The organism is Herbaspirillum aquaticum (assembly GCF_002213425.1).
Classification (GTDB): domain Bacteria; phylum Pseudomonadota; class Gammaproteobacteria; order Burkholderiales; family Burkholderiaceae_D; genus Herbaspirillum; species Herbaspirillum aquaticum.
On sequence record NZ_NJGV01000008.1, the window covers coordinates 1 to 57,671 of the forward strand.

Sequence of the window (57,671 nt, forward strand, 5' to 3'; positions counted from 1 at the left end):
GCAGGATCAGGGCAGCGCTGTTCTGCTGCAAGTGAAGTCATGGATGCAGCTTAAATTCTGGCAAACGCTGTCTTGACGGATGGGTCCACTTTAGTTTCCCAGCAGGGCCGGATGATGGATGCTTCCTTCTTTCCTTCTAGGGACGAAACGGGGGAAATCGACGGAGTCGTTATCCTTGTCAATGACGTCACTGACAAGGCAGCGTTGGATGCCACCCAAAAGGAATTAATGGACTATTTGGCGGCGCTCGACGCACACGCGATTGTCGCGGTAACTGACGTCCACGGTGTGATCACTTTCGTCAACGAGAAATTCTGTGAGATTTCCCAGTACTCGCGGTCGGAACTCTATGGGAAGACCCATCGGGTCATCAACTCCGGACATCATGACCGTGATTTTTTCGAAGCGCTATGGATCACCATTTCAAGTGGGCGGATTTGGCAAGGGGAAATCTGTAACCGTGCTCGTGACGGTTCACTATATTGGGTGTACAGCACTATCGTACCCTTTCTCGACGAGGACGGAATTCCCTTTAAATACATCTCAATTCGTGCCGATATCACGAAACTCAAGGAAGTGGAGCAGCGTGCTAGTTTTCTGGCGCATTACGATCCTCTGACAGGTTTGCCCAATCGAAGACTGTTTCAGGATGCGCTTCAAAAGGCCCGTATTTCGTCCGCCAAGAATTCGCAGTATTTCGCCCTGGTGTCTCTTGACCTTGATAATTTCAAGAGGGTCAACGATATGTTCGGTCACTCCGTTGGAGATGACTTCCTTTGCGACATGGCAGGTCGCATTCTGCGTTCGATCGATGGCCGAGCCACTGCTGCTCGTATGGGGGGGGATGAGTTCATGTTGTTGATCGATAAACTGGGAACAGATATCGGTCAGGCGACTGTCGAGGCCGAGTTAATTACACAAGGCATTCAGGCTGCGTTGAGTGCTCCGTATAAGCTTGGTCGCCGTACCGACGACGAGTACGGAATCATATCGACATCAAGTATGGGCATGCTATTGCAGCAAGGTGATTCTTTAAGTATTGGCGACATGCTCAGAAAGGTTGATATCGCGCTATTTGAGGCTAAGGGAAATGGAAAGAATCAGGTGGTACTGTTCGATGATTCACAGCAAGAGCGGGTCAATCGCCGCTTTGTTGTCGAGAACGAACTACGTGACGCCATAGAACGCGATGAGATGCGTCTGTTTTTCCAGCCCATCGTGAATGATCAGCAAGTTGTGGTGGGCATGGAAGGATTAATCAGGTGGCAGCATCCGGCCCGAGGATTGGTGCCGCCAAACGAATTCATCCCCATCGCAGAACAAGGTGGGCTCATTCTTGCCATCGGACGCTGGGTGCTGGATCGTGCATGTGAGATGCTGGTTGAGTGGAAGTCTGATCACGAGCGACAACGGTGGACATTGAGTGTCAACGTCAGCGCAAGGCAATTCAATGAGCCCAACTTCATTGAATATCTGCGCAGTTTGTTACGTCGCTTCGACTTTCCTCCGGAGCGCTTATGTATTGAGCTCACGGAGACCGCTTTGCTGAACAGCATAGACGGCGACTTGCAGGATAAGATCGCCGCACTCAAGAAGCAGGGGGTCAAGCTTGCCTTGGATGATTTCGGCACAGGCTATTCGTCGTTGAGCTATCTCAAACGCCTACCGTTGAACAAGCTGAAGATTGATCAGTCCTTTGTACGGACTTTGCTTAACGATCGAAAAGACCAAGGGATCACCGCGGCCGTACTTTCGATGGCGACGTTTCTTGACCTTGAGGTTGTTGCTGAGGGCGTTGAAACGATTGAGCAATTCAATTATCTCCGCTCTCTTGGATGCGGGGCATTTCAAGGTTATCTGTTTGGCCGCCCGGCCCCCATCGATACATTTTTAAGTAATCAAATCTCATGCGCCTAAATCTCCCTACCTCCGGTCAGGAGTATCCATTTCCAAGCGGGCAATCGTTAGTGTCCACTACCGATGTCAAAGGAAGAATCCTTTATTGCAATGCAATGTTCGTGGACGTTAGTGGTTACAGCAAGACCGAACTTCTCGGACAACCACACAACGTGATTCGGCACCCAGATATGCCTGAAGAAGCCTTCCGGGATATGTGGGCAACCATTTCCACTGGGCGACCATGGTCTGGCTTGGTAAAAAATCGCCGTAAGAATGGTGATCATTACTGGGTGGTTGCAAACGTGACTCCACTTTTAGAAGATGGGGTTCCTGCTGGATATATGTCAGTGCGTACCGAAGCTACGCGAGCCCAGATAGAGAGTGCGGAAGACCTCTATGCCACCATGCGCGCCGAAATGCAGGCAGGAAAGGTTATTCATACGCTTTCGGCTGGCCGGATTAACAAGCGTGGCGTGTTGGCTGGGTTATCGCGCATGCTGCGCGTTGGGACATCGTTAAAGATGTTGCTTGCGCTATTGTTGATGGTGACCATGTCATCCACCTTGGGATGGTTCTTGCCTGATACATCGGTTGGTCGAGCCGCCGATGTCGGCATCGGCGTGTTGATGGCGCTGTTAATTTGGTGGTATTTCAAGAAAGATTTTTTGGTGCCGATAGGCGAATTTATTACTGCCGCCAATCGTTTGGCTGCTGGTGATCTGAGTCAAACCATCAAGACAAGTAGGGGGGGCGAAATTGGTCAATTGCAAATGGCATTGGGCCAGTTAAGCGTTAACCTAAAGTCGATTGTCGGTGACGCACGTGCTCAAAGCCAGGAAATGGTCAGGGGGGCAGCGGAAATCGCCAGTGGAAATCAAGATCTGTCTCAGCGTACGGAAGCACAAGCAAGCAACCTGGAACAGACATCTGCATCGATGGAGCAAATTACCGATACCGTTCGACAGGCTGCAGGATCTGCCGAACGCGCCAGTCAGCTGGCGCGAGATACCAGTACCATGGTCGAACGAGGTAGTCAGGCGGTCGGTGAGATGGCCAGTACCATGAGCAATATCAGGGAGTCATCCGCGCGCATCGGCGAGATCATTCAAGTCATCGACGGCATTGCTTTCCAAACCAATATATTGGCGCTCAATGCAGCAGTTGAAGCAGCCCGCGCCGGAGAGCAGGGGCGTGGATTTGCGGTTGTCGCTGGCGAAGTGCGGACGCTGGCTCAACGCAGTGCTACAGCAGCCAAGGAGATTCGTGATCTGATTGAGGATTCGGAAAGAAAGGTCGCAGCCGGTAGCGTTACGGTTGACCTCACACGAAAAACCATGGCGGATGTCGTTGGAAGTGTTGGTCGCGTCAACTCACTGGTCAATGATATCAGCAAGTCGGCGCATGACCAGCTCGACAGTATTTCCCAGATCAATGCGGCGGTCAGTCAATTGGACGGTCTGACGCAGCAAAATGCTGCACTGGTTGAACAGATCGCGGCCTCGGCTATGTCTCTGGAGGGGGTGGCGCGTAATACTGCGGAAACGGTTCATGTCTTCAGAGTCGATTCTTCTCCCAGAAACGTTGTCGATGCAGTACAGTTGAGACGACTGGGGAAAGGAAAGTAAAGAGCGGATCAGGGGGGCGGTTTTCTTCAGATGGGCAGACTGTGAAAGATGTCCCTTGAACCGCCCCGGATTTTGAGGAGGCTCTAACTCTTGAGAGAATAGAGCCATGCACAAGAAATTAAACAAGTTTTCCCCTGAGGTACGAGAGCGTGCGGTGCGCTTGGTGCGTGAGCAGCGGGATGAGCATTCCTCCATGTGGTCTGCGGTCCAAACGATTGCGCCGATGATCGGCTGTACGCCTCAGACGCTGCTGGACTGGGTCAAACGCACCGAGGTCGATAGCGGCGAGCGGGATGGCGTCAGCACGGCCGAGCGTGAGCGTATCAAGGCACTGGAGCGCGAGGTCAAGGAATTGCGTCGTGCCAACGAGATCCTCAAGACCGCGAGCGCTTTTTTCGCGCAGGCGGAGCTCGACCGCAAACTGAAGTCGTAAATACCTATATCGATCGCTACCGGGATACCCACGGGGTCGAGCCGATCTGCAAGGTATTGCAGGTTGCCCCGTCAGCATATCGACGTTATGCAGCAAGGCAGCGCAATCCTCAATTGTGCTGTGCTCGTAGCAAGCGTGATGCGGTACTGCGAGTTGAAATCAGCCGGGTGTGGCACGCCAACATGCGTGTGTACGGTGCCGACAAGGTATGGCGACAGCTGAATCGTGAGGGCGTATCTATCGCACGTTGTACGGTAGAGCGGTTGATGCGCCAGCAAGGGCTTCAGGGAGCCCGGCGTGGTAAGCAACTTCGCACCACGCGTTCTGATCCGAAGGCAGCCTGCCCGTTGGACCGGGTAAATCGCCAGTTCAAGGCTGATCGCCCCAACCAGCTTTGGGTATCCGACTTTACCTACGTATCGACCTGGCAAGGCTGGCTGTATGTGGCCTTCGTCATCGACGTGTTTGCCCGTCGCATCGTTGGCTGGCGTGTCAGCAACAGCATGACGACGGACTTCGTGCTAGATGCGCTGGAGCAGGCGCTCTATGCTCGCCAGCCCGAAGGCAACGGCAGCTTAATCCATCATTCCGACAGGGGATCGCAATATGTCGGTATTCGCTACAGTGAACGTCTAGGCGAGGCGGGTATTGCGCCATCGGTCGGCAGCCGTGGCGACAGCTACGATAACGCCTTGGCCGAAACCATCAATGGCCTGTACAAGGCTGAATTGATTCATCGCCGTGGCCCTTGGAAAAACAGGGAATCCGTCGAGCTCGCCACGCTCGAATGGGTGGCTTGGTTCAATCATCATCGACTGCTTGAATCCATCGGCTATATCCCTCCGGCAGAAGCTGAGGCAAACTACTACAGCCGGTTCGCCAGCAATGCTGCGGTGTCGGCATAACTTAAACCCAATAGCCTCCGCGAAAGTCTGGGCGGTTCAGCTCCATGTTGTACCGAACAATACTCCTTACCAAAATCAAAGTCAACAATTTGGAACAACGCGGAACAACGGAGGATTTGCGACTTTATGTCACTCCCGACCAGATACAAAGACACTAGGACTTCCTTAAATAACGTCCAAACCATGATATTTCTCGAAAGAAATCTCCAGCCATCTCTTTGGAACTCGTAACGAGCCCAAGTCGATACCCAAATATCATGCTCATAGTCAGGAAGGCAAAAGGACAAACTCAATGCAGCGCAGCTCGATAGAAGGCGCTAGAGCTGCAGCCGCGAAACCGAGACTTGCCGTCACCCTGGCTCAACTTCCTCCAGGTACAAGCGCTCCTTTGTTCTGACCAACCGCACTTACTTTTTAATCAATATTCCGATCCCCCATGGCAGCAATGCCATGGGGGATTTCTATTTCCAGTCTGACTTTTTTAATCGGAGAAAAGTATGTCCAAAGCAAAATCCATCGTGCCACTCGCAGAGCAAGCACAGCCAACTACCACCGAAGAGGCTGATACGCAATCATATTGGCTACTCAAAGCCTCGACTGCCGCAAAAGTCGGCAAGTTCGGTAAGGGGGCAATTGCCTACGCAGTAACGACAGACAGCGATCGCCTCACTCTACACATCCAGATCACAGGCAACGAAGGAGGCGGATACTTCAGCCGTGAAAAGGTGCCATTCGACGCGATTGAGGCTTGTCTTGCGGGGACTGAGACCGAGCAGGCATTTCCCTCCAGCACATTCAAACATGCTTTTTCCGGTCGCAGTAGCAACAATTCCGGGTTCATGGTCGCGATCCTCCGCGCCGAAGGACTTATCAGCGTTAGCGCCACGCCGGGGACTAAGTACGAAAAAAGCGGCGACTGGCAGGCCTGGAAAGCGTCGATGCTCGCGGAGCCTGGCTCATTGATCACCGAACAGAACGCACAAGAGCAACTGCCATCGAATGCTGATAGCAGTTCTCCTTCCAGAGGCACTCTCCGCCTACCAAAAAAGAAAGCGACAGCGAAGGACGAAGCCTCGTGAGCTCCGTTGCCTCCAACTTCACCATCATCGTCAACTGGAAGGAGCGCGGCTTTGGATGCAGAAAATCCTGTGGATACTGCAACTGGCGCGACTCAGCCCTGCTGCCCCATGGAGTTCAATCCAAGGAGGCCATTGACGCTTTCGTACGCCAGTGCCGAAAGAGTTTCATTACGATCAGCGGTGGCGCAGACCCACTCTACGATTTCGAGGTGAATCACGCCAAGTTGCTGTCGATGATAAGGATCATCCAGACTCATCGGCTGAAAGTACGACTGATCACAAGGGAGATCGAAGAGGTCGGGAAACTGAACGGCTTTGTGGATTACGTATCGATCTCGCTAGAGCCCGACGTCTTGGAAAAGATTCCAGCATACGAGGCACAGTGGCATGGCATGGACGTCGAGTTCTCGCTCGTGCTGCCGCCGCTCCCCACTTCCGGCATCGTGCAGCTCTTGCCTCAATACGAAAGCCTGTGGCGGCGACTAGGGAGGCGTCTGGTCCTACGTGAAAATCTGAACTCTATCTTCCATCTGGATTTCACCCGACTCTCCTTCCGGCATTCAGGCATCGTATTTGTGCCTAGGTCGGTTTGCCTACAAGGTCGCTATCTCGCGAAAGCGGATCACAACGGCCACGACATCATCCAGGACAATGCAGAACTACTGCGATTTCTACTACGACGGCCGGATACCTTCCTGTTTGGCGGTGTAGCAAAGCACCTTGCAGCACCGTATCTTTATCCAGAATACGGTGATATCGACCTGCTCGTAACCTCCCAGCAGCCGCAAGCAGTGTTGGAGCAGGAATTTGGGTATTTGTTCAAGCAGACCTCACCTGAGTCCGCATATCCGCGCTACTGCTTAGGAAGATCGAAGAAAGCCGCGAAGCCTATTCAGTTGATCCGGGTAGCATCAGAAGAAGATGCCAAACGCTTCATTTTTAGCGGACAGTATGACGTTGACCGCATAGGTTTCAACAAACACCGCTTTTTCTGCGATCCGACGCTTAATGCGGACTCTGTTCTTCAAGCTCTCAAAGCGAAGCATGCAACGCGCTGGCACGAGAGCAGGGACATGCAGCTATTCCACGAGAGCCGCCCTCAAATCGAACAGCGTCACAAGATGAAGCTGATTCGTCGCGGCTTCCACATTACCGAACAACCCGAACTTTGAGGAAAAAATGCAGGCCACAATCTACGTTTCAGAGGAGGCAATGGCGACCGCCATTGCCATCAAAGACCTTTCCCACTATGACCGGATCACCCTATCTGATGATCCGAACACCGACTTATCCCAATCACCGGGATACTTCCTGAAGAATGCAAACAAGCTCAAATTGGCGACACTTCCAACCAACCATCGCGTAATAGCCTCATTAGCGCCTGGCCGTGCCGATAATATTGCGGATGTCAGCATGCCAGTTCATCTTCGCGGATGCATATTTGAGAGAGCCCCTAACCTACCGCCCCAATATGCCCAGATCATGACGTACTGGTCAGGGGAGGCCGTCAATCTCGATGACAGCCGCGCAGTTCACTTCCAATCCCCATTGAACGAATACATGGTCGAGCTGCGGCCAGCGCAAGGCAGAGTCGAAGATGCTTACAGCGAAATGGCCGCCTGCGACAGACTCCTCTCTGAGGGTATCGTGGTGGCCATTACCGGTTTGATGCAACTCTGCAACTCAGCGCTTCCAACCGATTTCATTGAAATCGTTCTTCCTGTAGATCTGGACATTGCCGGTATTGAGCCAGATGCGTTCCGATCGTCTCGTTCCTATAACGTGGATGATGAACAGCTCGAAAAGGTCTACCTCCGCATCGTGGATATTATGCGATCGCCGAATCCTGATGCGATCTACATTGACTTGATCCGGAATGAGCTGATTGATTACGGCTATGTTTACTGATCACTGAGCATCAACACCTTTCCGCCAGACTCTAACAAAGTCACCACTGGCGCACTTCCACGCCCCCTATCTGCCTTTACCAGCCCCTCCTCGACCAGACGCGTCAGGGCTTCTCCAGCCACCTCACGAGTAACGCCAAACCTAGCCAACGTGCTGCCATTGACAACAACGGTGGCTGAACCCCTTAGGCTCGCCAAACTATGAATCGCTAGCGCGTAATGCAGTGTCCGTCCTGGCAGGCAGGCTGCACGGGCAAGCCAGTCAGATCGTAGAGTACGAAAGAGTGAAATGCGAAATTTCGTATGGACGGATGCTTGCCTTTTGAAGCATTGTGTTTCGGCCATGTGAGTTCCTCTTTGGATTTACTAAATCACTGGACTGTTTATAGAGTTGAGAAAAAATCCAGTTCTCGCTTGAGCTATTGAATAAAGGGCAGCCTTCCGCACCTCTGGATTTGCAACAGGGTGAATTAGGAAAATAGGGGGAGGAGCACGGAAATCAGGACCAATTCATCAAGGCGGCAAGGTAAATCCCCCAAACGGCTTAAACCGCTTGGGGGAATTTACTTTTTTTATTGTGCTTCTTGCTGCGCCTCCTTTACTGCCTCGTTAATTACGCTTGCAATGGTTTCACTCACCTCCAGTAGACCGCTTGCAGTGAGGTGCGCGTATCGTTGCGTAACCTGAGGTGTCGAATGCCCGAGCAAATTCTGGACCTCAAACAGCGACGCGCCAGAGTTAATTGCAAGACTAGCGTTCGTGTGTCGCAGGTCATGAATACGGATATGGTCAACGCCCGCTGCAGCCAAAATGCGACTCAGCGCCTTCCGTGGATTATTAAGGGGCTTTTGCGGATCGCGTCCAGGGAAGACCCATTGCGATGTCCCTCGGCTCGGTTGCGCAGCTAAGAGTGCTTTGGCATCTTCGCTCAAACCGACATAGCGGCCCCGGCCGCTCTTGGTCTCTGGAAGAAACCACTGCCCGCGCTCCAGGTCAACATCAACCCACTTTGCGCGCAATGCCTCCTGCCGACGAGTGCCGGTCAGCAACAGCAACTTCAACGCCGCTACTGCAGTTTTATTATGTTCCAGCTCCATTGCTGCGTAGATTTTTCCAATTTCACCAGGCGTGAGAAAGCGCTGATTTTGGCTGTTCTCGCGAAATAGCCGAGTACTGGCTGCGGGGCTAACGGTCAACCGATTCCACTCGATGGCCTTCCGGAACACTGCCTTCAACAGAGCCAGGTGGCGATTTGCCGTCGCCGCACTGTGACTGGACCGAATCTCTGCATGGTGAAGCTGGATATCGCGCACGCTGATGTCACAGAGGCGTCGCTCGCCAAATTTGGGAAGAAGGTGGCAGCGGAATTTTGACTCGTCGTCCTTAAAGCTTTTCTTGGCCTGACGGGCGAACGGCAAATATTCATCGTTCACAAATGTGGCGAAGCTCGGCATCGCTTTTAAGCGATCGTTGTCTTCAAGTGGATCACCGCCACGATCAAGAATCGCGCGCATCTCCAGAGCCTTCGCCCGAGCTTCTGCCAGTTCGATAGCGGGAAATGTGCCGATGCGGGCAAAGCGTTTAATACCTGCGGCGGTCTGGTAACGCATGCCAAAGGTTTTAGTGCCCGTCTTGCCAACGGTCATCCTCAAACCTCGGACTTGTGTGTCGGAATATTCCGCAGAACTGGAGGGGGACGATGCATCGTGATTCGGCAGGGATGCCAGTGAGCGGTTCGTGAAGTTGAATTTACGGGACACGGTGGGCCTCTAGATGAACGTGAAAAAATTAAGCCGCCCCCCCGGTAAATGACCGTGGAGCGGCTTGGACTGAGCAGGCGGGCCGTAGCAAACGCCTATGGAAGTGTTGTGAACTCGTCCTTTTTCAAAAATGCAAACTTAATGTTTAACTTTAAATATGAATCTCAAGTATCTGATACATCACAACAAATCTCGAAAAAAAGTTGAAAGTCGTTAAAATCCTTGCGTCGCATATCGATTGCCGATTTTGGATTGCACAAGAGGCCACGCCCGGCGCGGGCCATCGGCGGCCTCATCCAAGACATCAAATTCGGCGGGCAAGGCCTTGCGGCAAGTTGACGGTTTTCTCTGCAACTGCCGAAGCTGCCTTGGCTTCAATACTCGCTTGGCAGAAGTAAGGTCGTGGACGAACGATCCGCCTCAGTAATAACCCACAGTCGATGCTCTCCAATCTTGTACGCAGACAAGATCCGCCCGCCCAGTTGCAGAGCACTTTCGTTAGCCTGTATGTCGTCGCTTGAAATATCGCCCCAGTCACCCCGTCGATGGCGAGCTAGGTATTGCAGCGGTGAATGATTCACAGAACGCAGGAGCGCGTCTGCACCTTGGGTACTCAAGAGCATCCCCAAATCGAAACGAAAGATGTTTGTCGCGTTGTTCATATGTTTCCTTCGCAAATGCAAAAGGCCCCCGTGAATCAATCACGGGGGCCTTCAAAATTTTCTATGGGGGTAGGTGGCAACCTATTTCAGCGAGATCGAAATATCGATCTTCCGGTTGACCAGCACATAGACGATCGTCGGAACGATGATTAGGCCCAACGGACCTACCGCAGCAGGTAGCGCAACCCGTGCGACATTTGCAAAAACTGAAAGCATAGAAATCCTTTAGATCAATAAAATAAAATACCCACGAGGCCCAATGACCTAGTGGGTATAAGGATGGCCGTAGACCATCAAAATGATATTTCTATGATCTGACGAGCTTACTCAAGGCGGAGAATTTCCCTGCATCTCCGTCATTTCTCTCGCTAGAAACTCTTGACTAATAAGGGATGCCCCCTGTTTTCCCTAATTTCACATATGAAATCTTTGAGAACTAGAGGGAAGCGTTAAATTGAATCACGATCCTTTTGAGTTTTTTGCGGCCAATCATCTTCACGGGTTAATTGATCTGCCTCACTGTCGGGCTCAGCCTCATTCAAAGCTTGATTTTCAGAAGGTGCACTCTCCTCCATCGCCGAGTTGATTTCTTCGTTGCTCAATAAACGCTTTGCATTGACCGCGATGAATTGGACGTTTTTGTACTCAAGAAACTTAGAAGTGAATCGGTACGTGTTCTTTCCAGCTTCACATTGAAGCATCCCCTTCGCCTTCAAATATTTAACTGCTTCCTTTTCTGAAATATCTCCGCATGCCTGTCGAAACTGATCTTTCGTAAAAAGGATGAGATCAGTTTTCCAGATTGCCGCCAAACGGATTGGAACATCGGCTTTTACTCCGCCCTGTTTAACCCAAGGAATGTAGTGCAAAATCTGGCCCATATTTTGAATGACGTAATCACGAAGAGACTCGACTGCTTGCTCTCCAAGGCTGAGAGGAGGCAACGCTTCAAGCCATGCAGACACGGTCCGAGAGACAGCCCGACGGATATCCTCCTCCGAGCAGGGAAACACTGCCGTCTGGGACGCCATAATTCCTGCTGCCTGAATGAACGCAAAACGGCGAAGTGCCCGCACATGGGCGGCATCCAGACGGTACTTCAATGCCGCGGCGTCTTTCAGCTCTTTGTGAAACGTGTCAGTCTCCTGATGTAAAAACTGCCGAAGCTTCGATGCGAAGATAAAGTGATCGATGACGGCCTGTGCAAATGCAGGAGCAGCTACCCCATAGATCTCACCACATCGCATTTTAAGGTTGGCAATCATCCCGGCATAATCGCCCAAGTGTTCTTCTTCCCCTGTCGCCAACGATGCCACAGGAATATCAAGCGCACGGATGAGCTCACCGGTCTTCACCGATCGCTTGCTCGCGCCTTCTACTTTCTCGCGCATCGATACCTCTCCTGACGACAAGATACCCAGAGCCCATGTACGCTGCTCCCGACGTTGTCCCGAATCCGTCATACGAGTTCGTCCAGCACCCGCCGTCGCGTTGTACACCGAGATGATAGTTTCGGCACTGCTACCGAGCTCATCGACCGCCGCCAACATGCCGGAGTGCTCCGACAATAGGAGCTCGACACCGTTGGCCGTCGTGTTCCAGCGTTCAACGTTACTCGCGGACGGCACCTGAGGATCTCCAGCTTTGCCAAGAATGGACATTGCAAGTTGCAGCGCAGTCGTTTTCCCCGAAGACGATTGCCCGTAAAGATGGGCAATGATCACATCGACGCCACAAATTCCCGTCAACATGCTGGCAAACGCAAAGCTCATCGAAAAAACGAAAAGGTCATTCTGGTGGAACGGATGAACCAGCTCCTGCCAGGCGGCCAGATCACCCGACGCGTGATATCCGGCAGCAGCCTTGTTTCGATAATGAGGTTGGTAACGGACCTCACCAACTGCGTCCTTGGAGGCATCGTACAAAACTGCCTGACAAAGTTCGGCCTCGGCCTTCAATCGATGAGGAGCAGGAGAAAGACAACTCGATGGCATCAGGAAGTGAAGCACGTCGGCAACTTCTGCGCGGTTCCATGCGTGAAAGCCAAGTTCAGGGAAAGTGAAAGACCTTTCGATGGCAGGTTGCGCTACGCACATCGACAAATAGTGGGCAAAAAGAGGGACCGCTCGCGGAAGGATAAGCAGTCCTTCCGATGCAAGGACTGAAAATTGTTCCGTCCCGCTTAAAAGCGTCGCATATGGAATCAACTGGGATCGAACAACACCGTCGTGATCGCGCCATGCAACTTCGATCGACCAGTTCTTGCCGTTAAGTTCTCGGGTGACAGTTTCTACCCAGGCGGGTACCGAGGTGAGCTGCACTTCGTCCGACTTTTTTTCGCCATCTCGATGAAGAAAAACACCGTCTCCCGAAACGTGGTATTCACTTGGAATATTTTTCCAAGGCACTGCCTGCGTCGCTTCGACACTCATTTCACATTCCCAAAATAATAGTTGGAGGTGCCCCGATGCCAGAGAGGCATCGGGGCTTAAGAAACGGCAGCGCAATTGCAGCCCCGTTCAGGAAATTTCGGACCGTAGTCGCTACGGCGAAATTGAGCACATGCGTTGCATGTGGACGGACAAGGCCTGGGACCTGTGGGAAGCACTCAAACGTGCAGAGCCATGTGGCCTAAGCTCACATGCGTCGGAATTGGATTCGTACACAGTCAGACGGACGTGTACGTGGAACCTAACAAATTCGGAAACTGCCTCGTGGAAGATGAGAGGCAAGCACAGCGGAATGAAACCGCTAATCGGGCGATCTTTGAGTAAGATCATGGAGCGTCGCTGTCCAGCTCGACTGGATCCAGCAACGTACGCAATTGATGCGTTCGATAAAGTGAAACTAAAAGCCGCATGCAGGTTAACGTGAGTTTCAATGGACGTCAACACCCTTTTTCAGGGTTACTAAAAGAGAACGAGTGCGCCGCGTTGCATCAGAATGCCTGCATCGAGCATCCAAATCCGCCCGGATGGGAAGCTGCATTTACATTCCGCCGATACAATTTTCAATCACAAAGCGATTTTCAAGTCCCATGAAAATCGGGGGATCGACGTTAAATTGAACGCCAAAAACTCCGCCCTTTTTCGAAAAATCTACGGTTTTTCTACTGCACTTGAAGCAATTTTTTTGCTATTTTTTCTCGAATAGAATTTAAGCTGTCTAAGCAGCGATAGGTTCTGACGCTCCCTTATTAAGTAGTGCTTGATCCTTGAAAATGTAAGAGAACCCCCTAATCCCCCAAATTATTAAGCTCACTTCATAGAGCCATCACCTCTTGCTAGAACGGTACTCAATGGCCCGAAGAGGGTCTTGAAAATCCTTGTGTCGGTGGTTCGATTCCGCCCCGGGCCACCAAAAATACTTCAAGAAAAACGCCAGCCCTCACCGGTTGGCGTTTTTCATTTCCGGGGACGAAAATCCTCGCGTCGGCCTATTCCCGATCTCGTCTGCCTTCGCTCGCTTTCCAACACACATCTATTACTTGTGCATCGTTTTGCCACAATAGCAGCTATTATTGGTCTGAAATCATGGGGAAGAGCGCAACACTGCGCTTCTGATTAGAGCAATTAAAAAGGTTGCAAAAGAAATGGCAAAAGCAATTAAAAGCAAGTCAGCTGTTCCGGACAACAAAATCAAACTGCGCTCAATTAGTTTTGCTCAACCGCCCTTCCGCAAACTCGGCTCGCTGGAAATAAAGATTGCCCCGCGCCTAACGTTAATTGCCGGGCGCAATGGGGTTGGAAAATCGACGATATTGGCATTAATCGCGGGTGGCTCTGGCCTGACAAGAGGGCTCAAAAACCATACCTATTTTGCAAACCTACCGAACGCGAATGTTGATGAAATTCTCAAACTGTCTTTTGAGAGAGACTATGTGCGTGGAGAAGAGGAAAAACCGTCTGCCCTTCTAACATATGAAAAGGAAGGCACCCAGTTCTACAAAAAATGTAATGTATCAGGCTCAGAAGAGCGTCTCCGCGTAGTACCTCGGAATGAACCCAAGGGCCCACTCTCTGTTCACGGCACCTCCATTCCAGCAGATGGAAAAGTGCCAATCCCCACAGTCTATTTAGGCATGACCCGCGTACTGCCAATTGGCGAAGCCGACCCCGCCTCATTTGAGCGTCGCCAAGCAGAAATGGACCAAGAGGATTACGACTTTTACCTGGACTTCACGAATCAAGTCATTGGCACAGGAATTCCGTCAGGAAACGCGAATGTTGTCGCCCAATCAGTTAAAGGGACAAAGAAGCGAGCAATCTACCCAGAGTATCAAGGCTATGACAGTACGAATGTTTCACTAGGACAGGACTCCCTCAGTTCCATAGCCACTGCGCTCGCATCGTTCAAGAGGCTTCAACGCACACTTGGTGACGCTTACGAAGGAGGCCTTCTAATCATCGACGAAATTGATGCAGGCTTCCATCCTCATGCCCAAATTCAGCTTTTAGACCAATTAAAGAGCAGAGCACGCCAACTGCATATCCAAGTCATTGCGACGACTCACTCGCTGACCATGCTTGAACACGCCCACAGCGAAATAAACAATAAGAAATACAAAGGCTCTCCCCAAGACCATATTGCGTATCTCAAAGGTGGATTGCCGATTCAATTGCTAGATGCAAAAGAATTTGCGGCCATTCATAGCGATATGCATCTGCGGCTACCGACTGCAACAAAACAAACTCAGCCTGTTGTGAAGATTTATGTAGAGGATGAGGAAGCTGCTTTATTTTTGAACGCGATTCTCACTCCTGCTCGGAAGAAATCAATCAATCGGACGGCGAATGCAAAATTGAAAATTATAGCTGCCAAAGTCGGATGCTCAAATCTTGTTGGACTGCTAGGAGCTGATGACTATTTCCAGTCTGTGGTAATGGTTCTTGATGCAGACACCTCTGGTGTCAGTGCGAAGGGCGCGACAAATGTTGTCAGGCTTCCGAAGGATCCACACAACCCTCCGAAACAATCTCCCGAGGTCATCCTTAAGGTAATGTGTGAAAAGCTCTGCGCAGATGTCAATGCATAATCGCCGGGTCAGAACGGAAGACAAGGTCTTGTAATGCGGGCTATCGCTTGGGAAAGATTGGAAGCTTGGGTCCGCAAGGAAAACGGCACAAGTCCCAAAAAGTTGATCACTCGCGATACGCAGCTCTACAACGACTTGGATGTCGATGGCGATGAAGCGGAAGATTTCATGGAGCACTTCTTTGAAGAATTCTCCATCGACTACGGGGACTACAATTTTGATCATTATTTTGTCCCCGAAGGCTTCAGCCCGCTCGAGATTTTCCTGCTCATGATCTCGAAGAAAAAGCGGGCTTCCTACGACAGACCACCCATCACCCTCGGCATGCTTTACCAGGCAGCCCTTGATGGCCGATGGGATTGTGCCCGCCTGGATTCACTGTCATCACTTTCGCAGGCTTGAATCAACGCAACCCATCACGCCAGCTGATAACACAAAAACAGAAAAACAAAACCGAACTGATCGCAACGCGCCCAACGTCACGACCTCCGCTCAATTCCTCTCCCCCCCATTGACGAACCGCACCTCCACCCGCCGGTTGCGTTCATCACTGGCCGCCAGCCCCGGCAGCGGTTGCGAATCCCCATACCCCGCCACGATCACGCGGCGCGCTGCTTCCGGCGCACTGCGTCCGATCAGCAGCAAACGTGCCTCGCGGGCACGCGCGGCCGACAGCGTGAAGTTGTCATCGTAGACCGTGCAATACGCGCGTACATCGGTCACCGGTGCCTTCACCGGCTTGTCATCCGTGTGGCCTTCCACATAGATGCGGCCCGCCGGATGCTGCTGCAAATACTCCGCAATGCGCTCCTCGACCTGTGCAAACGCGGCCCGCGCTTCCGGCTCCACGCAAGCACTGCCGCGACGGAACGCGCCCTCTTTCAAGGTGATCTTCCCCGCCTCAGTATCCACCGCCACCAGGTTGGAAGCGCCCTGCTGCGCAAACACCGTCTGCACCTGGCGCAACACGACCGTCAATCCCGGCCCGTCGGATTCGCGCCGGGCCGTCGCCGGTGCGGCCTGAGGTGGCGCAGCGTCAGCCGCTGCAGGCGCCGGTGGCGTGGGGGCTGCTGCCGGCAAGGGGGCGGCAGGGGGCGGCGTGGGCGCGGAAGCGGACGCCAACTGCGGCGCCTGCGCACGCTGCTGCGCAAGCTCCGGACCACCCGCCCGGCTCACCGCCAGCAGGACGATCAATACCCCCGCCAACGCCGCCATGAGCCCGGTGGCGGCGACCCATTCGTGATCGGATCGACTCATCGCGGCCTCAGGAGGAACGTCCGGACTGGCGCTGCATCGCATCCAGCCATTCGCCATGGCGCAGATGCGCGCGCTGTGCCTCGGCCTGCTGTGCCGCCAGCAGGGCTTGTCCGCTTTGCTTGATGGCGTCGACCAGACGTTGCTGTTCTTCTGCGTGTTGCACCGCCTGCGCTTGCGCAGCCGCAGTGGCCACGTCCTTGAGAACGCCGATGCTCCACGCCAGGCGCGCCTGCTCATGCGCGCGCAAGGTGATCCAGGACTTCAGGATCAGGAACGCCAGCATGCTCCACGCGGCAATCTTGAACTTGCTGCCCAGCGCATCAATGACCGCCCCCAACGCACCCGGTGCCGCCTGCGGCCCGAGCACGCCGGCCGTGGCCGTCAAGGCCAGGCCCAGGCCGATGAAGGTACCCAGCAAACCCAGCATGAGGATCAAGCCCGGCATCGCGGCGGCCCAACGTTCGGCGGGCGTGGCCACGGCCTGGCTCAGCTGGTCCGGCGTGGTCGTGACAGGCAAAGGCCCGCGCTCGCCAGCCAGCGCCTGCAGCCGCGCCTGCCACTGCGCAGGCCGGGCGCTGCGTGCCAGCAGCAGCGGCAAGACCACCACGGCCGCCAGCATCACCAGCGCAAACGCCCACTGCAGCCCGCCGTAGGCCGTGCCATCCCATTGCGGCAGCAGGAAGCTCCACAGCGATTTATCCATGGACTGCCCCCGCCTGCATGAAGAAACTTCCCATCCTTGCTCTCCCCTTGTTCTTTACATTGTCAGCGTCTTGCCACGGCAGAAGATTATCAGAAAGACCACATCGAGGGACGAAAAGCCAGGCGCAAGCGACCGATGTAATGGTCCGGTCACATGTTGTCAGCAAACTTTCAGATCTTGACAACCTGCTACCAACTTCTTTGCACATGGCCCGTTCTTCTTTACCCCTGCGCCTGCTTCCGCTGGCCCTTGCCCTGCAAGCCATCCACGCGCCCACCCATGCGGCCAACTATACGGTAGCCGATGGCACCACCGACACCGCCGCCAAGACCCTGACCAAGAACGGTGCCGACAACATCACCGTCAACGCCGGGGGCACCCTGGCTTCGGGCAGCGCGGCCACCATCCGGACCTCGCAGGACAACGACAACCTCAGTACCGTCACCATCAACAACGCCGGCACCATCGGCCAGAACAGCGGCCTGGCGGCCATCAGCATCAACCACAAGAAGGTCAACCTGATCCTCAACAACGCTGCCGGCGGCGTCATCACCAGTTCCTCCAGCAGCGCCAAGACGCCCACCATCCTCATCGGCAAGGGCAGCGATACCTTCTCCATCGTCAACCTCGGCACCATCTCGCAGACCGGCCCCACGCCCACCAATGCGGACAATGGCAAGAACTACGCCATCAATGCCAACGGCGACTACTCCACCGCCGGCAATACCATCGTCAATGGCTCAGCCAGCAACAGCAGCGCCACCATCAGCTCGTCGAGTTCGAGCGCGATCAAGATGGGCTCCAACATCCTGCTGACCAACTACGGACGCATCTTCACCACCAGCCCGGTCAACACCTCCTGCCCGGATTACCTGTCGGCCTGCGCCAGCGGTTCGCCGCCCAAAGCAGCCGATGGCATCTCCATCGACGACGGCATCCGCAATGCCGTCATCGTCAATTACGGCAGCATCACCGGCGCACGCCACGGCATCGACGGCGGCGATCCGGTGGCCGCCACGCCCGACAGCAACCTGGCCAATGCCATCGCGCTCACGCCGCGCCTGAGCGCAAGCGGCATCACCTTCGACGCCACCTATGCCGATGGCAGCACGCGCAGCAACGTGGCCATCAGCAACAACGTGGTGATCAACCAGGCCAGTGGTGTCATCACCGGCAACAATGGTTCGGGCGTGGGTTTCGACAGCCATGGCGTGGTCTTCAACTACGGCACCATCATCGGCAACTATGCCGGCAGCGGACGCGTGTATGACGTGCTCGGCAACGGCGCCACCACCAGCAATGGCGATGGCGACGGCGTCGATATCGACGGCACCGCCTACATCGAAAACTGGGGGACCATTCGTGGCAATGGCGCAGGCGGGCTCGATTCCACCGGCCAGCCGAATGGCGCCGACGGCATCGCCGCCGGTGGCGGCACCATCATCAACCATGCTGGCGCGGTGATCTATGGCGATGCCCACGGCATCCTCATCGATGATGGCAATGACTGGTCCAAGGACCCAGGCAATCCGCGCATCACCTACAACAACGGCAACACCACCGGGCGCGGCACCGGCGGGGCCAGTGGCGTCAATGGTGCCAAGGCGTATATCGTCAACGACGGCAGCATCACCGGCAACAAGGGGATCGCCGTCGGGCTGGTCGGCAATTACGACGATACCCTCATCAACAATGCCAGCGGCGTGATCACCGGCGGCGCACAGGCCACACTGATTGGCCAGGGCGGCAGCTCCGCGCCGGGCGCAGCGGTGCAGATGGGCGGCGGCAACGATACGCTGATCAACTACGGACGCATCGAAGGCAAGAACGGCATGGCCATCGACATGGGCGATGGCGACGATTCGCTGCAACTGCTGGGTGGCACCGTGATCGGTACCATCAACGGCGGCGCCGGCATCGACACGCTCACCACCGGGGGCACGCAGACCTTCGCAGCAGGCGTGCTGTCGGGCTTCGAGAACTACGTCGTGCGTGACGGCGTGACGCGCTTCAACTATGACCTCGGCACCGTCAGCAACATGACCGTCAACCAGGGCGCAGTGCTGCAGGTCAACGGGGCCTTCGGCACCAGCGGCAACCTGGCCGTCAATGGCACATTCCAGGCCGCGCAGGGGACGGCCACCCGCATCATCAACGTCGGCGGCAATCTCTCGGTCGGCAGCGGCGCCACCTTGCAGGTGGGCGTGGCCGGCACGCAGTCCGACCGCATCAATGCCGCCGGCAGCGCCACGCTGTCCAACGGTGCGACGCTGCAGCCCGTGGTCAAAACCTATGTTCCCGGGGCGGCGCGCTGGACCATCCTCTCGGCGGCCGGCGGCCTGTCGGTCGATGTGTCGAAGATCCAGCTGGCCAATACCGCCACGCTGGATTACGGCCTGCAAGTCTCGGGCAACGACCTGATCCTTACGGCCCAGCGTACCGCCAGCGTGAGCGACGTCAGCGGCAGCCCGCTGGGCCGTGCGCTCGACGCGCTGGGCAACAACAGCAGCAACGCCCAGGTGCAGAACCTGCTGGCCTCGCTGGATGCCTTGCCCACTACGGCTGCCTATCGCAGCGCGGTACGGCAGCTGCAACCGGAAACCAATCGCGCCAGCCAGCAAGCAGCACAGGTCTCCATGGGCAGCGTCTTCTCGGCCGTGGCCGGGCGCGTGGACAGCGCACGCGGTGATGCGCCCGTGGCCAGCCAGGGCAGCAGTGGCGTAGCCACCGGCGAGGCCGCCGCACGCGGCCGCGTCTGGCTGCAAGGCCTGGGCGCCTGGGGCCGGCAGCAGGCCCGCGCCGGCGCTGATGGCTACGACGTCAATGCCTACGGCATGGCCGCCGGGATGGAAACCGACCTGTCGGCGCGCGAAGTGGCCGGCCTGACCCTGGGCTATACCCGTGCCGGTACACGCGGCAGTGACGATGCCAGCGGCAATGACGTCAATGTCGACGCCGTCAACGTCGGTGGCTATGTCGGCCTGGACATGGATGGCTGGACGCTGGATGGCGCGCTCATGGTGGGTGGCAATCACTACAGCAGCCAGCGCGCCATCAACTTCCTCGGCCAGCGCGTCAATGGCAGCTACAACGGCTGGCAGCTCGGCGCGCGCGTGGAAGCGGGGCTGCCCTTTGCGGTCAGCCAGCGCTGGTCCGGGCGCTGGCTGGCCGGCCTGCGCCTGTCGCACCTGAGCAATGAGGGCTACACCGAAAGCGGCAATGCAGCGCTGGCGCAGAATGTGGCCTCCAGCCGCGCCAATTCGGTCCAGCCTACCCTCGGTGTGGAACTGAATCGCCTGAGCGACAACGGCGACCGCCTGCAACTGCGTGCGCGCTACCTGCATGAGCTGGCTGGCAACCCGGATGTCACCGCCAGCTTCGTGGCCGGCGGCCCCAGCTTCACTACCGCCAGCACCGCACCCAATCGCGACGCCGTGCAACTGGGCGTGAGCTATCGCTTCAACGGCGCCCAGGGCAGCTATGGCACGCTGGGCTATGACGCCGAAGTGCGCGACCGCTCGCTGATGCATCAACTGACCGCTCGCGTGGGCTGGCTCTTCTGAGATTGCTGATCCCATGGGACAGGGCCCGCAGCTTGCGCTTGCGGGCCCTTTTCACTCCGGCGACAATCGCGCGATGCGCTCCTCCTTCCTCTCCCGACTCCGCTTGCCTGCCCTCGCCAGCCTCGCGCTGCTGGCCGGCTGCGCCAGCGATCCCGACCTGGTCCGACGCGCCGATGCCCTGGCCGCACCCGCCGGCCTGCACCGCGAGGAAGTGCGCGGCGGTCCCTTCGTGCTCACGGCCTACGTGCACGCCCGGCCGAAGGCGCCGCTGTTGCGCGTCTACCTGGAAGGCGACGGCCGCGCCTGGATCACGCGCAACCAGGTCTCGCCGGACCCGACGCCGCATTCGGCCATGGGCCTGCGCCTGGCGGCCAGCGATGGCGGTGACGTGGTGTATCTCGCGCGGCCTTGCCAGTTCACGCCCATGGCGCGCAACCCGGTCTGCCATCCGCTCTACTGGGCCGGCCTGCGCTACTCGCCGGAAGTGGTCAGCGCCATGGATGAAGCCCTGAGCCGCTATGTGGCACAACTGCAGCCGGCCAGGCTTGAGCTGGTCGGCTATTCGGGCGGCGGCGCCATCGCCGTGCTGCTGGCGGCACGGCGCAAGGATGTCAGCGCCATCCGCACGGTGGCCGGCAATCTCGATCACGTGGCCGTGAACCAATGGCACAAGGTCTCGCAGATGCCGGGCTCGCTCAATCCCATCGATGTGGCCGCACAGGTGGCACGCATCCCGCAATTGCATGTCGGCGGTGCCGAGGATGCCGTCATTACCCCTGCCATCACGCGCAGCTTCGTCGCCAAGGCCGGGCACTGCGCCGCGCTGGCGATCATCCCCGGCATGGCGCACGAGAGCGACTGGGCAAGCCGCTGGCCCGCCTTGCTGCAGCTACCGCTGCCCTGCACCGCCAGGCAGCCTTGAGGATGGTCCATGAAAAAATGGGTAGCCGGCGCGACACCGGACTACCCATTTTTCAGAAAACTTCATTTCAAGGTTGCCCAAAAAACAGGCAACCCCGCCATCACAGCGCCATATCGGCCGATGCGTTGGCTTTCGGCTTTTCCATGCTGCCACCCTTGCCGGTCTGGCCGGCCGCCTTGGGAGCGATCACCGGCGGCGGCATCAGCTGCAGCACTTCTGCGGTGTAGGCCCATTCCTTGGCGACCTGGTCCGGGTGGTCATTCAACTTGGTGCCGTAGCTGGGCACGATCTGGCGCACCTTCTGCTGCCATTCCGGCGTGGCCAGCTTGTCCTTGAAGACCTTCTGCAGCACGCTCAGCATGATGGGCGCAGCCGTCGAAGCGCCGGGCGAGGCGCCCAGCAGACCGGCGATGCTGCCATCGGCCGAGGCGACGATCTCGGTACCCAGCTTCAGCACGCCGCCCTTGGCGTCATCGCGCTTGATGATCTGCACGCGCTGGCCGGCTTGCCACAGGCGCCAGTCTTCCTTCTTGGCGTTGGGGAAGTATTCCTTGAGCGCGGCGAAACGCTGGTCGTCGGACTGCATCAGCTGGCCGGCCAGGTATTCCACCAGCGGATATTCGTCGATACCGACACGGGCCATCGGCCACACATTGTGCGTGGTGGTCGCCGAGAACAGGTCCCACAGAGAGCCTTGCTTCAGGAACTTGGTCGAGAACGTGGCGAAGGGGCCAAACAGGATCACGCGCTTGCCATCCAGCACACGGGTATCCAGGTGCGGCACCGACATCGGCGGCGCGCCCACGGAAGCCTTGCCATAGGCCTTGGCCAGGTGGCGCAGGGCGATGTCCTGGTTGTCGGTGATGAGGAAGGAACCGCCCACCGGGAAGGCCGCATAGTCACGCGCCTCGGGGATGCCTGACTTCTGCAGCAGCTTCAGGGCACCGCCACCGGCACCGATGAAGACGAACTTGGCATCGGTCTCGGTGGTGCTGCCATCCTTGAGGTTCTTGTAGACCACGCGCCAGGTGCCATCGCCGTTGCGGGTGATGTCGCGCACTTCGCTGGAGAGCTTCAGGGCAAAGTTGGAGCGGGTCTGCAGGTAGGCCGCGAACTGGCGGGTGATCTCGCCGAAGTTGACGTCGGTACCCAGCGGGGTCCAGGTGGCAGCCAGCTTCTGGTTGGGGTCGCGGCCTTCCATCATCAGCGGCACCCACTTCTTGATCTGCTCGTGGTCTTCCGAATACTGCATGCCGGCAAACAGCGGGCTGGCTTGCAGGGCTTCGTAGCGCTTCTTCAGGTAGGCGACGTTGTCATCGCCCCAGATGAAGCTCATGTGCGGGGTGGAATTGATGAAGGAGCGCGGGTTCTTCAGCACGCCGCTCTTGACCTGCCACGACCAGAACTGGCGCGAGATCTGGAAGGCTTCGTTGATCTCGATGGCCTTGGCGATCTGGATCTTGCCGTCCTTGTCTTCGGGCGTGTAGTTCAGTTCGGCCAGGGCCGAGTGGCCCGTGCCGGCGTTGTTCCAGCCGTTGGAGCTTTCTTCGGCCACGCCATCGAGGCGCTCGACCATTTCCATCGTCCAGCCGGGTTCCAGCTCATTGAGCCAGACCGCCAGGGTGGTGCTCATGATGCCGCCGCCGACCAGCAGCACGTCGACCTTCTTGACGTCAGCCGCCTGCGAAGCGGGCGTGACGACCAGCGCAACTACGAATCCCAGCAAAGCCAGGAAGGATTTTTTCAACATTGTCTAATCCGTTTGTGATGAGAGAGGGCTGCCTCCCCTGCATGTGGCGGGGAGTCGGACAACCGGTGCATGCCACAGGCCGCAGCGCCTGCCGTGGAGGGCGGGCGCGAAAGCGCTGCGTCATGAGGGCCTTGCGGATCAATGCAAGCCCAGCCGGGCGTGGCCGCGCGGGGCCACGGCGCACCTGCCTGAATGGGCCGTGCCTGCCGGTTTCAACTGCCTGTCCGATACCTGTCTCCGGCATTTGGGGAATGCCTGTACAAATCGTCTCCGTCAGAGCGGACCGGGATCGGGTCATGTCGAGGGGGCGCAGCGTACCACGGGATGGGAGCGGCGGGCGATTGCGGATATCCCCTATTAACGATGGCGCACAAGCATGTTCCGGGCTAGGGAATTCCCCGATATCGTGGGGGCCGTGCCTGACTGACAATGCATGGACCGCCAACACTCACCGTCCCTCATTGGGGGGCACACAAGAACGATCAGGGGCCCGCATGCAAACCGTCATCAACAAGCCGGAAAATTTCGCGTCGTATCGATATCACGACCGGGCCTTCAATTGCGACACCGCCAAGATCCTGCCGGGCGAATATTTCTATACCGGTGAAGACATGATGATCGTGACCGTGCTGGGTTCCTGCGTCTCGGCCTGCCTGCGCGACCGCGTCAGCGGTGTGGGCGGAATGAATCACTTCATGCTGCCCGATGGCGGCGGCGAGGCTGACAGCCCGGTTTCGGCCTCCATGCGCTATGGCACCTATGCCATGGAAGTCTTGATCAACGACGTCCTCAAGGCCGGTGCCCGGCGCGAGAACCTGGAATGCAAGGTCTTTGGCGGCGGCGCGGTGCTGCGCGGCATGAACGCCATGAACGTGGGCGAGCGCAATGCCGCCTTCGTGAAGAATTACCTCTCGGCCGAGAAGATCCGCGTGGTGGCCGAAGACCTCAACGACATCTGGCCGCGCAAGGTGCATTTCTTCCCGCGCACGGGCAAGGTGCTGGTCAAGAAGATCAAGGATGCCGCTGCCGATCTGGCCAGCCGTGAACGTGAATATGCGTCCAAGCTGCAGGCCAAGCCGGTGGGTGGGGAAATTGATTTGTTCTGAACGAATCCATCGTCCAAACAAAAAAGCGGAACCCGTTGCATGGGCTCCGCTTTTTTCTTGCCCGCTTTACGCGGGCTGACACCATGTCGTGATCAGGCCTTGAGCGTGGTCAGGCCTTGCTCAGCCAGCGCCTTCAACCATCCCAATCCCGCAGAGGTCGCCCCCGCCGGGTTGTATTCGCAACCGATCCAGCCCTGGTAACCCAAGGTATCGATCAGCTTGAGCAGATACGGATAGTTCAGCTCGCCCACATCCGGCTCGTGGCGCTCGGGCACACCGGCAATCTGGATGTGGCCGATGCCGGGCATGTCGCGCTTGAGCTTCACGGCCACGTCGCCTTCGACGATCTGGCAGTGGTAGCAGTCGAACTGCACCTTCAGGTTGGGCGCACCCACTTCGGCACAGATGGCCTGGGCATCGTCCTGGCGGTTCAGGAAGAAGCCCGGAATGTTGCGGGTGTTGATCGGCTCGATCACCACGGTCAGGCCGGCGGATTCGGCCTGGTGTGCCGCATAGGACAGGTTGTCCAGATATACGGCGCGGTGACGCGCGCGATCCTGCTCGGGCTTGATCAGGCCAGCCATCACGTGCAGGGTCTTGTTGCCGATGACGGAGGCGTACTTCAGCGCAGTCTCGATGCTGCGCTTGAATTCGTCTTCGCGGCCCGGCAGCGAGGCGATGCCGCGCTCACCGGCGGCCCAGTCGCCCGGGGGCGCGTTGAACAGCGCCTGGGTCAGGCCATTGGCCTGCAGGCGCGACTTGATCTCTTCAGGCTGGTAGTCGTAGGGGAACAGGAACTCGACGCCGGAAAAGCCATCCTTGGCGGCGGCGGCGAAGCGGTCCAGGAAATCATGTTCCACATACATCATGCTCAGGTTGGCGGCAAAACGCAGCATCGGATTCTCCTTGGTAACGAGGGGGCCAGTGTAGCGCGAACACGCTTGCGCGCGTCCACACCGGCAGCAGGCGCAGAAAACGTCAAAGCCCGCAGGCACAGGCATGCGGGCTTTGAACGGGACATCACATTACTTGTTGACCATGCCCGGCTTGGTGGCCAGGGTGGCAATCGAACCGACCACCAGCATCACCGCCAGCATGTACATGCCGGTAGCGTTGTTGTGGGTCAGGTCCTTCAGGTAGCCGATCAGGTAGGGGCTGACGAAACCGGCCAGGTTGCCCACCGAGTTGATGGCGGCAATACCGACGGCCGCCGCAGCACCCGACAGGAAGGCCGTGGGCAGCGACCAGAACAGCGGGGCGCAGGTCAGCACGCCCGCCGCAGCCAGCGACAGCGCAGCGATCGAGACTGCAGTGTTGTCGGCAAACAGGGCCGCACCGACGAAGCCCACACCGCCCATCAGGGCCGGGATCACCAGGTGCCAGCGACGCTCACGCATGCGGTCGGCGCTGCGGCCGATCAGGTTCATGGCGATGATGGCGCAGCCAAACGGAATGGCCGACAGCAGGCCGATTTCCAGGTTGCCCTTCACACCGGTGGCCTTGACCAGGGTCGGCATCCACAGCGTCAGGCCGTATTGACCCATGACGAAGGAGAAGTAGATCAGGCACATCAGCCAGACACGCGCATCCTTGACGATGGCGCCGAAGCCGTGCTTGCTTTCCTTGCCCTTGGCATCGCCGTCGATGTCGGCTTGCAGGCTGGCCTTCTCTTCATCGGAGAGCCACTTGGCGCTCTTGACGTCGTTGTCCAGGTACAGCACCGTGGCCAGGCCGATGAGGACCGCCGGAATGGCTTCGATCAGGAACATCCACTGCCAGCCTTCCAGGCCGCCATTGTTGTGGAACGCATCCATGATCCAGCCCGACAGCGGGTTGCCCAGGATGCCGGCCACCGGGATGCCGGACATGAAGACCGCGATCACCTTGGCACGGCGGTGCGAAGGGAACCAGTAGGTCAGGTACAGGATGATGCCGGGATAGAAACCGGCTTCCGCCAGGCCCAGCAGGAAGCGCAGGACGTAGAACTGGGTGGCGTTCTGCACGAACATGAAGGCCGCCGAGAGGATGCCCCAGGTGATCATGATGCGGGCAATCCAGATGCGCGCGCCGACCTTGTGCATCAGGATGTTGCTGGGCACTTCAAAGAGGAAGTAGCCGATGAAGAACAGGCCCGCGCCCAGACCGAAGACGGTCTCGGAAAAGCCCAGGTCCTGCGACATCTGCAGCTTGGCAAAGCCGACGTTGACGCGATCCAGGTAAGCGATCACGTAGCACAGCATCAGGAAAGGCATGATGCGCCAGAAGACTTTCTTGTACAGCCCGTCCTTGGATTTGTCGTTGACGTCGAGTCCGACGCCGGTAGTGCTTGCGGTGGTCATGATGTTACATCTCCCTAAGAGTGTCGCGGCTGTCTATGCACGGCCGCTGGTTGCTTGGTGCCCGTGGTCTGACGGGCAATTTATGGATTCAATCGGACCCGCGTACCGCTCTTTTCGGAACCGTACGAAGGCCGGCATTGATTGGCCGGTCTGGTGCCGGCTTGACTGCCGCCTGTGCCCACCACCTTCCGTTGGGCGCAAGCGGGGCATGGCGGGCCAACATCGGCCGCCATGACGCTTTGTTGCTATGGGTTGCTGACGCTGCCTGGGCGCTGTCGTGACTGCTACCAGCGCGCCTTGAAGGTGTCGCGCAAGTCCTGCAGCGCGGGCTCTTCCAGCGGCGTGGCACGGCCACCGGCCAGGTGCCACAGCTTGGCGGTTTCTTCCAGTTCTTCCAGGGCGAAGGCGGCCTTGGAGACCGAGCTTTCCCACACCACCGGACCGAGCCGCTCCAGCAGCGCGCCGCGCACTTGCGTGGCGATCTTTGCCACCTGCTCGGCCACTTCCGGCGCACCCGGACGGGCATAGCGGATCAGCGGGATGTGGCCGACCTTCATCACGTAATACGGCGTGATGGGCGGCAATACATCCTGCTCGCTGTAGACGCCGTTGATGGTCAGCGATACCAGATGCGTGGAGTGCGTATGCACCACCGCATGCATCTCGGGATTGTTGTCGTAGATGGCGCGATGCAGGACCAGGGTCTTGGACGGCTTGTCGCCCGAGACCCATTCGCCGGCCGTATTGACCTTGGCGATGGCCGCCGGATCGAGGAAACCGAGGCAGGCATCGGTCGGCGTGATCAGCCAGCCGTCATCCAGGCGCGCACTGATGTTGCCGGCCGAACCGACCGTATAGCCGCGCTGGTAGAGAGAAGCGCCGATGCGGCAGATCTCTTCGCGCAGCGCGCTTTCGTTGGTGTTGCGGCTCATGCCGTCTTCCCGTCGAGATAGCGCAGCGCCTTCTCGAAGAAGTCGACGCTGCCGAAATTGCCCGACTTCAGGGCCAGCGCCACCGGTTGCTCATCCAGCGTAGCGGTCGCCGGCACGCCCGGATCGATCTGCGGCCCGATGCGCAGGGCGCGCACGTCCAGCGCCTGCACCACCGCGCCGGAGGTCTCGCCACCGGCCACCACGAACTGGCGCACGCCACGTTGCTTCAGGCCCGCAGCGATCGATGCCAGCGCCTGCTCGACCAGGTGACCGGCCTTGGCCACGCCCAGCTCCTTTTGCACCGCCTTGACTTCGTCGGGGGTGGCGGTCGCGTAGATCAGTACCGGCTCGTTCTTGATGCGTTCATCGGCAAAGGCCAGCGCCTGTGCCACCACGTCTTCGCCACGGGCCAGGGCCAGCGGGTCGATGCGGAAGGCGGGACGCTTGGCTTTCCATTCGGCCACCTGCGCATTGGTCGCCTTGGAGGCGGAACCGGCCAGCACCACCGACAGGCCATCGACCTTGGGCAGTTGTGCGGCTTCACCGGCGGCGGTCAGCAGACCGGCGCGGCGGAAATTCTCGGGCAGACCCAGCGCCACGCCGGAACCACCGGTGATGAGCTTGAGTTCGGCGCAGGCTTCGCCCAGCGTGAACAAGTCCTTGTCGGAGACGGCGTCGGCAATGGCCATCTTGACGCCTTCGGAACGCAGTGCGGTGAAGCGCTCCTGGGTTGCGGCCGCGCCGCGTGCCACGGTGTCGTAGCGCACCAGGCCGACCTTGGATTCGGTCTGGCGCTGCAGGACGCGCACCAGGTTGGCATCGGTCATCGGGGTCAGCGGATGGTTTTCCATGCCCGACTCATTCAACAGCGCATCGGCCACGAACAGGTAGCCGCGATAAATGGTGCGGCCGTTTTCCGGGAAGGCCGGGCAGGCAATGGTGAAGTCCACGCCCAGTTCCTTCATCAGCGCATCGGTCACCGGACCGATGTTGCCGTCGTCGGTGGAGTCGAAGGTGGAGCAGTACTTGAAGAAGAACTGCGTGCAGCCCTGCTGCTGCAGCCAGCGCAGTGCCGCCAGCGATTGCTCGATGGCCTCGGCAGCAGGAATGGTGCGCGACTTGAGCGCGATCACCAGCGCATCGGCCGCCACGGCCGGCATTTCGCTGGGCACGCCGATGGTCTGCACGGTGCGCATGCCGCCGCGGACCAGCATGTTGGCCAGGTCGGTCGCGCCGGTGAAATCGTCGGCGATACAACCGAGCAAGGGACGGGATGTGGACATGAAAACTCCTCGATTCAGATGCAGGGACGACGCTGGATTACTTGGCCTTGGCCGGCGGCAGGTCGATGCCGGGGAAGATCTTGATGACGGCCGAATCATCCTCGCCGCCATGACCGGCGGTGGAAGCCATCATGAACATCTGGTGCGCAGCGGCCGACAGCGGCAGCGGGAATTTGCTGCGGCGGGCGGTATCGAGCACCAGGCCCAGGTCCTTGACGAAGATGTCCACGGCCGACAGCGGGGTGTAGTCGCCGTTCAAGATGTGCGGCACGCGGTTTTCGAACATCCACGAATTGCCGGCGCTGTGGGTGATGACGTCATACAGCGCATCCGGATTGACGCCTTCGCGCAGGCCCAGTGCCATGGCTTCAGCGGAGGCAGCGATGTGCACGCCCGCCAGCAGCTGGTTGATGATCTTGACCTTGGAGCCGATGCCGTGGGTGTCGCCCAGGCGATAGACCTTGCCGGCCATGCCCGCCAGCACGTCTTCGATCTTGGCGTAGACCTCGGCAGGGCCCGAGGTCATCATGGTCATCTCGCCCGAAGCGGCGCGTGCGGCACCACCGGAGACCGGTGCGTCCAGCAGCAGCAGGCCCTTTTCTGCCAGGCGCTTGCCCAGTTCGACGGCGAAGTCAGGCGCCACGGTGGCGCTGGAGATGACGACGCTGCCCGGCTTCATGGCGGGGACGGCGCCGTTCTCACCGAAGAGCACCATCTCGGTCTGCGCGGCATTGACCACCAGGGTGATGACCACGTCGACCTTGCCGGCCAGCTCGGCCGGGTTGGCACAGGCCACACCGCCGGCGGCGGCGAACTTGTCCAGGACTTCCTTGCGCACGTCGCAGGCATGCACATTGAAACCGGCACGCAACAGCGAGCTGGCCACGCCATAACCCATGGCTCCCAAACCGATCACACCTACATTCTTGGACATAATTGCCTCCGCATTGATGACGCCGCTGCCGCTCATGACGGGCAGGACATTGCGCCGGGTTGATGATGCAACGCCGGCAAAGGCCGGCGTCAGAATTCCAGATTTCGTAAATCGTCTAAATCTTATAAATCGTTTAAAACATTTAAAGCATTTAATTCATTTGCTGCCATTCAAGCCGGGACATCCTGTTCAGGACTGTCCCTGGCTCAAGCGCCGTGCCGCATTGAACATGTGCGTCTGGGCGGCATTGCGGGCCGCCATTTCATCACCGGCGCGAATGGCCGCGACGATGGCCTCATGTTCTTCGCGCACCTGGCGCGAGAAATCCTCATACCGCGCTTCATTGCCACGCGTCACCGCCGTGGCCGCTTCCAGATACTGGGACAGGAACTCCAGCGTCTTGATGAAGTACGGATTGCGCGTGGCCTGCGCCAGTGCGCGATGGAAGGCCACATCGGCGGCCACGCCATCACCACCTGCGGCCACATCGACCCCGATCTGCAGCAATGCCGCCTCGATAGCCTGCAGGTCTTCCGCACTGCGGCGCTTGGCCGCCTGCGCGGCGACCTCGGCCTCGATGGCGCGGCGCAGCTCGACGATCTGCAGCACCGCATCGGGCGAACTGACCTCGGTGTAATCGATGCGCAGCGGCTTGATGCCCGCCTGCTCGGTCACGAATACGCCGCTACCCTGGCGCGGTTCGACCACGCCTTCATGTTTCAGGCGCGCAATCGCTTCGCGCACCACCGTGCGGCTCACACCGAACTGCTGCGCCAGCACCGCCTCGGTGGGCAGCTTGCTGCCACGGGGGAAGGCACCGGCGTCGATGTTTTCCAGCAATTGCCTGGCTACAGTGTCGCTGAGCGCCTGTGCGGGGATCTTCTGAAACATGCTGTCTCGCAGTCGTTATCGTAAAGTTATCCGGTCATCATACAAATTTATTTTGAACGGGGCAATCCGATTTTTTCTCTTTACGCGGAGTAACACCCCCGTTTGGCAAATAATATGCGCAGTTGGCAGAACTTGAGGTGATATATGCAGCAGTTCGCTCCAGACATCAAGAATACGAATATCTCTGCCAAGGCTGCGTCGGCAGGCCGGGGGCTCTACAATCAGGGCTTTTCCGCCACGGATGTGCCGCATGCCCTACGATCTCTCGGACAAGCTCGTCATTGGAATCTCTTCCCGCGCCCTCTTCGATCTTGAAGCGGAGAACGCCATCTACGACCAAGAGGGCGTGGATGCCTACGCGCAGTACCAGCGCGATCACGAGAACGATCCACTGCAGCCCGGCACGGCCTTCCCGCTGGTCAAGGCGCTGCTGCAGTTGAATGAACTGATCCCGGAACGCCGTCTGGTGGAAGTGGTGGTCATCTCGCGCAACACGCCCGACACGGGCCTGCGCGCCTTCAATGCCATTGCCGCCCACAAGCTCGACATCAGCCGTGCGGCCTTCACCGGTGGCGGACCGACCGCACCTTACCTGCAAGCCTTCAAGATCGACCTGTTCCTCTCGCGCGATACCGGCGACGTGCAGGAAGCCATCGATGCCGGCGTGGCGGCGGCCCAGTTGTATGCCGCCCCGCTGGACTACAGTGCGCCGGACAAGCAAATCCGCATTGCCTTTGATGGCGATGCCGTGCTGTTCTCGGCGGAGTCCGAGCGCATCTTTGCGGAGAAGGGATTGGAGGCCTTTGCGCGGCATGAGCAGCGCCATCGCAAGAAGGCCATGAAGGAAGGTCCGTTCGCCAAATTGCTGCTGGCCTTGTCGGCGATCCAGAAACAGTTTCCGCCCAAGCAGTGCCCGGTGCGCATTGCCATCGTGACGGCACGCAACAGCCCGGCGCACCAGCGCGTCATCCATACCTTGCGGACCTGGAACGTGACGGTGGATGAAGCCTTCTTCCTCGGCGGGCTGAACAAGGCGGAGGTACTGCAGGCCTTCGGCGCACACATGTTCTTTGATGACCAGGAGGGACATGTGCAGAAGGCAGCCGTGGTGGTGCCGTCGGGGCGGGTGCCTTACAAAGGCGGGACGCTGGAAAGAACAAGGGTGCCACGAACGCGGGCAGTCAAGGAATGACTGCAGTCTCGATACTCATGAAAAACGGCGCAAATGCGTAGACGCTGCCAAGGCTCAAGCAGCCTCCTCGATCCCAATATCGTGGCTCGGTGGCATCTGGTGGTAGTGACTCCGCTATTGATTTTGGCGGGACAGATTCTGGTGAACGAAACCGCAAGTTTCCTCGGCTTTTCAGTCACTGCGCAGCCAGATCCCTTTCGAACCTGGTCACCGGCGCTTGTCGTGCTGATGGGGATCATCTTCGCCCCTTTAGTGGAAACCCTGATTTTTCAATGGGCATGCATAAAGTGTCTGCAAATGCTTCGCTTGAACGCCCCCGTCATCCTGATCATCTCGGGCTTTCTATTTGCATTGGCACATGAATTTGAGGAGCGCTGGCCTGTTGACATGTTCATCGCGGGCCTGGCCTTCTCTTGGGTCTTCCTGGTCGAGACCAGAAGACCGAAGGGTTTTCCGGTGTTAGTCACGGTTTCAGTACACGCCTTATTCAACGCCATGGCCCTGGCGATTTCAGTCTGAACCGGACGACAACATTTCATGGCCCCGAGCCTGCATTGCGAACAAAAGCCCGCGTGGTGAGATACAACACCACCCCGTTGAGCAGATGCCAGAACATGTGCGTCCCGATGCTGATGCTCGGGCACACTGCCATGTCCATCGAGCGCAGCACCAGAGACAGTGTAAATACACCGGTGGCCAACAGCAGGGCCATCGGTTCAGTCTTGCGCATGCGCCAGTGATACACGCCCAGTCCGCCAATGAAGAGCCATGCCGAACCATACGACGCCACCGAACCATTGAGCCACTGCTCCGGCAAGCGTCCCGCACCGTAGGTCACGACAAAGAAGAACAGTACCCAGCCCAGCGTCACCAGCCAGTTGCGGCGCGCCACCTTGCGCAGATAGAACGCCAGGAACAGCACCTGATACACCGAAATCGGAATGACATCGGCGAACAATGCCCAGCGCTGCGCAACGGTGTGGAAAAGAAAACTGCCCACCCCGATCACGGCCACCATCAGCATCAGGATGCGTGACATCACCACGGCGCTGCGCCCCTGCGGCAGCGGCAAGCGCCACAAGAAATACGCGGCCAGCAGGAAAGCGAGATTGGAAAGCGCATTGACGGGTTCGGCCCAGAAAGCGGTACCGAGCCGTTCGCAATACAGGTCTACCGGGGCAAGAAGCGAGGCTGTCATGGTGTATGTCGCGCTGGTCGTCGCGGATCAAGGGGAATCGAAAGCGGCGATCAACACGCCGCCCTTATGCGATGCAGCCGCCATGATCCGCGAAGCCGCCGGATATTTCCAGTCGCGCTTCACTCTCCTGGCGCGGCCGCCCCGATGACCCGCCCCGGCTGGCCCGCCAGCCAGCCCAGCGCGCCCATGAGCACCGCGCCGCCCGCACACAAGCCCAGCACCAGCGTCCACCCGCCGCTGGCATCATGCAGCCGCCCCATGAGGATGGGCCCGGCGGCCGCCAGCAGGTAGCCGACGCTCTGCGCCATGGCCGACAACGCGGCGGCCTGGGGCGGCGTCGATACACGCGTACCGACAAAAGCCAGCCCCAGAATCAGCACCGCACCGGTCCCGAATCCGAACAGCGGCACCCAGACGATGGACGCCTGCGGCCACGCCATGAGGCCAACAAGGCTCAGGACAGTGGCAGCCGACATGCTCACCGCCACCGGCCGATGGTCACGGATGCGCGGACCCAGCGGTACCAGCAGCAAACCGGGCAAGGCCGAGGCCAGTTGCATCAGGCCATGCAGGTTGCCCGCCTCCACCGCACTGCGCCCATTGGCCGCGAGGATGGAGGGTAGCCACGCCGTCACCACGTAATACACCAGCGAATTGGTCCCGAGGAAGAAGGTCACCTGCCACGCCAGCGGCTGGCGCCACATCGACGCCGCGCGCGCAGGCGCCGTGGCCGGGCGCGTATCGCGCCGCAATTGCGGCAGCCACACCAGCACCGTCACCACCGGCAATGCAATGAAAGAAGCCAGCGCCCACGCCCAGCCCAGTCCCGCCGCCAGCGGAACGGCGCACACCGAGCCCAGTGCCGATGCACCGCCCATGGTGAGCGCATAGACGGCCGTCATGCGCGTGAGGTCATCGGGAAAATCGCGCTTGAGCAAGCTCGGCAAGAGTACATTGCCGCCGGCAATCCCGCAGCCGATCACGCAAGTCCCGGCCAGCAGGGCTGCCACCGATCCGGACGAGCGCAACACGATGCCGCCTGCGATCAACAACAATGCCAGCAAGAGCGTGCGCTCCAGTCCCAGGCCGCGCGCCACGCGCGCCGCCAGCGGCGAGACCAGCGCAAAGCACAGCAATGGCAAGGTCAGCATCAGCCCTGCCGCCCCGGCCGAGAGGGCGAAGGTCTGTTGCAGCAGCCCCATCACCGGCCCCACGGCCGTCACCGGCGCACGCAAATTGGCGGCGATCAGCAGGATGCCTGCAATGAGCCAGACACTGCGATGAACAGGGCGAACGTGAGGGGGATGCGTGGCATGCATGGCGGGCGTGATGGCAATGATTGATCGAAAGCAGCGAGCGCCCAGCTTAGCCAATCGCAGCCTGCACGTATTTGGCTACAATGCCAGCATATTGCTAAAAACGGTCAACCCAACTCCCTATGGCCACTCTCTATGCCAGCCTGGTCGAACACGATCCGGACCGCCTCGACGCCGCGGTCACGGCCCTGCGCGTGCATACCAGCCAGAGCGAGCGGGAGACGCCCTTCCACAGCCATCGCAAGGGCCAGCTGGTGGTGGCCCTGCACGGTGCGGTCACCTGCGAGACGGCCCAGGGCATGTGGATCGTGCCGCCCCAGTCGGCGGTCTGGATCCCGCCGGGCGTGCCGCACAGCAACCGCGTCACGCTGGACGGCCAGCTGTGCTTCCTCTTCATCGCGCCGCATGCGGCCAGCATGCCGGACCAGTGCTGCACCCTGGCGCTGTCGCCGCTGCTGGTGCAGATGATCTGCCACCTCGCCGAACAGCGCCAGGACTACGCGCCGCACGAGCGCACCGCGCGCCTGGCCGCCGTGCTGGTCGAAGAACTGGAACACAGCCAGCGCCACGCCCTGCCCTTGCACCTGCCGGTGCCGCAGCATTCGCGGCTGCGTGCGATTGCGCGCCACCTGGCCGAACAACCTGCCGACCGCAGCACGGTGGCCGAATGGGGCCAGCGTCATGCGATGAGCGAGCGCACTTTTGCCCGCTTTGTGCAGGCCGAAACCGGCATGAGCTTCGGCCGCTGGCGGCGGCAGATCCACCTGATGCTGGCCCTGCAATGGCTGGCCTCGGGCAGCTCGGTGCAGCGCGTCTCGCAAGACCTGGGCTATGAATCGGTGAGCGCCTTCATCACCATGTTCCGCAATACCTTGGGCAAGCCGCCCGCACGCTACATGGCGCAGCGCCAGGCACCGCTTTCCCGCCCCGCTTCTTCGCCGCCGCCCAGTCCGGTAGCGCCCTACTTCCAACCGACACGGAACGCCTCATGGAAACCGAACTGAAACTGCTGCTCGCCCCCGAGCACACCAAGGCCTTCATCCGTCATCCGCTCATCAAGCGTTACGCCCGGGCCGCACCGCGCATCAAGGACCAGACCGGTACCTACTTCGATACGCCCGACCTGCTGCTGCGCCAGAACGAAGCCGGGCTGCGCGTGCGCCGGACCGGAAATGAATATATCCAGACCCTCAAGGCAGGCGGCGGCGTCAGTGGCGGCCTGCACCAGCGCAATGAATGGGAGTCGCTGGTCGATGGTGAACAACCTGACCTGCCGGTGCTGCGCGAGCTGGCGGCCTCCGACGAGACCTGGGCCAGGAAGGTCTTTTCCGACAAGACCGCTGCGCAGCTGACGCCCATCTTCAGCACCCACATCCAGCGCATGGTGTGGGACCTGGTATTGCAGGATGGCAGCGAGGTGGAATGCGTAATCGACCAGGGCACGGTAGAACACCGCGACCTGAAGGTGGACGTCTGCGAAATCGAACTGGAACTCAAGCAAGGCGAGGCCAGCGCCCTCTTCGACTTCGCCCTGCAGTTGCTGCAGGACCTGCCGCTGCGCATCGGCATCCAGAGCAAGGCGCAGCGCGGCTATGGACTGTTCCATCAGGCGCGCCGCACGCAGCAGGGCATTGCCGCCACCTCCTCGGCCAGCCGCGCCAAGCCGCTGCAGCTGACCCGCAAGATGCCGGTGGAGCAGGCCTTCCTGGCGGTGGTCAACAATTGCGTGGAGCAGATCCAGGCCAATGACATCGCCGACCAGGATAGCGACGACATCGAGCGCCTGCACCAGATGCGCGTGGGACTGCGCCGCCTGCGTTCGGCCTTCACGCTGTTCGATCCCGTGATCACCCTGCCCGCTTCCCTGGCCGCTGAATTCGAGTGGGTCTCGCAAGCCATCGGCAATGCACGTGACTGGGATGTGCTGGCCACGCAGACACTGGCCGCGCTGCCAGCGCACGCCATCGGTGCCATCGACCTGGAACGGGTGCGCCATGCGGCGCTGGTGGAAGCCGGCAAGGAACATGCACTGGCGGTGCAGGCCGTGGCCTCGCCGCGCTATACGGCGCTGGTGCTGCAGTTCAGCCGCTGGCTGCTGACGGCGGGCTGGCGCGATGGACTCGACGCTGCGGGCCGGGAAGCCCTCGCGCAAGCGCTTTTCCGCTACGCACGCCAGATGCTGCGACGGGATGAGAAGCGCCTCAACAAGCGCGGTGCACATCTGGAAGAAAACGACCGCGCGCGCCACCGTACCCGCATCGCCGCCAAGAAGATGCGCTACGACATCGAGTTCTTCCAGGCGCTGTATGGCGAGAAAAGCAGCCGCCCCTACCTGAAAGCCTTGTCACGCCTGCAGGACCAGCTGGGCCTGCAGAACGACCTGGTGGTGGCCGATGCCCTGCTGCAGCAACTGCAGCAGAAGCAGGTACGCCTGGCCCCGAGCATCGCCTACGCACGCGGCTTCCTCGCCGGCCAGGTCAAGGATGGCCACGAACGCATGCATCGCCTGTGGAAAAAATGGAAGGCGCAAGCATTGCCGCAATGAGTCCCGCAATGAGCGCGGCGCTCATTGCAGCATGAAGGTCTCGTACTCCAGCAGTTCCAGCTTGCGGGTGAGCAGCACGAAACCGGCCAGCACCACCACGAACACCGCCAGCGCAAACCCGAACCCGTAGAAGGTCGGCCCCAGGCGCAGCGACAGCGCGGTGAGGGCGACGTTGAGCACCACCAGTCCCCCGCACAGGCCCAGCACGATGCGGCGCTTGTCGAGATAGAAGAAGACGTTGAGGATGCCCAGCAGCACCACCTGCAGGCTGGCCGCAATGACGTCGATGTAGAGCAGCGGCAGGTAGAGCGTGGAAATGCCCAGCCACTTGAGGATGGACTCGCCCGTGACCATCAGCAGCAAGGTGGTGATGGCCTGGATCTTGATGATTTCCAGCAGGCCCAGGCGCACCGTTTCCACCATGCCGTTGCGGTGCTTCTCGATGGTTTCCAGCGAAGCCCCGGTACGTACGGCCTCATAGAAGGCATCATAGTCCTCGACGAAATCGGTCTCCATGCGCAGCAGGAAAATGGCCATGCCGGGAATGATGGAAAGGTAAGCCAGGAACACCGGCAGGTCATAGATGACCGAGGCGCGCAGCGGGCCGATGATGGCCTGGCTGGTTTCGGGCGTGTACCAGAACATGGCCTTGTCGATCCAGATCGCCGTGTTGTAGAACAAGCCGATGGCCATGAGCGAGGGATAGAGTTTCTTGCGCTCGTAAAATTCGAAGGAGATGAAACGGTCCGAAGGGAAATTGCGCAGGATCAGCGCCATCATCGCCATGAGCAACACTGCCTGGCCGATCACGAAGCCGCCCATCAAGCCCTCCAGTCCCAGCGGACGCAGCAGCAGCGCCGCTACCACCGTGATGGTGTAGCCCAGTGCATAGATCCAGAAGATGGCCTTGTATTGCTTCATCCCCGACAGGAAGATGGTGGCGATCCAGATGTTGCACATGATGATGAAGGCCGCCAGCAGGAGCAGCCGGTACAGCGCACTCTGCTGCGGGAACAGGAAAGCCACCGCCAGCAGTCCCAGCACGCCGCCCACCAGCGTCACCGACAGCGACACCGAATGGAAATTGGGCAGGATGGAGTGATTGTCTTTTTCAAACAGGCGGTCCGCCGCAAAGCGCGTCAAGGCCAGCTGGAAGATGCCGGTGAAGATCAGCGACAGCGAAATCACGTAGGTGATGCTGACCTGGAACTGCACGATGGCCAGCTTGGGCATGTTCACCGTATAGCTCACCAGGCCGATGACCAGGATGCCGACGATGGACATGATCCACGGCCCCGAACTGATCAGGGCCGCGTAGGAATACGCCTGCATCAGCGAGAGCAGGCTGTCGCGCTTCAATATCTTGCGCAGTTCAAAACCGATACCGGCCATGGCGGTCCTCGTCAGTGCCGCACCGGGCAGCGCAGCGGCTGGCCGGATGCAGCGTCGGTGTGCGCGTTGCCGTGTGCCAGCGAACGCTGGTACAGCTCACGGTAGGCACCGAACATCATGTCCTGGGTGTAATAACGCTCCACGCGCGCAATGCCTGCCGCCTGGGCGGCATGCCAGCGCTGCGGATCGGTCAGCAGCTTCAAGGCCGCATCGGCCAGCGCCTGCGGCTGGGCGATACCGACCACGTCACCGGCCGCGCCCAGCGCCTGGTCCTCCTCCGAGAGCCCGTAGATGAGCTGGCGGCACGAGCCCACATCGGTGGCTACCGCCGGCACGCCGGCGGCAAACCCTTCCAGCAATACCAGCGGCAAGGCCTCGCTGATGCTGGAGAGCACCACCAGTCCGATTTTGGGCATGAGCTCATCGATCTTCTGGAAACCGAGGAACTTGACCTTGTCGGTCAGGCCCAGGCCATCGGCAATCGCGTGGCATTCACCGGCGTAGGCCTGGTCTTCATCTTCCGGCCCGGCGATCCAGGCTTCGGCCTCCGGATACTGGTTGACCACGGTGCGCATGGCGCGGATGAAGGTTTTCACATCCTTGATCGGCACCACCCGGCCCAACAGGCAAAGCACCGGCGGGATCTTCTCGCTGCGCAATGCGCGCAGCTTGGACAGGCGCGGCAGGTCGATGCCGTTGGGGATATTGCGCGTGCGCTCGGCCGGTGCGCCGTCATGGACCTGGCGCAGGCGGTTGGTCTCGTAGAGCGCGACGATCTCGTTGGACGCCTGGTAGCACAATCGGCCCAGCGCCTCGAAGAAGCGGATCCACATCTCGCGGAAGTAGGGAATCTGCGAGGCATCCTTCTCGAAGACGTTGCGGTTGTCGCGGATCCACTCGCTCTGGAACAGGTCGATCTTGCGTTCCTTGGTGTAGATGCCGTGTTCGGAAAGGATCAGCGGACGGCCGGTCTGCATCTTCATCAGCGCCCCGAGGAATCCGGCATAACCGGTGGAGATGGTGTGATAGCAGCGCGCCGGGATCAGCTGGCGCGCCACACGGGCCAGGGTCCACACCGGCTGGTGCATGATGCGCACGGTCCAGAAGTAATCGACGAAAGACGGGTCGGTGCAGAAGATGCGGTATTGCGAAGCCAGGTAATCCCAGGAGCGCTTGCTGAAGAGGAAGGTGTCCTGGTCCATCTTGCCGCCGTCTTCCATCATCGGGATCAGCTCGCCCAGTTGCGCCACCAGCGCCGAATGCGACGTGGCATCGGTGCGGTCGTAGGCGCGGAACATCGCATGCAGCTCGTCGATGCGCTCGAAGGCCTTGGCATCGCCGCGCGAACGCACCACCTCAGTGGCCGAGAGGTGTTCGTGGATGAAGTGCGTTTCCAGGTGGACCACATTGTCCGGCAGCGCGTACTTGGGCGTGCCGTAATCGTCGGGCCGGCTGCCGATGAAGCACAGGCCGAAACGGATCTCGGGAAACCCGCGGATGATCTGGTTGACCCAACTTGACACGCCACCGCTCACGTACGGGAAGGTCCCTTCCAGCAGCAGCATGACATCGCAGTCCTTGGCGCGGCGCTGATAGGAGGCATCGCCGGCGACCGGCCGGAGGGCGGGAGCATTCATCGGCGGCCTCCGGTGGGACGTGCAGCGCTTGCGGGATTGAACGGTTCGGGTCGATTGGCGATGGTACGCCGGCCATGCCGCCAGTAGCGATGCAGCTGCGGCTGCGAGGAGACGCTGGGATCGTATTGCATTTCGATGAAGAGCTTGCGCACTTGTTCGTAGTCGCGTTCGAGGAAGCTGAGTTCAGCCAGGTAAGGCAAGAGGCGCACGCGCGAAAAGCCATGTTCATGCGCACGCTGCATGGCCTCGGCGGCGTCGGCCACGTTGCGGTTGGCCAGTTCCATGCGCGCCAGCATGAACCACAGGCCGGGCTGGGCTGCATCGATCTGCAGCGCCGCCTGGGCGTGTTCACGCATCTGCGCGTAGGAGTAGTTGAGCAGGTCACCCTGCACCAGGTTCTGGTAGATCAGCTCCTGATACAGCTCGGCCACCTGCTGGTGCAGGATGCCCAGGGTCTCGGGATCGGAGACGGTCTTGAGATGGTTGCGCATGTCCACGATGCGCTGGGTGATCTTCTTCTCCTTGCCATCCAGGATGCCATAGGCCAGCAAGCGCACGTCGTCGGCCGGGTCGCCCAGCAGGCTGCGCAGCGAGGCGCCGCTGGCGCGCGTGGGCGTACTCTGGATGGCCACCAGGGCGTTGAGCCGCTTGTCCACGGGCGTGGCCACGTTGCCCAGCTGGGCCCGCACGCGGTTGCCGGAAAAGCCGCTGCCTTCGCGCCTGCGCGCGGTGACGAAGGCCGGTGCCTGGCTGGTATCGAAGTGGTCTTCCGGCTTGTCCTTGGGCCAGAGCACGGCCACCAGCAAGGCCACCACCGCACACAGCATGCCGCCGACGGGAATGAAGAAATTGAAGAAGAACAAATACAGCAGTAAGGCCGTGCGCGGACGCCGGTACTGCGGCGGGGCCACCTGCGCGATGGCCAGCGCGAACAGCGCCGAGGACACCAGGTGCAGCGCCAGGTAGGCGGCCAGCACGCCCAGCCCGTTGCCGCCCTGCAGCAGCAAGGCGACGGAGGCGGTCTCGAAACTCAGACCGGCAGCGGAGAGTTTAAGCAGCACAGCGTTCCACCAGGTTGATCAAGAGGCGCATGGGCTCATCGCTGCCCAGGGCAGCGGTGTGCGCGGCAGCGAAGTTGGCCAGGGACTTGTTGTCGAACTGCGCGTGCGAGGCAGTCTCGATGCGCATCAGGTAACCATCGACCGCTGCCGGTCCGGCCAGCGGCAACAGGGTCATCAACACGTTGCGGCCACCGGCCTTGTAGGTCCAGACCACATCGGCGGCACGCTTGAGGCGCCGGACCTGGTCGTACATGTCGCGCGAGAGTTCGTCGTCGCCGAAGACCAGCGCCACCAGCGAGGAATCGATGTCGGTGCTGCGCTTGAGGCGATGCAGGCGCACCAGGTCCACCGCCAGTTCCGGCGGACAGGTCGGCAGCTGTTGCAGGATGGCGCGGGCGCTGTCGCCCATCTCGATGCCGTCGGCGTAGTAGTCGATGAGCACCGACATCAGTTGCAGCGTGTCTTCGTTCAAGGCCAGGAAGGGCAACTGCTCCACCACCAGCAAGCCGAACTGGCGGCCCTCGTAATTGCGCAAGGGCGCGCAGACCAGGTAGCGGCTCTGGTTGCGCAGGGTCTGGTTCAGGCTCTCGGTCTGGATGTGGCCCAGCTTCTGCTGGGTCAGGCAATAACGGACCAGCGGATCATCGGCCACCAGCGGCGTGACCTTGCCCACGCTGGCCACCGCCTCCGGCAGGACGTGGCCGTGGATATCGCAGGCAAAGACCGAGGCCGATTCCACCTGGCAGCTCTGCACCAGGATCTGCAGGAAGGCATCCGGCGCCGGCATGCGCGCCGGGTCCAGCAGGTATTGCGTGAGCGTGAGGGCGCGCATGCGGTCCAGCGATTCGCGCAGGGTCAGCGGCTTGGACAGCAGATCCTGTTCCAGCCGCTCGTGCGACAGGCGCAGCAGGAAGTGATTCTTGGTGAGCATGGTCAGGCGCTCTTCCAGGTAGGCATTGACTCCGCGCAGGCGGCGACTGCGTGCATTCCACACTTCGGCGAACTGGCCGCACAGCAGCGTCAGCACCAGCCCGCCCAGGAAATAAGCTTGCGGGAAGGCTTGCGCCGCCGACACCACGGCTTGCGCCTCGTCCTCCTGATGGCCATGCATGAGCAGATACCAGCCGCCCAGCATGGTGGCCACGGCCACCACGCCCAGCGTGCTGCCGTAGCGCATGGCGAGGATGGCCGGCATCAGCCACAACCAGGGGAATTGCGCCTGCAGCCCGAAGGGATCTTCCGGAGCCAGCCACCATGCCACGGCCAGCGCGGCCGCCACCAGCGCAATGGTCTCGACGATGCGCAGCGCCGCCTTGCGGGGTGAGCCGCTGTCGGTATCGAAGCGCGTAAAGAAGCGCGACCAGAATTTCTGGCGCTTCTGTGCTGCCGTAGCGGCCGGTCGCGGCGAGGCGGCCCATGGCCGGCCGCTGCCGTTTGGCGGGGAGGCCGGTGGGGAGGCGGGCCGTTGGCGCTCGTTCACGTTCTCTCCCATCAGGGGCGCGGCGTCGCGGGAGCCGAAGTACTGGTGAGTGCATCGGCCTGCGGTGCGCTACCCCGTGCCGCCTCGCCGGCGCTTGCGGCATTGACGGCCGCAGCGCTCTGCGCCAGCGAGCGCAGGGGGGACAGCAGGTTGCGCATGAGCTTCTGGGCCACGGCCGAGAGCGCCTCACGGCTCCAGCCGCTCTTGGCACCGGCCGCAGCCCACACCACCTTGCCGCTGGAGACCTCGATCAATTGCAGCGTCAGGCCCACGGCCGGCTCGCCGTCGATGCCGACCTTGTAGCGCCATTCATCGACAGTGCCTGACAGCGCATAGGCGATGTTCTCGCTGCGCGCCCAGTCGAGGGCAGCATCGAGCTGCTTGCGGTCCATCGGTTCGAACAAGGTTTCATTGTTGAGCGAAGCCGGATAGCGGCGCAGCTCGGCCAGTCCGTTGGCGCGCAGGATGCTTTCCGAGATCGACTCGGCACGCAGTCCGGCCTGCGGGGTCTCGGTGTGATTGGCGAAGGGCAGCAAACCCCAGCGGGCATCAGCCGGCACCACCGGCGCCTGGCCGATGTCGGTGGTGGAGCAGGCGGCCAGGCCCAGGGCGAGTACGGCAGCGCTGCCGAGTTTGTACAACATGGAGCGGATCTTGTTTGTCATGGTGGTCACCTTGGAGCAATGCGCGGCCTTTCGCGGCCAGAGATTAATGAGGGCTGATTCATCGATTTCATTGATCAATCAATGTCGACACGGTAAGGACAGCAAGGTCTTCGCCTTCAGTTTCGGTTTCGGTTTCAATTTCAGTTTCAGTTTCAATTTCAATAGAACCATTTGTAGAGCACATTCAATTCAAACCCGCGCTGCGGCGTATTGGGGGTGGCGCTGGTACTCTGCGCGGCCACCGACAGCACGTCCTGTCCCAGCACGCTGCCGGCGATGCCGGCACGCAGGTTGCGGCCCCAGCCGATGTCGGACGTACGGGTCAGGCCGAACTCGGCATACGGACGCCAGGCGCGGGTATAGGCGTTTTCGATGACGGTCCCCGCGCCCAGTGCAATGCCCCAGGAACGCGCATCCAGCGGCATGTAGCGAAAGCCCGTGGGATCGTTGCCGGCCGGGACCAGGCGCGCGATCTGCTCATCGCTGGCACCCCGATCGCTGAACTTGGCATCGTTGACGAAGCCGCGCAGGGTCAGGTTGGGATATTCCACGCGCAGGTGCGTGCCGATTTCGGCATTGAGGGTGCGGCCATTGCCCAGCGCCGTGCCGGACTGCGTCTGGTAGCGCTGCAGGCCGCCGCCCAGGCGCAGGTATTCGGTACGGCTCAATTGCAGGTTCAGGTTCAGCTCGCCGCCGCTGCGCCGTCCGCCCACGCGGATCAGTGCCGAATCAATGGCCGCCAGGTTCAGCCCGCCATTGCCGGAGAGCGTGATCTTGGGCGTGAGCTGTTGCGAGAATTCCAGGCGCAGCCCGTTGAAGGAAGTCATCGCATCGCGGTGCTGCAGGCTGGCACTGACGAAACCATCCTCGATGCGTCTGCGCAGGGTGAATTCGAAGAGGCGATCCACGGCCGGCACATCGCCCAGCAAGGTGGTGTCGTTGACCGTCTGGTGCCGTTCGGTATAGCCGAAGTAGAAGCGCGTGCCCGGTGTCAGCGCCACGCCGGCATTGGCCGTGAAGAGCTTGGTGGCCAGCGGGAATTCGCGCGTGGACGTGAAGCCTGTCGAGAAGCGCGGCGGCTCATCGGTGACCAGGCCCGTGAGCCGTCCGTGCAGTTCGTCGTCAGCGGGCAGGCGTTCGAGCTGGTCGAAGGCCAGTGTCTGCGCCAGGCCGACGCGCCCGGCCACGCGCGCCGCTTCGACGCGGTCATACATGGGCAGCCAGTCGGCCAGGTTGTCGAGCATGGTGTTGAGTCGCTGGCGGTCATCGCTGGCCAGCGCCATGGCCAGCTCGCCCCACAGCGGCTTGTCGAGCTGCCGGGCAAAGCGTGTGGCCAGCCAGGTGCGCGCCAGGTCGGACTGGTTCTGGTTCATCGCATAGGCCAGCGCCAGTTCGCGCGCGCCGGAAGACAAGCGCGCATCATCGCCCGGGCGCTGGCCGGTATCGTTCGTGGGCGCGAACAGTGCCGCCGGACCTTGCGCCAATCGTGCTGACAGCGCCTCATCCTGGCTGCGCTGGCGCGCATCGCTGCGCGCGGCTTGCTGCATGTCCTTGAGCAGGGCCGGGCCATTGGCGGGGACGGGCTGGTCGTCCGGGGGCGGCGGCAGCGTCACGTCACTTCGCAACAGCGCGCGCATGACGCGCGCACTGTCATCGGCGCTCATGAAGAGCGGTGCCAGCGCCGCCAGGCGATCGCGCCACTCGTGCAATTGTCCGGGCGGGACATTGCGCAGCAGTTTCGGATTGCGCACTTCCAGCCAGGCATGGCGGCGGATGCGCCAGGCCAGGTCGGGCTGGCCGGTGGCATCCAGTGCCTCGGCATAACTCATCAGCCACAGGTAATCGTCATGCGGGAAACCGGATTTGCGGAACCAGTGCAGCGCCTGGTCCTGGCGGTTCAGCGACATGTTGGCCGCAGCATACGGTCCCCACAGTTGCGGCGTGGTCTCGGCCTCATGCGCCCACATCGTCAGGGCGCGATTGAGCAGTGCCGCATCGCGCGTGGCGATGAGCACCCAGAGGGTCTCGGCCCGCACATCGGCCGCGCGCGGTGCCAGCGACAGGGCCAGGCGCATGTCGGCGCGCGCCCCGTCGAGATCGCGCTGCAATTGCCTGACCGAAGAACGCACGCTGAGGAAAGGAACGTATTTTTCCAGTGCTGCCTTCTGCTGCGGGGTCAGGCTGGCAAGGAAAGCGCGCGCGCCCTCCAGGTCATTGAGGCGCAGGCGATAGGTCAGCGCCTGCACCGCGAAATTGGGTACGCCGGTGCGGTGGAAACCGAACTCGGCCAGCTCGGCGGCGGCACGGGGTTCGCGATCCTGGATGACCACCATCATGTTGCTCATGTCGCCTTCGGCAGCCTGGTCTGCGGCCAGCAGCCGGTCGTAGCCGATGCGCGCCTCTTCATTCAGGCCCATGTAGCGCGACACTTCCGCATAGGTGCGCCAGAAGTCGGCATTGCCGTCCGGCGCCACCTTGGCGGCAGCGCGCAGTACCTCCAGCGCATCGTCCAGGCGGCCACGCAGGTACAGGGGATTGGCGGTCATCAGGGCGTTGGTGGCAGAAGGGCCGAATTCCTCGCGCTGGCGGCGCAAGGTGGCCAGCGCAGCATCATCGCGGCCCATGCGCAGGTACAGCTTGGCCAGCGCTTCCATCGTACCGTTGCGCTCGGTGGCGGCATCGGGGGTGCGTGCCGGCTTGCCGCGCAGGCGCTCTTCCAGCAAGGCCACTGCGCGCTCGGGCTGGCCGATGTTTTCGTATTGCGCCACCAGCAGGTTGACCCACTGCGCATTGCCGGGCTCGACCTGCATCTTGTGCTGCAGGGCTTCCACCAGCATGTCTTGTTCAAAGGTCCCGGCGGCAGCCCGCAGGACGTTGTCCCACGCCGCTTCATCGCCCGACAGGCGCGCATAGGCCAGCCATTGCGGCGTGGCCTGTTCCGGCACGCCGCTCCATTCGGAAACCTCCGCCAGCCGCTTGCGCCAGGCCGCGTCATCGGGACGCTGGCGCACCGCCGATTGCGCCAGCAGGCGCGCATCGACCAGGTTGCGATTGGCCAGGAAGACGTTGTAGGCCAGCGTGTAGATCTCCTCATCAAAGGGCAGCCTGGCCAGCGCGCGGCTGGAGGCCACATCGGCTGCCGAGGGCTGGTTCTCCCCGGCCACGCGCAGCAGGCGGCCCTGCTTCAGCGCGCGCTGCAGTTCATGCTGCAGGCGCTGCGGGTGGTGCAGCAGCGATTGCATCTGCTGCAGCGACTGCCTGAAATCGTGCATGGACACGGCCACCACACCGCCCTGCCCGGTTCGCGCGGCCGCCAGCGGCGCCAGCGCACGCGCCATCGACAGTTGCAGCAACTGCTTCACGTAACGCTCGGCGGCATCCGGACGATTGGCGGCCTGGGCCAGCCGTGTCAGGTACAGCAGCACGGTCTTGTCATTGGCCAGCGGACCGAGGTTGGCCTCGGCGGCGGCCAGCGCTTCCTGGTAGAAGCCGCCGGCCTGCAGGGTCCGCATCGCGTCGAGGAAATTCTCGCGGCGCGCGGCCAGCGAACCGGCATGCTGCATGGCCAGCAGGTAGAAGGCGGCGCTGCTGTGGTAATCGCCCACGCCCAGGCTTTGCTGGCCCAGGCGTACCGCTTCGGTGTAGGACATGTCGGCCGTGCTGCGATCGGCCAGCAGGCGCGCGAAGGCAGCGCGAGCGGATTCGCCGTCACCGAGCGCCAGCGCATCCTGCGACAGCATCAGCCATTGTTGCGCGGTGAGCGGATAGGTCATCAGCACATTGAGCTGCTCACGCAGCTGCACCAGCAAGGGCGTGCGCTCGGGCGCATCCTTTGGCAGCGCAAAGACTTCCTGCTGGCGGATACGGTATTCCAGCCAGGCTGCCGACAAGCGTGCGTCAGCCCTGCTGTCCATCTGCAGCAAGGCCAGTTGCGCGCGCGCCTCGCCGAACTGGCCGAGGTCGATCATCTGCTTGACCAGCTCGGCGCGCAGCGCCGCATTGCCTGGCTGGGCCTTGAGGAAGACCTTGATGTACTCGACCGTCAGCAGGTCGGATTTGCCGCTGGCATTGGCCACTTCCAGGCGCTGCTGCAGCGAGACCTTGGGGTAGACCAGGGCGAGTACCGTCCCGACCGCCAGCGCGAAGCCGGCGATCGTCTAGGGCGAGAACAGCCTGGCCCGTTCATAAGGTGCATTGAACGAGTACCAGGTGCCTTGTTGTCGCGAGCGGGGCGGTTGCGGAGCCAATGTCATATTGGTGAACTGCAGTCTTGCCGGTGAAATTGCGATACCACGCCTGGCCGGTGATGCTGACCGACTTGCCCTTGGCCAGCGCCACGCCGTCGGCGGTAGCAGTACAGGTACGCGCACCACTGATGCTGAAGGTCGTGACGCCATTGGCGGTGAGCGAAAAACGCAGCTCGGCCTTGTTGCCGTTGATGCTGCGCTGGAAATCACCGACCTGCCCGGCCGCCTCCAGCAGCATGGGCAAGGCCGGCGACGCATCGGCTTGCTCGCTGCTGCTGCGCGGGCGGATGCGCACTTCGCCCGCCGAGGTGATCAGGTAACGGCCGCTGGGGCCTGGTGCGATCCCGGCGATGCCGGGCTGTGACAAGTCCACGTCAGGGGCACCAGCCGGGATGCGCAGCGTGCGCAGGTACTCGCCGGTGCGATAGACCAGCGTGCCATCGGCAGTGCGGGCGATGCTGGTGTTTTCGAAATCGATGACCTTGCGGATGTACTGCGAGACGTACAGCCGCGTGAACGGCTGCGCCTCGGCCCAGCGGTGGATCTTGTGCAGCGCTGCCACCGATGCGGGCTTGGTGCCGGCATAGAAGTGGTAGTAGATGTCCACGGCCTTGAAGCGGATCGGCTCGCCGGTCAACTCATAGCTTTCGATGGCGCGCTCGAACCCGTAGAAGGGTCCGGTCCAGTTGCCGGTGTAGACGTTCTCGTCCTGGTTGGGCGCGAAGACCTGGTACCAGCCCTGCTTGCGCACGCCTTGCGCGGCGATGTCGGTCCAGGTGTTGCGGCTCCTGGTGATCATGGTGTCGCCGCCGTTCATGTTGAGGAAGCCGTCCAGGTAGGTCTGGGCGATGGCCTCGGGGGGCGGCACGCAGTTGCCGGTCCAGAGGAAGACCTCGGCCTTCTTGCCCGGCGGCAGCAGGGTCTTGTTGATGTAGTCCATCGACCCCTTGATCTCGCGCTGCAGGTTGAATTTGTAGTTCGGGATGTCCAGCGTGCGCGAGGCATCGCCATCCATCTGGTTGATGTCGGCGGTACGGGTGTCATACATCGCATCGGCCCAGTTGAAGGGATGCGAGAAGGAATGACTGGCCGGCTCGACGTAAGGCAGCGTGAACATCTTGCGCGCCAGCGCCGTGGTCTGCGCCGAGAGCTGCGGATAGACGCCCTGCGGGCTCAGCTCGCCCTCCACCACCGAGACCGTCACGGGAAAACGGTAACGGTCCCAGATCTCCCGCTGCAGCACTTCGACCGCAAAGGGCGAGCCCGGATACTCGGCCTTGGAAGGAAAACCATCGCCATCGAGGTGGCTGGTCTGGATGCGCCGGCCGCCCTCGGTGGTGACGTCCGGCACCGGGAGTTCGGGCAGGCGCAGCGCGCGCTTGAGGAACAGCATGGGCTGCAGCACCCAGCGCGGCGGGTCCATCACCTGCAGCGTGGTGGTGGCGAACGGGGCCAGGGCGAAACCGCCCCAAGGCATGATGGCGGCCGCATCGTAGGTATTGTTGCGGCCATCCTTCATGCGCAAGAGGGACTTGGCGGCAGGATCGGTCAGGCGCACCAGCTCCAGTTGCGTGCGGTCCACGCGCGGCTTGGTCTCGAACCCCATCAGTTCGGGGTCGGCATACGTGACCTCCAGCTGCTCCGGCGACGGTGCGGCAAAACTGGTCAGCCCCAGCATGCCGGCGCTGAGCTTGGTCATCTGAAAACCGAAGGCATTGAAGATCGCCACCGGCACGCCTTCCTTGATGCGCTGCCCTATCCACGGGCCCAGTCGCTGGTGATCGGTGCCGCTGCGAAACCACGTCACCACGCCCGCATAGCGCCCGGCCAGCGGCTCGGTGGGCAGGCCCTCGCGGCCGACTTCGCGGAATTCGTAGCGCAGGCCGAGATGGTTCAGCTGGATGCCCAGGAAACGCTGGGCCTCGGTGGTATGCAGGTCATCACCCTGGGCCACATCCAGCAGCACCAGCACATTGCGCGGTACCAGTTCGACAGTGGACACGCCCATGGACATCAAGGTGCCATCAGCCACCCAGGGCAGGAAGCCGTCGGCGCTGATCTTGTTGGCCGTCTCGCGCGCCAGGGCGCGGGCACCCGGCTGGAACGGATCGACGTAATCGATGGCGATGGCCGGCAGGCGATAACGGTCGCGGATGGTGCGCAGCTGGCCGGAGAGCCAGGCGCGGTCATTGTCGCTCACGGCGCCATAGCTGCGGCGGCCGGCATCGTAGCCGCGATAGAGCGATTCGGCAGCCACCGCGTAAGTGAGCGGTGCCACCTCCGGGAACAGTTCGAAGCCGCGATTGAGGATGAGCTTGGCCTGCGGATAGCGGCGCTTGAATTCGCGCAGCGTGGCGATCATGGCCTGGGTCTGGGCGGCGCGCTCGGCATCGGTCTTGGCAAAGAGCTGGTAGGAATCCAGGGTATCGAGGAAGAAACCGCGCCATCCCTGCGCCCACAAGGGTGCCACGATCTTGTCGAAGAAGAAGTCGCGCCAGCCGGGTGCGGTCTGGTCGATCACGCGGCTGCCCCAGGCGGCGTTGTCTCCCCTGAGCAGGCCGGGCGGCATCTGCTTGTAGTAAGGCCGTGAAGGCTGGACCTCACCCAGCGAGACATAGGCAAACAGCTGGTGCGCGCCATTGGCCGCGCTGCGTGTGCGCGCGGCCGGGTCGCGCACGAAGGCCGGTTCCACCACCGCCACGTCAAAGGCCTGCAGGTCGGCCAGCGGGGGATTGGGGCCGTAGTAGAAGGCGATAGAGGTGGGCGCGGCTGCGCTTGCCGCCGCCGGATTCTGGGCCGGTGCCGCACCGGTCACCAGCGCCGCCGCGCCGGCGGCCAGGGCCCAGGCCAGCGCCCGCAAGGCGCGCCAGGTCCGGCCAGCTGATTGTTGTAAGGCTTGGCTTGCTGCAGAGCGCGGCACGTGCTCCCCCTGATGTTTTGTCATGAACTTGGCAGGCCACATGAAACCATGGCTACGTCCTTGTTGGCATCCGGAAAATCCTGACTCGGATGAGCTGCCATCCCCCGCTTGTTGTTCGAATTCTTCAGATTTTCCTGGTGCGCTTGTTAGCAATTTGTATCAAATTCTAACTAGATTCAACTGCAAGTTTATTACCGCGAGGGAATTTAGCTGTGTCTTCAAGTGAACATATTGCCGCCTAACCGCAAAAATTTGACGGCTAAAACTGCCAATTCCTTCACAGGTCACCCTGCGGCGCACAAAAGCAGGGCAAGCCAACCGCGCTTGTGGTCGGCCCGCACGCACCAAAAGCAGGCAGCGGCTGCCCCCAAACCTTCATTTCACCCGTTTTGCGCCGCATCACCGCCCCTCCCGCGGTCGTGACCGTACTGCGACACCGGTCGCAAACCCTTGCCACAGCGGCGTCTGGCCGCCAATAATCGTCGCGGGTTGTTGTATGCCAATCTTGTATATCAGCGTGGCACACAACTTGCTGAGGAGAGGACATGAGCATCGATCCTTCCGCCAAGTCGTCGTCGCAGATTGCGGTCCGTATCACCGAGGCCATCCTCGCCAAGCAACTGGCGCCGGGGACCCGGTTGGGCGAACAGCAGCTGGCCGACCTGTTCAGCGTCTCGCGCACCCAGGTGCGCGAAGCGCTGACCCGGCTGATGGCGCGCGGCATCGTCACCGTCAGTGCGCGGCGCGGCTGGTTCGTCATCGAGCCCACCGCCGAACAGGCGCGCGAAGCCTTCGAGGCACGCCGCGTGATCGAGCTGGGGCTGTTGCGCCAGGCGCGGGTGCGGCCGATCAGCACGCAGGCCATCGGCCAGCTGCGCGATCACATCGCCCGCGAAGAGGCGGCCATCGCCGGGGCCGATGTGGGGGCACGCAGCTACCTGCTGGGGGACTTCCACGTCTGCCTGTGCGAATGCCTGGGCAACTCGCTGCTGTCGGAAACGCTGCGCGACCTGACCGCGCGCACCACCTTGACGGCCATGCTGCACCAGTCGTCGGAGCAGGCGGAGGATTCGTGTTCGGAACATGTATTGATCGTCGAGGCGCTGGAGCGCGGCGATCTGGAACAGGCAGAGCAACTGATGCAGGACCACCTGCAACATGTGGAATCAGGGCTCACCCAGGTGCGCAGCAGCGATCCGCTGGAACCGCTGCGACAGGCGCTGGCATCGGTATCGCGGCCGGGGGCCGCCAGCGAGACCGGGCCGCCACGCCAGCAAAGCAAAGGGCCTTGAGCTGCACAACAGGCCTCTCATCAACGTAGTCAATGACGTCAACCCAAGGGAAACTGCTATGAAACTGACCAAACTCCTGCTCGGCCTGATGGCCGGCGCCATGATGTTCTCCGCTTCGGCTGCCCGCGCCGACGCCCTGGACGATATCCAGAAGAACGGCACGCTGCGCGTGGCCGTCCCGGCCGACTTCCCGCCCTTCGGCTCGGTCGACAGCGACCTGAAGCCCCAGGGTTTCGATATCGACGTGGCCAACCTGATCGCCAAGAAGATGGGCGTGAAGGTCGAACTGATCCCCGTCTCCAGCGCCAACCGCATTCCCTACCTGACCACCAAGAAGGTCGACCTGGTCATCTCCAGCATGGGCAAGAACGCCGAGCGTGAAAAAGTGATCGACTTCAGCGCCGCCTATGCGCCCTTCTTCAACGGCGTGTTCGGCCCGGCCGACCTGCCGGTCAAGAGCGCCGCCGACCTGGCAGGCAAGACCATTGCGGTGACCCGTGGTTCGGTGGAAGACCTGGAACTGACCAAGATCGTGCCGGCCTCGGCGACCGTGAAGCGCTACGAAGACAACAACAGCACCATCAGCTCCTTCCTCTCCGGCCAGGTGCAACTGGTCGCCACCGGCAACGTGGTGGCCGCCGCCATCATCGCCAAGAACCCGCCCAAGAAGCCCGAGACCAAGTTCCTGATCAAGGATTCGCCCTGCTTCATCGGCCTGAACAAGGGTGAGAAGAAGCTGCAGGACAAGGTCGACGCCATCCTGGCCGATGCCAAGAAGGACGGCAGCCTCAACACCATCTCCCAGAAGTGGCTGGGCCTGCCGCTGCCGGCTGGCCTGTAATTTGCTGGAGTGACCGCACACCTTCGTGGTGTGCGGCATGACAGTTGCGGGAACGCACCAGTACAGTCCACAAGGCGACGGCAATACGGTCGCCAGAGAGCACCAATACAGCAGCAATACAGCAGCAATACAGCAGCAATACAGCTTCACCCCGGCAGCAGGCAGGCGGACAACCCGGCAAACGCAGCATTTTCGAGGCAGGGCAGACACGACATCATGGCTTATCAATTCGATTTTCTTTCCACGCTCGACTACACCGACGTCATCGTCAAGGGTGTGGCGACCACCGCCGAGCTCATCGCCATCGGCGGCGTGCTGGGCGTGGCCGTGGGCATCTTTGGTGCCTGGGCGCGCACACAGGGGCCGGGCTGGCTCAAACCCATCGTCAGCGGCTATGTGGAGATCATCCGCAACACGCCCTTCCTGGTGCAGCTGTTCTTCATCTTCTTCGGCCTGCCGTCGCTGAACATCCACATCAGTGAAATCACGGCGGCCATCCTGGCCATGGTGATCAACCTGGGCGCCTACAGCACCGAGATCATCCGCGCCGGCGTGCAGGCGATTCCGCGCGGGCAGATTGAGGCGGCGCAATCGCTGTCGATGTCGCGCGGGCAGATCTTCCGCCACATCATCCTGCGTCCGGCGCTGCAGAAAATCTGGCCGGCATTGTCTTCGCAGGTGGTCATCGTCATGCTGGGCTCGGCGGTGTGTTCGCAGATCGCGGTGGAAGAATTGTCCTTCGCGGCCAACTACATCCAGGGCCGCAACTTCCGCGCCTTCGAAGCCTACATCGTCGCCACCGCTATCTACCTGGTGCTGGCCATCCTGCTGCGCCAGTTGCTGCGCCTGATCGGCAACTACTTCATCACCGCCCGGAGGACCGCATGATCACGTTCACTACCTGGGACATCGTCCGCAACCTGATGCTGGCGTGGCGCTGGACCATCCTGCTGTCGCTGGTCACCTTCGTGCTCGGCGGCGCGCTGGGCCTGATCATCCTCTTCATGCGCACCTCGCGCCAGAACTGGCTGCGGCAAGTCGCACGGCTCTACATCGAACTGTTCCAGGGCACGCCGCTGCTGATGCAGCTGTTCCTGGTCTTCTTCGGCATTGCGCTGTTCGGTATCGAAGTGCCGGCCTGGCTGGCAGCCGGACTGGCGCTGATGTGCTGGAGCGCGTCGTATCTCGCCGAGATCTGGCGCGGCTGCGTGGAAGCCATTCCCAAGGGGCAGTGGGAAGCCTCGTCGGTACTGGCCATGGGCTACTTCCAGCAGATGCGCTACATCGTGCTGCCGCAGGCTTTCCGTATTGCGATTGCACCGACGGTGGGATTTGGCGTACAGATCATCAAGTCCACTGCGGTGACCTCCATCATCGGCTTCATCGAATTGTCCAAGGCCGGCACCGTCATCACCAATGCCACCTTCCGCCCCTTCACGGTGTTTGCCATCGTGGGCGCCTTCTACTTCGTGCTTTGCTGGCCGCTGTCCAAGTACAGCCAGTCTTTAGAAAGGAAATACAATGCCGCTCATCGCCATTGACAACGTCAAGAAACGCTTCGGCGACAACGAAGTCCTCAAGGGCATCAGCCTGGACGTCGAACCGGGTGAAGTGATCGCCATCATCGGCAAGAGCGGCTCGGGCAAGTCCACGCTGCTGCGCTGTATCAACGGCCTGGAGAGCATCGACGAAGGCAACATCAGCGTAGCCGGCGCCAAGCTGGGTGCCAGCGAACTGGAGCTGCGCAACCTGCGCTTGAAGGTCGGCATGATCTTCCAGCAGTTCAACCTGTTCCCGCATCTCTCGGTGGGCCGCAACGTGATGATTGCGCCGATGATCGTCAAGGGCACGAGCGAAGCCGAGGCGATGGCCACCGCCAAGGCCAACCTGGAGAAGGTCGGGCTGGGCCACAAGTTCGATGCATTTCCGGACCAACTCTCCGGCGGCCAGCAGCAGCGCGTGGCCATTGCCCGCGCGCTGTCGATGAATCCGCAAGCCCTGCTGTGTGACGAGATCACCTCGGCGCTGGATCCGGAACTGGTCAACGAAGTGCTGACCGTCATGCGCGGCCTGGCCAAGGAAGGCATGACGCTGTTGATGGTGACGCACGAGATGCGCTTTGCGCGCGAGGTCTGCAACCGGCTGGTGTTCATGCACCAGGGCAAGGTGCATGAGATCGGACCGCCGGAGGAATTGTTCGGCAATCCCAAGACGCCGGAATTGCAGCAGTTCATTGGCATGACGCAGGGGGCTTAAACCCGCCACGTGTCAGCCGGAGTCAGAAAAGAAAAAGCCGAAGGTGCTCGCCTTCGGCTTTTTCATTCATGTCCTGCACGGATGTCGCTGGCGATGCGGCCAGCCTGAGCGTTACCGGTCGACTTCACACACCTTCCGGTCATTCTCATAAAACACCACCGGCCCCGTCGTGAATCGTTCCTTGGGAATGGCCACCATCAGGTAATCCTTGATGCGATACGAAGCACCGGAAGCCGGTGCACGATAGAGATAGTTCAGGCGTAGAGTGCCGTCGCGCAGATGCAGCGACAAGGGCGTGAAGACATGGGGGCGTTCGGCCGCATCCGGGGCGCTCATGCTGCGCGCGACCACCAGGTATTGCTTGCGCTCGAAATGATCAGCCGAGGGGCCGAAGGGACGCTTGTCGTTCATCACCGGGGCCGGCTGCATCCAGCGGTCCCATTCGGCGCGGCTGCGGATCAGGGCACAGAAGACCGGCTGACGCTGCTCATCCCAGTTCTTCAGGAAACCCTGGTAGGAACCGCTGAGAATGGTCTTGTAAGGGACTACCGTCGGGTCCTCGGCTTCCGTCCACGGCATCACCGAACATCCCGACATGGCCACCAGCACCGTGCCACCCACGATCCACTGCATGCTTTCCCTGATCGACTTGCGCATTCGTTTCCCCCAAGAAGCTTAGCATTTAAACATGTCTTGCCCGGTGCTGGCGAGAATTCCTTGCATCTTCGTCAAAGTCCCGCCCGGCGGGAGCCAGCCATGCTGCTGCTCAGAGCCCGTGCGGCCGCTTTGGTTCAGCGGCATACCGGCCTTTACCTTTGTGGAGCCGGGTATGCGATTTGCGTGATAATGCGGGGTCCGGAAGGCGGCTATGCTGGCGCGGCGAGGTGTCGCGCGGCTCCATCGGGTCTCAACCCGCGCCCGCCTTCCCTGTTCCAGCCATTTTTGAAGGGTCGTTTCCATGAGCTCAGCTGTCATTTCTTCTTCCGCTACCGGCGCCGCGCTGGACGGTTTCATCGCCGGCCTGCCCAAAACCGAGCTGCACCTGCACATCGAAGGCACGCTGGAACCCGAACTGATGTTCGCCCTGGCCCAGCGCAACAACGTCGCCCTGCCCTACGCCTCGGTCGACGACCTGCGCGCGGCCTACAACTTCAGCGACCTGCAGTCCTTCCTCGATCTCTACTACGCCGGCGCCAACGTGCTGCGCACCGAACAGGATTTCTACGACATGACCGCGGCCTACATTGCCCGCGCGCAAGCCGACAATGTGCGCCATGCCGAGATCTTCTTCGATCCGCAAACCCACACCGAGCGCGGCATTCCCATCGCCACCGTATTCGCCGGCATTGCCGCCGCCCTGCGCGATGCGCGCCGCCGCGATGGCTTCGGCAGCGTGATGATCATGTCCTTCCTGCGCCACCTCTCGGAAGAGGACGCCTTCGCCACCCTGGAAGCGGCACTGCCGCTACGCGAGCAGTACGCCGACCTGTGGCTGGGTATCGGCCTGGACTCCTCCGAACGCGGCAACCCGCCGGAGAAGTTCGAACGCGTCTATGCGCGCTGCCGCGAACTGGGCTTCCGCCTGGTGGCCCACGCCGGTGAAGAAGGTCCGGCGGCCTACGTGATCGGCGCCCTCGACGTGCTGCACGTCGAACGCATCGACCACGGCGTGCGCAGCGAGGAAGATCCGGCCCTGATGCAGCGCCTGGCGCAACAGCGCACCCCGCTGACGGTCTGCCCCCTGTCCAACCTGAAGCTGTGCGTGGTCAAGGACATGGCCGAGCACAACCTGGCGCGCCTGCTCGATGCCGGCCTGGCCGTGACCGTCAACTCCGACGACCCGGCCTACTTCGGCGGCTACATGAACGCCAACTACCACGCCGTCGCCCGCTCGCTGAACCTCTCGCGCGAGCAGGTGCTGCAGCTGGCGCGCAATGGCATCGATGCCTGCTTCCTGTCTGACGAAGACAAGGCCACCCTGCACCAGGAGCTGGAACAGTACGCCGCCAGCCACTGAGCCCGCCGCAGCCCGCCACACCGCGCCCGGCCCCGTGCCGGGCGTTTTCTTTTCATATCCCCTGCGGTCAAGCACGCTTCTTGCATAGCCGTGACAGGGGATTGGCGACGGTCCGGCCCGTCTTTTGCAGCGCGCCACCGACACCATTGACCACCCGTTTTTGCCGCAATCGTACGCACGGATTGACAACAATTTCTGGAATAAAGATTACGCCATGCAGCACGCGGTACACCATTGTTCACAAGGGAAATTTGCCCCGTCGGCGCTGCGCCGCAGCATCGAAAGTCGCGCAGACAGTGACCCAAAGAGGGTCACAGGGCATTCTTTTTGGTGCAGAATGAGCCCCGTTTTGTTGCAAATCCATTTTCAGATTGTTGACGATCCATGCGCCTCGTTGTTGACCGGCAAGACCTTCCAGACAGTCATTCCAGCCAGAGCATGAGCATCATGAACAAAGCCAGCAAAACCGCACGCCCCCCTGCCGCCCCGGCCCGCGCCAGTGCGCGCGAGCGCGAAAGCACGGGAGCGGTCGAGGAGAGGATGTACCAGGACATCTATGACGCGATCATGGAGCACCGCCTGCCGCCGCGTACCAAGCTGACCGAGCAGACCCTGTGCCAGATCTAC

At 60.7% G+C, this 57,671-nt stretch carries 44 protein-coding genes and 1 other annotated feature (1 of these 45 running past the window's edge); of the genes, 22 read left to right on the forward strand and 22 right to left on the reverse strand.

Going from position 1 to position 57,671, the window contains the following annotated elements; all coding sequences use genetic code 11:
- Positions 1–111: 111 nt before the first annotated feature.
- The 6 genes from CEJ45_RS10075 (at position 112) to CEJ45_RS10100 (ending at position 7,849) form a co-directional block, all read left to right on the forward strand.
- Positions 112–1,917, forward strand: coding sequence for a putative bifunctional diguanylate cyclase/phosphodiesterase (locus CEJ45_RS10075; protein WP_088755004.1), 1,806 nt, complete (start codon positions 112–114; stop codon positions 1,915–1,917).
- Positions 1,918–1,967: 50 nt separating this feature from the next.
- Positions 1,968–3,524 carry a methyl-accepting chemotaxis protein gene (locus tag CEJ45_RS10080; RefSeq protein WP_338152862.1) on the forward strand — a complete coding sequence of 519 codons (1,557 nt, stop codon included), beginning with the start codon at positions 1,968–1,970 and terminating at the stop codon, positions 3,522–3,524.
- Between the two features lie 106 nt (positions 3,525–3,630).
- A protein-coding gene (locus CEJ45_RS10085) for an IS3 family transposase (RefSeq protein ID WP_088755006.1) occupies positions 3,631–4,862 on the forward strand; the annotation gives its coding sequence in 2 pieces (ribosomal slippage) (positions 3,631–3,913 and positions 3,913–4,862; 1,233 coding nt in all).
- Positions 3,912–4,028: a sequence feature (AL1L pseudoknot), on the forward strand. (Overlaps the previous gene by 117 nt.)
- 497 nt (positions 4,863–5,359) lie before the next feature.
- A complete protein-coding gene (locus CEJ45_RS10090; RefSeq protein WP_088755007.1) occupies positions 5,360–5,941 on the forward strand; it encodes a hypothetical protein in 582 nt (193 codons plus the stop codon).
- The gene (locus tag CEJ45_RS10095; RefSeq protein ID WP_088755008.1) at positions 5,938–7,113 is read left to right on the forward strand and encodes a radical SAM family protein; all 1,176 of its coding nucleotides are present in this window, start codon (positions 5,938–5,940) and stop codon (positions 7,111–7,113) included. The genes CEJ45_RS10090 and CEJ45_RS10095 overlap by 4 nt, the downstream gene beginning before the upstream one ends.
- Positions 7,114–7,153: 40 nt before the next feature.
- On the forward strand, positions 7,154–7,849 hold the full coding sequence (locus CEJ45_RS10100) for a hypothetical protein (RefSeq protein ID WP_141106988.1): 696 nt from the start codon (positions 7,154–7,156) through the stop codon (positions 7,847–7,849).
- Between the two features lie 571 nt (positions 7,850–8,420).
- Here CEJ45_RS10100 and CEJ45_RS10105 read toward each other — a convergent pair.
- The 3 genes from CEJ45_RS10105 to CEJ45_RS10115 all read right to left on the reverse strand — a co-directional run bounded on the left by CEJ45_RS10105 (position 8,421) and on the right by CEJ45_RS10115 (position 12,702).
- A complete protein-coding gene (locus CEJ45_RS10105) occupies positions 8,421–9,608 on the reverse strand; it encodes a tyrosine-type recombinase/integrase (protein WP_088755010.1) in 1,188 nt (395 codons plus the stop codon).
- 374 nt (positions 9,609–9,982) lie between these two features.
- Positions 9,983–10,270: a hypothetical protein gene (locus CEJ45_RS10110; protein WP_141106990.1), complete on the reverse strand. Its 288-nt coding sequence runs from the start codon at positions 10,268–10,270 to the stop codon at positions 9,983–9,985.
- A gap of 449 nt (positions 10,271–10,719) precedes the next feature.
- Positions 10,720–12,702, reverse strand: coding sequence for a DUF927 domain-containing protein (locus CEJ45_RS10115; protein WP_088755011.1), 1,983 nt, complete (start codon positions 12,700–12,702; stop codon positions 10,720–10,722).
- 1,160 nt (positions 12,703–13,862) lie between these two features.
- On the opposite strand from CEJ45_RS10115, the gene CEJ45_RS10120 reads away from it, so the two are divergent.
- Entirely contained in the window at positions 13,863–15,305 is a 1,443-nt protein-coding gene (locus tag CEJ45_RS10120) for an ATP-binding protein (protein ID WP_088755012.1), read from the forward strand.
- A gap of 33 nt (positions 15,306–15,338) precedes the next feature.
- Complete coding sequence (locus CEJ45_RS10125; protein ID WP_088755013.1) at positions 15,339–15,707, forward strand: DUF1493 family protein; 369 nt, start codon at positions 15,339–15,341, stop codon at positions 15,705–15,707.
- A gap of 90 nt (positions 15,708–15,797) precedes the next feature.
- On the opposite strand, the gene CEJ45_RS10130 is transcribed toward CEJ45_RS10125, so the two are convergent.
- The gene (locus CEJ45_RS10130; RefSeq protein ID WP_088755014.1) at positions 15,798–16,562 is read right to left on the reverse strand and encodes an OmpA/MotB family protein; all 765 of its coding nucleotides are present in this window, start codon (positions 16,560–16,562) and stop codon (positions 15,798–15,800) included.
- A gap of 7 nt (positions 16,563–16,569) precedes the next feature.
- A complete protein-coding gene (locus CEJ45_RS10135; RefSeq protein ID WP_088755015.1) occupies positions 16,570–17,265 on the reverse strand; it encodes a hypothetical protein in 696 nt (231 codons plus the stop codon).
- Between the two features lie 206 nt (positions 17,266–17,471).
- Here CEJ45_RS10135 and CEJ45_RS10140 point away from each other — a divergent pair, with 206 nt between their 5' ends.
- Complete coding sequence (locus tag CEJ45_RS10140) at positions 17,472–20,828, forward strand: autotransporter outer membrane beta-barrel domain-containing protein (RefSeq protein WP_088755016.1); 3,357 nt, start codon at positions 17,472–17,474, stop codon at positions 20,826–20,828.
- A 103-nt stretch (positions 20,829–20,931) separates the two neighbouring features.
- On the forward strand, positions 20,932–21,750 hold the full coding sequence (locus CEJ45_RS10145) for an alpha/beta fold hydrolase (protein WP_229297100.1): 819 nt from the start codon (positions 20,932–20,934) through the stop codon (positions 21,748–21,750).
- Between the two features lie 100 nt (positions 21,751–21,850).
- On the opposite strand, the gene mqo is transcribed toward CEJ45_RS10145, so the two are convergent.
- On the reverse strand, positions 21,851–23,500 hold the full coding sequence (gene mqo / locus CEJ45_RS10150; protein ID WP_088755018.1) for a malate dehydrogenase (quinone): 1,650 nt from the start codon (positions 23,498–23,500) through the stop codon (positions 21,851–21,853).
- A 494-nt stretch (positions 23,501–23,994) separates the two neighbouring features.
- On the opposite strand from mqo, the gene cheD reads away from it, so the two are divergent.
- Complete coding sequence (gene cheD / locus CEJ45_RS10155) at positions 23,995–24,606, forward strand: chemoreceptor glutamine deamidase CheD (RefSeq protein ID WP_034341503.1); 612 nt, start codon at positions 23,995–23,997, stop codon at positions 24,604–24,606.
- 92 nt (positions 24,607–24,698) lie between these two features.
- Here the strand turns inward: cheD and otnI are convergent, their stop codons facing one another.
- From otnI to CEJ45_RS10185, 6 genes are all read right to left on the reverse strand, one after another.
- On the reverse strand, positions 24,699–25,502 hold the full coding sequence (gene otnI, locus CEJ45_RS10160) for a 2-oxo-tetronate isomerase (RefSeq protein WP_088755019.1): 804 nt from the start codon (positions 25,500–25,502) through the stop codon (positions 24,699–24,701).
- Positions 25,503–25,631: 129 nt separating this feature from the next.
- Complete coding sequence (locus tag CEJ45_RS10165) at positions 25,632–26,945, reverse strand: MFS transporter (protein WP_088755020.1); 1,314 nt, start codon at positions 26,943–26,945, stop codon at positions 25,632–25,634.
- A gap of 284 nt (positions 26,946–27,229) precedes the next feature.
- A complete protein-coding gene (gene otnC / locus CEJ45_RS10170; protein ID WP_088755021.1) occupies positions 27,230–27,877 on the reverse strand; it encodes a 3-oxo-tetronate 4-phosphate decarboxylase in 648 nt (215 codons plus the stop codon).
- Positions 27,874–29,160 carry a 3-oxo-tetronate kinase gene (otnK, locus tag CEJ45_RS10175; protein WP_088755022.1) on the reverse strand — a complete coding sequence of 429 codons (1,287 nt, stop codon included), beginning with the start codon at positions 29,158–29,160 and terminating at the stop codon, positions 27,874–27,876. Before otnK ends, otnC begins: the two co-directional genes overlap by 4 nt.
- Before the next feature lie 37 nt (positions 29,161–29,197).
- Positions 29,198–30,094 carry an L-threonate dehydrogenase gene (ltnD, locus tag CEJ45_RS10180; RefSeq protein ID WP_088755194.1) on the reverse strand — a complete coding sequence of 299 codons (897 nt, stop codon included), beginning with the start codon at positions 30,092–30,094 and terminating at the stop codon, positions 29,198–29,200.
- Positions 30,095–30,283: 189 nt separating this feature from the next.
- Positions 30,284–30,985, reverse strand: a complete 702-nt coding sequence (locus tag CEJ45_RS10185; protein ID WP_088755023.1) for a FadR/GntR family transcriptional regulator — start codon at positions 30,983–30,985, stop codon at positions 30,284–30,286.
- A gap of 250 nt (positions 30,986–31,235) precedes the next feature.
- Between CEJ45_RS10185 and CEJ45_RS10190 the strand changes: the two genes are divergently transcribed.
- Together CEJ45_RS10190 and CEJ45_RS10195 are read left to right on the forward strand one after the other, a co-directional pair.
- Positions 31,236–32,177, forward strand: a complete 942-nt coding sequence (locus CEJ45_RS10190) for a 5'-nucleotidase (RefSeq protein ID WP_088755195.1) — start codon at positions 31,236–31,238, stop codon at positions 32,175–32,177.
- A gap of 141 nt (positions 32,178–32,318) precedes the next feature.
- Complete coding sequence (locus CEJ45_RS10195) at positions 32,319–32,696, forward strand: CPBP family intramembrane glutamic endopeptidase (protein WP_158214912.1); 378 nt, start codon at positions 32,319–32,321, stop codon at positions 32,694–32,696.
- 16 nt (positions 32,697–32,712) lie between these two features.
- Here CEJ45_RS10195 and CEJ45_RS10200 read toward each other — a convergent pair whose 3' ends face one another.
- On the reverse strand, positions 32,713–33,375 hold the full coding sequence (locus CEJ45_RS10200) for a ceramidase domain-containing protein (RefSeq protein WP_088755025.1): 663 nt from the start codon (positions 33,373–33,375) through the stop codon (positions 32,713–32,715).
- A 119-nt stretch (positions 33,376–33,494) separates the two neighbouring features.
- Complete coding sequence (locus CEJ45_RS10205; RefSeq protein WP_088755026.1) at positions 33,495–34,694, reverse strand: MFS transporter; 1,200 nt, start codon at positions 34,692–34,694, stop codon at positions 33,495–33,497.
- A 119-nt stretch (positions 34,695–34,813) separates the two neighbouring features.
- Between CEJ45_RS10205 and CEJ45_RS10210 the strand changes: the two genes are divergently transcribed.
- Together CEJ45_RS10210 and CEJ45_RS10215 are read left to right on the forward strand one after the other, a co-directional pair.
- Positions 34,814–35,695, forward strand: a complete 882-nt coding sequence (locus CEJ45_RS10210; protein WP_088755027.1) for an AraC family transcriptional regulator — start codon at positions 34,814–34,816, stop codon at positions 35,693–35,695.
- Positions 35,680–37,236 (forward strand): CYTH and CHAD domain-containing protein, encoded by a 1,557-nt coding sequence (locus CEJ45_RS10215; RefSeq protein ID WP_088755028.1) that lies wholly within the window; start codon positions 35,680–35,682, stop codon positions 37,234–37,236. The genes CEJ45_RS10210 and CEJ45_RS10215 overlap by 16 nt, the downstream gene beginning before the upstream one ends.
- Positions 37,237–37,257: 21 nt before the next feature.
- On the opposite strand, the gene pelG is transcribed toward CEJ45_RS10215, so the two are convergent.
- The 7 genes from pelG to CEJ45_RS10250 form a co-directional block, all read right to left on the reverse strand.
- Entirely contained in the window at positions 37,258–38,628 is a 1,371-nt protein-coding gene (pelG, locus tag CEJ45_RS10220) for an exopolysaccharide Pel transporter PelG (RefSeq protein WP_088755029.1), read from the reverse strand.
- A gap of 11 nt (positions 38,629–38,639) precedes the next feature.
- Entirely contained in the window at positions 38,640–40,265 is a 1,626-nt protein-coding gene (gene pelF, locus CEJ45_RS10225) for a GT4 family glycosyltransferase PelF (protein ID WP_088755030.1), read from the reverse strand.
- Positions 40,262–41,326: a tetratricopeptide repeat protein gene (locus tag CEJ45_RS10230; protein WP_088755031.1), complete on the reverse strand. Its 1,065-nt coding sequence runs from the start codon at positions 41,324–41,326 to the stop codon at positions 40,262–40,264. The genes pelF and CEJ45_RS10230 overlap by 4 nt, the downstream gene beginning before the upstream one ends.
- Positions 41,316–42,806, reverse strand: a complete 1,491-nt coding sequence (locus CEJ45_RS10235; protein WP_241517318.1) for a PelD GGDEF domain-containing protein — start codon at positions 42,804–42,806, stop codon at positions 41,316–41,318. The genes CEJ45_RS10230 and CEJ45_RS10235 overlap by 11 nt, the downstream gene beginning before the upstream one ends.
- A gap of 11 nt (positions 42,807–42,817) precedes the next feature.
- Entirely contained in the window at positions 42,818–43,471 is a 654-nt protein-coding gene (locus tag CEJ45_RS10240; protein ID WP_241517319.1) for a penicillin-binding protein activator LpoB, read from the reverse strand.
- Between the two features lie 158 nt (positions 43,472–43,629).
- A complete protein-coding gene (locus tag CEJ45_RS10245) occupies positions 43,630–47,547 on the reverse strand; it encodes a tetratricopeptide repeat protein (RefSeq protein ID WP_241517320.1) in 3,918 nt (1,305 codons plus the stop codon).
- 106 nt (positions 47,548–47,653) lie between these two features.
- Positions 47,654–50,662, reverse strand: a complete 3,009-nt coding sequence (locus CEJ45_RS10250; RefSeq protein ID WP_088755196.1) for a bifunctional glycoside hydrolase/polysaccharide deacetylase family protein — start codon at positions 50,660–50,662, stop codon at positions 47,654–47,656.
- A gap of 521 nt (positions 50,663–51,183) precedes the next feature.
- Between CEJ45_RS10250 and CEJ45_RS10255 the strand changes: the two genes are divergently transcribed.
- From CEJ45_RS10255 to CEJ45_RS10275, 5 genes are all read left to right on the forward strand, one after another.
- Positions 51,184–51,930, forward strand: coding sequence for a GntR family transcriptional regulator (locus tag CEJ45_RS10255; RefSeq protein ID WP_088755034.1), 747 nt, complete (start codon positions 51,184–51,186; stop codon positions 51,928–51,930).
- A 58-nt stretch (positions 51,931–51,988) separates the two neighbouring features.
- Positions 51,989–52,771, forward strand: coding sequence for a transporter substrate-binding domain-containing protein (locus tag CEJ45_RS10260; RefSeq protein ID WP_088755035.1), 783 nt, complete (start codon positions 51,989–51,991; stop codon positions 52,769–52,771).
- Between the two features lie 216 nt (positions 52,772–52,987).
- Positions 52,988–53,659, forward strand: coding sequence for an amino acid ABC transporter permease (locus CEJ45_RS10265; RefSeq protein WP_088755036.1), 672 nt, complete (start codon positions 52,988–52,990; stop codon positions 53,657–53,659).
- Positions 53,656–54,312 carry an amino acid ABC transporter permease gene (locus tag CEJ45_RS10270; protein WP_088755037.1) on the forward strand — a complete coding sequence of 219 codons (657 nt, stop codon included), beginning with the start codon at positions 53,656–53,658 and terminating at the stop codon, positions 54,310–54,312. The genes CEJ45_RS10265 and CEJ45_RS10270 overlap by 4 nt, the downstream gene beginning before the upstream one ends.
- The gene (locus CEJ45_RS10275; protein WP_088755038.1) at positions 54,293–55,027 is read left to right on the forward strand and encodes an amino acid ABC transporter ATP-binding protein; all 735 of its coding nucleotides are present in this window, start codon (positions 54,293–54,295) and stop codon (positions 55,025–55,027) included. The genes CEJ45_RS10270 and CEJ45_RS10275 overlap by 20 nt, the downstream gene beginning before the upstream one ends.
- A gap of 111 nt (positions 55,028–55,138) precedes the next feature.
- On the opposite strand, the gene CEJ45_RS10280 is transcribed toward CEJ45_RS10275, so the two are convergent.
- Positions 55,139–55,684 (reverse strand): hypothetical protein, encoded by a 546-nt coding sequence (locus tag CEJ45_RS10280; protein WP_088755039.1) that lies wholly within the window; start codon positions 55,682–55,684, stop codon positions 55,139–55,141.
- Positions 55,685–55,985: 301 nt separating this feature from the next.
- Between CEJ45_RS10280 and CEJ45_RS10290 the strand changes: the two genes are divergently transcribed.
- Together CEJ45_RS10290 and CEJ45_RS10295 are read left to right on the forward strand one after the other, a co-directional pair.
- The gene (locus tag CEJ45_RS10290) at positions 55,986–57,044 is read left to right on the forward strand and encodes an adenosine deaminase (protein ID WP_088755041.1); all 1,059 of its coding nucleotides are present in this window, start codon (positions 55,986–55,988) and stop codon (positions 57,042–57,044) included.
- 447 nt (positions 57,045–57,491) lie between these two features.
- Positions 57,492–57,671, forward strand: the 5' portion of a protein-coding gene (locus CEJ45_RS10295; protein WP_088755042.1) for a GntR family transcriptional regulator. 561 nt of this gene lie beyond the right edge of the window; only the first 180 of its 741 coding nucleotides appear in the window; it begins with the start codon at positions 57,492–57,494; its stop codon lies beyond the right edge, outside the window.

Bases quoted from the DNA above. Each gene is read 5' to 3' on its own strand.
- otnK (WP_088755022.1), bottom strand. From the start codon at position 29,160: ATGTCCACATCCCGTCCCTTGCTCGGTTGTATCGCCGACGATTTCACC.
- CEJ45_RS10100 (WP_141106988.1), top strand. From the start codon at position 7,154: ATGGCGACCGCCATTGCCATCAAAGACCTTTCCCACTATGACCGGATC.
- CEJ45_RS10120 (WP_088755012.1), top strand. From the start codon at position 13,863: ATGGCAAAAGCAATTAAAAGCAAGTCAGCTGTTCCGGACAACAAAATC.
- CEJ45_RS10215 (WP_088755028.1), top strand. From the start codon at position 35,680: ATGGAAACCGAACTGAAACTGCTGCTCGCCCCCGAGCACACCAAGGCC.
- otnC (WP_088755021.1), bottom strand. From the start codon at position 27,877: ATGAGCCGCAACACCAACGAAAGCGCGCTGCGCGAAGAGATCTGCCGC.
- CEJ45_RS10270 (WP_088755037.1), top strand. From the start codon at position 53,656: ATGATCACGTTCACTACCTGGGACATCGTCCGCAACCTGATGCTGGCG.
- CEJ45_RS10210 (WP_088755027.1), top strand. From the start codon at position 34,814: ATGGCCACTCTCTATGCCAGCCTGGTCGAACACGATCCGGACCGCCTC.
- pelF (WP_088755030.1), bottom strand. From the start codon at position 40,265: ATGAATGCTCCCGCCCTCCGGCCGGTCGCCGGCGATGCCTCCTATCAG.
- CEJ45_RS10205 (WP_088755026.1), bottom strand. From the start codon at position 34,694: ATGCATGCCACGCATCCCCCTCACGTTCGCCCTGTTCATCGCAGTGTC.
- CEJ45_RS10190 (WP_088755195.1), top strand. From the start codon at position 31,236: ATGCCCTACGATCTCTCGGACAAGCTCGTCATTGGAATCTCTTCCCGC.
- CEJ45_RS10250 (WP_088755196.1), bottom strand. From the start codon at position 50,662: ATGACAAAACATCAGGGGGAGCACGTGCCGCGCTCTGCAGCAAGCCAA.
- CEJ45_RS10275 (WP_088755038.1), top strand. From the start codon at position 54,293: ATGCCGCTCATCGCCATTGACAACGTCAAGAAACGCTTCGGCGACAAC.
- CEJ45_RS10115 (WP_088755011.1), bottom strand. From the start codon at position 12,702: ATGAGTGTCGAAGCGACGCAGGCAGTGCCTTGGAAAAATATTCCAAGT.
- CEJ45_RS10255 (WP_088755034.1), top strand. From the start codon at position 51,184: ATGAGCATCGATCCTTCCGCCAAGTCGTCGTCGCAGATTGCGGTCCGT.
- CEJ45_RS10110 (WP_141106990.1), bottom strand. From the start codon at position 10,270: ATGAACAACGCGACAAACATCTTTCGTTTCGATTTGGGGATGCTCTTG.
- CEJ45_RS10130 (WP_088755014.1), bottom strand. From the start codon at position 16,562: ATGAGTCGATCCGATCACGAATGGGTCGCCGCCACCGGGCTCATGGCG.
- mqo (WP_088755018.1), bottom strand. From the start codon at position 23,500: ATGTTGAAAAAATCCTTCCTGGCTTTGCTGGGATTCGTAGTTGCGCTG.
- CEJ45_RS10135 (WP_088755015.1), bottom strand. From the start codon at position 17,265: ATGGATAAATCGCTGTGGAGCTTCCTGCTGCCGCAATGGGATGGCACG.
- CEJ45_RS10075 (WP_088755004.1), top strand. From the start codon at position 112: ATGATGGATGCTTCCTTCTTTCCTTCTAGGGACGAAACGGGGGAAATC.
- cheD (WP_034341503.1), top strand. From the start codon at position 23,995: ATGCAAACCGTCATCAACAAGCCGGAAAATTTCGCGTCGTATCGATAT.
- CEJ45_RS10290 (WP_088755041.1), top strand. From the start codon at position 55,986: ATGAGCTCAGCTGTCATTTCTTCTTCCGCTACCGGCGCCGCGCTGGAC.
- CEJ45_RS10125 (WP_088755013.1), top strand. From the start codon at position 15,339: ATGCGGGCTATCGCTTGGGAAAGATTGGAAGCTTGGGTCCGCAAGGAA.
- CEJ45_RS10165 (WP_088755020.1), bottom strand. From the start codon at position 26,945: ATGACCACCGCAAGCACTACCGGCGTCGGACTCGACGTCAACGACAAA.
- CEJ45_RS10185 (WP_088755023.1), bottom strand. From the start codon at position 30,985: ATGTTTCAGAAGATCCCCGCACAGGCGCTCAGCGACACTGTAGCCAGG.
- CEJ45_RS10200 (WP_088755025.1), bottom strand. From the start codon at position 33,375: ATGACAGCCTCGCTTCTTGCCCCGGTAGACCTGTATTGCGAACGGCTC.
- pelG (WP_088755029.1), bottom strand. From the start codon at position 38,628: ATGGCCGGTATCGGTTTTGAACTGCGCAAGATATTGAAGCGCGACAGC.
- otnI (WP_088755019.1), bottom strand. From the start codon at position 25,502: ATGCTGCGTTTTGCCGCCAACCTGAGCATGATGTATGTGGAACATGAT.
- ltnD (WP_088755194.1), bottom strand. From the start codon at position 30,094: ATGTCCAAGAATGTAGGTGTGATCGGTTTGGGAGCCATGGGTTATGGC.
- CEJ45_RS10280 (WP_088755039.1), bottom strand. From the start codon at position 55,684: ATGCGCAAGTCGATCAGGGAAAGCATGCAGTGGATCGTGGGTGGCACG.
- CEJ45_RS10090 (WP_088755007.1), top strand. From the start codon at position 5,360: ATGTCCAAAGCAAAATCCATCGTGCCACTCGCAGAGCAAGCACAGCCA.
- CEJ45_RS10140 (WP_088755016.1), top strand. From the start codon at position 17,472: ATGGCCCGTTCTTCTTTACCCCTGCGCCTGCTTCCGCTGGCCCTTGCC.
- CEJ45_RS10240 (WP_241517319.1), bottom strand. From the start codon at position 43,471: ATGACAAACAAGATCCGCTCCATGTTGTACAAACTCGGCAGCGCTGCC.
- CEJ45_RS10260 (WP_088755035.1), top strand. From the start codon at position 51,989: ATGAAACTGACCAAACTCCTGCTCGGCCTGATGGCCGGCGCCATGATG.
- CEJ45_RS10265 (WP_088755036.1), top strand. From the start codon at position 52,988: ATGGCTTATCAATTCGATTTTCTTTCCACGCTCGACTACACCGACGTC.